The 55,684-nt window shown below is 42.1% G+C and carries 67 protein-coding genes (2 of these 67 running past the window's edge); 50 read left to right on the top strand and 17 right to left on the bottom strand.

Annotated elements, in window-relative coordinates; translation table 11 throughout:
- Positions 1-111, top strand: the end of a protein-coding gene (locus BLP33_RS13965) for a helix-turn-helix domain-containing protein (protein ID WP_254780131.1). Its footprint begins 645 nt before the window's first position; the window shows 111 of its 756 coding nt (coding positions 646-756); the start codon falls outside the window, past its left edge; its stop codon occupies positions 109-111.
- 85 nt (positions 112-196) lie between these two features.
- On the opposite strand, the gene BLP33_RS13960 is transcribed toward BLP33_RS13965, so the two are convergent.
- A complete protein-coding gene (locus tag BLP33_RS13960) occupies positions 197-775 on the bottom strand; it encodes a helix-turn-helix domain-containing protein (protein WP_090529371.1) in 579 nt (192 codons plus the stop codon).
- 298 nt (positions 776-1,073) lie between these two features.
- On the opposite strand from BLP33_RS13960, the gene BLP33_RS13955 reads away from it, so the two are divergent.
- From BLP33_RS13955 to BLP33_RS13925, 7 genes are all read left to right on the top strand, one after another.
- Positions 1,074-1,658, top strand: a complete 585-nt coding sequence (locus BLP33_RS13955; protein ID WP_090529368.1) for a phosphonate degradation HD-domain oxygenase — start codon at positions 1,074-1,076, stop codon at positions 1,656-1,658.
- Positions 1,659-1,835: 177 nt separating this feature from the next.
- The gene (locus BLP33_RS13950) at positions 1,836-5,132 is read left to right on the top strand and encodes a SusC/RagA family TonB-linked outer membrane protein (RefSeq protein WP_090529365.1); all 3,297 of its coding nucleotides are present in this window, start codon (positions 1,836-1,838) and stop codon (positions 5,130-5,132) included.
- A gap of 17 nt (positions 5,133-5,149) precedes the next feature.
- Positions 5,150-6,760 carry a SusD/RagB family nutrient-binding outer membrane lipoprotein gene (locus tag BLP33_RS13945; protein ID WP_090529709.1) on the top strand — a complete coding sequence of 537 codons (1,611 nt, stop codon included), beginning with the start codon at positions 5,150-5,152 and terminating at the stop codon, positions 6,758-6,760.
- 65 nt (positions 6,761-6,825) lie between these two features.
- The gene (locus BLP33_RS13940) at positions 6,826-7,923 is read left to right on the top strand and encodes an alkaline phosphatase family protein (RefSeq protein WP_090529362.1); all 1,098 of its coding nucleotides are present in this window, start codon (positions 6,826-6,828) and stop codon (positions 7,921-7,923) included.
- A gap of 6 nt (positions 7,924-7,929) precedes the next feature.
- Complete coding sequence (locus BLP33_RS13935; RefSeq protein WP_090529360.1) at positions 7,930-8,751, top strand: glycerophosphodiester phosphodiesterase family protein; 822 nt, start codon at positions 7,930-7,932, stop codon at positions 8,749-8,751.
- Between the two features lie 370 nt (positions 8,752-9,121).
- Positions 9,122-9,688, top strand: coding sequence for a cupin domain-containing protein (locus BLP33_RS13930; RefSeq protein ID WP_090529357.1), 567 nt, complete (start codon positions 9,122-9,124; stop codon positions 9,686-9,688).
- 95 nt (positions 9,689-9,783) lie between these two features.
- A complete protein-coding gene (locus tag BLP33_RS13925) occupies positions 9,784-10,629 on the top strand; it encodes a metallophosphoesterase family protein (RefSeq protein ID WP_090529354.1) in 846 nt (281 codons plus the stop codon).
- Between the two features lie 173 nt (positions 10,630-10,802).
- Here BLP33_RS13925 and BLP33_RS13920 read toward each other — a convergent pair whose 3' ends face one another.
- The 5 genes from BLP33_RS13920 to BLP33_RS13900 all read right to left on the bottom strand — a co-directional run bounded on the left by BLP33_RS13920 (position 10,803) and on the right by BLP33_RS13900 (position 15,665).
- A complete protein-coding gene (locus tag BLP33_RS13920; protein ID WP_090529350.1) occupies positions 10,803-11,768 on the bottom strand; it encodes a Gfo/Idh/MocA family protein in 966 nt (321 codons plus the stop codon).
- Positions 11,769-11,917: 149 nt separating this feature from the next.
- A complete protein-coding gene (locus BLP33_RS13915) occupies positions 11,918-12,991 on the bottom strand; it encodes a DUF4148 domain-containing protein (protein WP_090529347.1) in 1,074 nt (357 codons plus the stop codon).
- 120 nt (positions 12,992-13,111) lie between these two features.
- Positions 13,112-14,002 carry a class I SAM-dependent methyltransferase gene (locus BLP33_RS13910; RefSeq protein ID WP_090529344.1) on the bottom strand — a complete coding sequence of 297 codons (891 nt, stop codon included), beginning with the start codon at positions 14,000-14,002 and terminating at the stop codon, positions 13,112-13,114.
- 182 nt (positions 14,003-14,184) lie between these two features.
- Complete coding sequence (locus tag BLP33_RS13905; RefSeq protein ID WP_090529341.1) at positions 14,185-14,937, bottom strand: ABC transporter ATP-binding protein; 753 nt, start codon at positions 14,935-14,937, stop codon at positions 14,185-14,187.
- Positions 14,934-15,665 (bottom strand): MlaE family ABC transporter permease, encoded by a 732-nt coding sequence (locus BLP33_RS13900; protein WP_090529338.1) that lies wholly within the window; start codon positions 15,663-15,665, stop codon positions 14,934-14,936. Before BLP33_RS13900 ends, BLP33_RS13905 begins: the two co-directional genes overlap by 4 nt.
- A gap of 167 nt (positions 15,666-15,832) precedes the next feature.
- Here BLP33_RS13900 and BLP33_RS13895 point away from each other — a divergent pair, with 167 nt between their 5' ends.
- The 4 genes from BLP33_RS13895 (at position 15,833) to BLP33_RS13880 (ending at position 19,052) form a co-directional block, all read left to right on the top strand.
- Positions 15,833-16,537 (top strand): SDR family oxidoreductase, encoded by a 705-nt coding sequence (locus BLP33_RS13895; protein WP_090529336.1) that lies wholly within the window; start codon positions 15,833-15,835, stop codon positions 16,535-16,537.
- Positions 16,538-16,570: 33 nt separating this feature from the next.
- On the top strand, positions 16,571-17,170 hold the full coding sequence (locus tag BLP33_RS13890) for a PspC domain-containing protein (RefSeq protein ID WP_090529333.1): 600 nt from the start codon (positions 16,571-16,573) through the stop codon (positions 17,168-17,170).
- A 4-nt stretch (positions 17,171-17,174) separates the two neighbouring features.
- Positions 17,175-18,158, top strand: coding sequence for a LiaI-LiaF-like domain-containing protein (locus tag BLP33_RS13885; protein WP_090529330.1), 984 nt, complete (start codon positions 17,175-17,177; stop codon positions 18,156-18,158).
- A gap of 210 nt (positions 18,159-18,368) precedes the next feature.
- Positions 18,369-19,052 (top strand): carboxypeptidase-like regulatory domain-containing protein, encoded by a 684-nt coding sequence (locus BLP33_RS13880; protein ID WP_090529327.1) that lies wholly within the window; start codon positions 18,369-18,371, stop codon positions 19,050-19,052.
- 69 nt (positions 19,053-19,121) lie between these two features.
- Here the strand turns inward: BLP33_RS13880 and BLP33_RS13875 are convergent, their stop codons facing one another.
- A complete protein-coding gene (locus BLP33_RS13875; protein ID WP_090529324.1) occupies positions 19,122-19,745 on the bottom strand; it encodes an NUDIX hydrolase in 624 nt (207 codons plus the stop codon).
- 139 nt (positions 19,746-19,884) lie between these two features.
- Positions 19,885-20,631, bottom strand: a complete 747-nt coding sequence (locus BLP33_RS13870; RefSeq protein ID WP_139159989.1) for a hypothetical protein — start codon at positions 20,629-20,631, stop codon at positions 19,885-19,887.
- 130 nt (positions 20,632-20,761) lie between these two features.
- On the opposite strand from BLP33_RS13870, the gene BLP33_RS13865 reads away from it, so the two are divergent.
- Complete coding sequence (locus BLP33_RS13865) at positions 20,762-22,021, top strand: prephenate dehydrogenase (protein WP_090529318.1); 1,260 nt, start codon at positions 20,762-20,764, stop codon at positions 22,019-22,021.
- A 259-nt stretch (positions 22,022-22,280) separates the two neighbouring features.
- On the opposite strand, the gene BLP33_RS13860 is transcribed toward BLP33_RS13865, so the two are convergent.
- Together BLP33_RS13860 and BLP33_RS13855 are read right to left on the bottom strand one after the other, a co-directional pair.
- Positions 22,281-22,691, bottom strand: a complete 411-nt coding sequence (locus BLP33_RS13860) for a hypothetical protein (RefSeq protein ID WP_090529315.1) — start codon at positions 22,689-22,691, stop codon at positions 22,281-22,283.
- Positions 22,692-22,718: 27 nt separating this feature from the next.
- On the bottom strand, positions 22,719-23,276 hold the full coding sequence (locus tag BLP33_RS13855; RefSeq protein ID WP_090529313.1) for a hypothetical protein: 558 nt from the start codon (positions 23,274-23,276) through the stop codon (positions 22,719-22,721).
- Positions 23,277-23,608: 332 nt separating this feature from the next.
- Here BLP33_RS13855 and BLP33_RS13850 point away from each other — a divergent pair, with 332 nt between their 5' ends.
- Both BLP33_RS13850 and BLP33_RS13845 read left to right on the top strand, forming a co-directional pair.
- Positions 23,609-24,883 (top strand): IPT/TIG domain-containing protein, encoded by a 1,275-nt coding sequence (locus BLP33_RS13850; protein WP_090529310.1) that lies wholly within the window; start codon positions 23,609-23,611, stop codon positions 24,881-24,883.
- Positions 24,884-24,975: 92 nt separating this feature from the next.
- Positions 24,976-25,770 (top strand): ATP-grasp domain-containing protein, encoded by a 795-nt coding sequence (locus BLP33_RS13845; RefSeq protein WP_090529307.1) that lies wholly within the window; start codon positions 24,976-24,978, stop codon positions 25,768-25,770.
- A 98-nt stretch (positions 25,771-25,868) separates the two neighbouring features.
- Here BLP33_RS13845 and BLP33_RS13840 read toward each other — a convergent pair whose 3' ends face one another.
- Positions 25,869-26,336 carry an SRPBCC family protein gene (locus BLP33_RS13840; RefSeq protein WP_090529304.1) on the bottom strand — a complete coding sequence of 156 codons (468 nt, stop codon included), beginning with the start codon at positions 26,334-26,336 and terminating at the stop codon, positions 25,869-25,871.
- Between the two features lie 448 nt (positions 26,337-26,784).
- Positions 26,785-27,507 (bottom strand): hypothetical protein, encoded by a 723-nt coding sequence (locus BLP33_RS13830; RefSeq protein ID WP_090529297.1) that lies wholly within the window; start codon positions 27,505-27,507, stop codon positions 26,785-26,787.
- A gap of 195 nt (positions 27,508-27,702) precedes the next feature.
- Between BLP33_RS13830 and BLP33_RS13825 the strand changes: the two genes are divergently transcribed.
- Complete coding sequence (locus BLP33_RS13825) at positions 27,703-28,158, top strand: winged helix-turn-helix transcriptional regulator (RefSeq protein WP_217633161.1); 456 nt, start codon at positions 27,703-27,705, stop codon at positions 28,156-28,158.
- A gap of 508 nt (positions 28,159-28,666) precedes the next feature.
- Here BLP33_RS13825 and BLP33_RS13820 read toward each other — a convergent pair.
- The gene (locus BLP33_RS13820; RefSeq protein WP_229701648.1) at positions 28,667-29,551 is read right to left on the bottom strand and encodes a hypothetical protein; all 885 of its coding nucleotides are present in this window, start codon (positions 29,549-29,551) and stop codon (positions 28,667-28,669) included.
- Positions 29,552-30,154: 603 nt separating this feature from the next.
- On the opposite strand from BLP33_RS13820, the gene BLP33_RS13815 reads away from it, so the two are divergent.
- The 3 genes from BLP33_RS13815 (at position 30,155) to BLP33_RS13805 (ending at position 34,305) form a co-directional block, all read left to right on the top strand.
- On the top strand, positions 30,155-30,295 hold the full coding sequence (locus tag BLP33_RS13815) for a hypothetical protein (protein WP_175490012.1): 141 nt from the start codon (positions 30,155-30,157) through the stop codon (positions 30,293-30,295).
- A gap of 715 nt (positions 30,296-31,010) precedes the next feature.
- A complete protein-coding gene (locus BLP33_RS13810) occupies positions 31,011-32,723 on the top strand; it encodes a hypothetical protein (RefSeq protein WP_217633160.1) in 1,713 nt (570 codons plus the stop codon).
- Between the two features lie 115 nt (positions 32,724-32,838).
- Positions 32,839-34,305 (top strand): hypothetical protein, encoded by a 1,467-nt coding sequence (locus tag BLP33_RS13805; RefSeq protein WP_090529294.1) that lies wholly within the window; start codon positions 32,839-32,841, stop codon positions 34,303-34,305.
- Between the two features lie 185 nt (positions 34,306-34,490).
- Here BLP33_RS13805 and BLP33_RS13800 read toward each other — a convergent pair whose 3' ends face one another.
- Positions 34,491-34,871: a type II toxin-antitoxin system VapC family toxin gene (locus tag BLP33_RS13800; protein WP_090529291.1), complete on the bottom strand. Its 381-nt coding sequence runs from the start codon at positions 34,869-34,871 to the stop codon at positions 34,491-34,493.
- Positions 34,859-35,065 carry a hypothetical protein gene (locus BLP33_RS13795; RefSeq protein WP_090529288.1) on the bottom strand — a complete coding sequence of 69 codons (207 nt, stop codon included), beginning with the start codon at positions 35,063-35,065 and terminating at the stop codon, positions 34,859-34,861. Before BLP33_RS13795 ends, BLP33_RS13800 begins: the two co-directional genes overlap by 13 nt.
- 416 nt (positions 35,066-35,481) lie before the next feature.
- On the opposite strand from BLP33_RS13795, the gene rplC reads away from it, so the two are divergent.
- The 29 genes from rplC to rplQ all read left to right on the top strand — a co-directional run bounded on the left by rplC (position 35,482) and on the right by rplQ (position 50,805).
- On the top strand, positions 35,482-36,099 hold the full coding sequence (gene rplC, locus BLP33_RS13790) for a 50S ribosomal protein L3 (protein ID WP_090529696.1): 618 nt from the start codon (positions 35,482-35,484) through the stop codon (positions 36,097-36,099).
- A gap of 1 nt (position 36,100) precedes the next feature.
- On the top strand, positions 36,101-36,733 hold the full coding sequence (gene rplD / locus BLP33_RS13785) for a 50S ribosomal protein L4 (RefSeq protein WP_090529285.1): 633 nt from the start codon (positions 36,101-36,103) through the stop codon (positions 36,731-36,733).
- 2 nt (positions 36,734-36,735) lie between these two features.
- Complete coding sequence (gene rplW, locus BLP33_RS13780) at positions 36,736-37,026, top strand: 50S ribosomal protein L23 (RefSeq protein WP_090529282.1); 291 nt, start codon at positions 36,736-36,738, stop codon at positions 37,024-37,026.
- 8 nt (positions 37,027-37,034) lie between these two features.
- Positions 37,035-37,862 (top strand): 50S ribosomal protein L2, encoded by an 828-nt coding sequence (rplB, locus tag BLP33_RS13775; protein ID WP_090529279.1) that lies wholly within the window; start codon positions 37,035-37,037, stop codon positions 37,860-37,862.
- Complete coding sequence (rpsS, locus tag BLP33_RS13770) at positions 37,862-38,128, top strand: 30S ribosomal protein S19 (protein WP_022832979.1); 267 nt, start codon at positions 37,862-37,864, stop codon at positions 38,126-38,128. The genes rplB and rpsS overlap by 1 nt, the downstream gene beginning before the upstream one ends.
- Before the next feature lie 6 nt (positions 38,129-38,134).
- Entirely contained in the window at positions 38,135-38,563 is a 429-nt protein-coding gene (rplV, locus tag BLP33_RS13765; RefSeq protein ID WP_090529276.1) for a 50S ribosomal protein L22, read from the top strand.
- A gap of 6 nt (positions 38,564-38,569) precedes the next feature.
- Positions 38,570-39,442: a 30S ribosomal protein S3 gene (gene rpsC / locus BLP33_RS13760; RefSeq protein WP_090529273.1), complete on the top strand. Its 873-nt coding sequence runs from the start codon at positions 38,570-38,572 to the stop codon at positions 39,440-39,442.
- Between the two features lie 50 nt (positions 39,443-39,492).
- Entirely contained in the window at positions 39,493-39,915 is a 423-nt protein-coding gene (gene rplP / locus BLP33_RS13755; protein ID WP_090529269.1) for a 50S ribosomal protein L16, read from the top strand.
- 124 nt (positions 39,916-40,039) lie between these two features.
- On the top strand, positions 40,040-40,249 hold the full coding sequence (gene rpmC / locus BLP33_RS13750; protein WP_090529266.1) for a 50S ribosomal protein L29: 210 nt from the start codon (positions 40,040-40,042) through the stop codon (positions 40,247-40,249).
- Positions 40,250-40,269: 20 nt separating this feature from the next.
- Positions 40,270-40,524, top strand: coding sequence for a 30S ribosomal protein S17 (gene rpsQ / locus BLP33_RS13745; protein ID WP_090529263.1), 255 nt, complete (start codon positions 40,270-40,272; stop codon positions 40,522-40,524).
- A gap of 1 nt (position 40,525) precedes the next feature.
- Positions 40,526-40,894 carry a 50S ribosomal protein L14 gene (rplN, locus tag BLP33_RS13740; RefSeq protein ID WP_090529260.1) on the top strand — a complete coding sequence of 123 codons (369 nt, stop codon included), beginning with the start codon at positions 40,526-40,528 and terminating at the stop codon, positions 40,892-40,894.
- A gap of 1 nt (position 40,895) precedes the next feature.
- A complete protein-coding gene (rplX, locus tag BLP33_RS13735; protein WP_090529257.1) occupies positions 40,896-41,225 on the top strand; it encodes a 50S ribosomal protein L24 in 330 nt (109 codons plus the stop codon).
- On the top strand, positions 41,225-41,788 hold the full coding sequence (gene rplE, locus BLP33_RS13730; protein WP_090529254.1) for a 50S ribosomal protein L5: 564 nt from the start codon (positions 41,225-41,227) through the stop codon (positions 41,786-41,788). The genes rplX and rplE overlap by 1 nt, the downstream gene beginning before the upstream one ends.
- A complete protein-coding gene (rpsN, locus tag BLP33_RS13725; protein ID WP_090529250.1) occupies positions 41,781-42,050 on the top strand; it encodes a 30S ribosomal protein S14 in 270 nt (89 codons plus the stop codon). Before rplE ends, rpsN begins: the two co-directional genes overlap by 8 nt.
- Before the next feature lie 148 nt (positions 42,051-42,198).
- Positions 42,199-42,597, top strand: coding sequence for a 30S ribosomal protein S8 (rpsH, locus tag BLP33_RS13720; protein WP_090529247.1), 399 nt, complete (start codon positions 42,199-42,201; stop codon positions 42,595-42,597).
- Positions 42,598-42,614: 17 nt separating this feature from the next.
- Positions 42,615-43,172, top strand: coding sequence for a 50S ribosomal protein L6 (gene rplF / locus BLP33_RS13715; RefSeq protein WP_090529244.1), 558 nt, complete (start codon positions 42,615-42,617; stop codon positions 43,170-43,172).
- Positions 43,173-43,177: 5 nt separating this feature from the next.
- On the top strand, positions 43,178-43,528 hold the full coding sequence (rplR, locus tag BLP33_RS13710) for a 50S ribosomal protein L18 (protein WP_090529241.1): 351 nt from the start codon (positions 43,178-43,180) through the stop codon (positions 43,526-43,528).
- Between the two features lie 12 nt (positions 43,529-43,540).
- Positions 43,541-44,059, top strand: coding sequence for a 30S ribosomal protein S5 (gene rpsE / locus BLP33_RS13705; RefSeq protein ID WP_090529238.1), 519 nt, complete (start codon positions 43,541-43,543; stop codon positions 44,057-44,059).
- Positions 44,060-44,065: 6 nt separating this feature from the next.
- On the top strand, positions 44,066-44,245 hold the full coding sequence (gene rpmD, locus BLP33_RS13700) for a 50S ribosomal protein L30 (RefSeq protein WP_022833274.1): 180 nt from the start codon (positions 44,066-44,068) through the stop codon (positions 44,243-44,245).
- A 4-nt stretch (positions 44,246-44,249) separates the two neighbouring features.
- Complete coding sequence (gene rplO / locus BLP33_RS13695; RefSeq protein WP_090529235.1) at positions 44,250-44,696, top strand: 50S ribosomal protein L15; 447 nt, start codon at positions 44,250-44,252, stop codon at positions 44,694-44,696.
- 5 nt (positions 44,697-44,701) lie between these two features.
- The gene (gene secY / locus BLP33_RS13690) at positions 44,702-46,045 is read left to right on the top strand and encodes a preprotein translocase subunit SecY (RefSeq protein WP_090529231.1); all 1,344 of its coding nucleotides are present in this window, start codon (positions 44,702-44,704) and stop codon (positions 46,043-46,045) included.
- Between the two features lie 6 nt (positions 46,046-46,051).
- Complete coding sequence (gene map / locus BLP33_RS13685; RefSeq protein WP_090529229.1) at positions 46,052-46,843, top strand: type I methionyl aminopeptidase; 792 nt, start codon at positions 46,052-46,054, stop codon at positions 46,841-46,843.
- A gap of 64 nt (positions 46,844-46,907) precedes the next feature.
- Positions 46,908-47,126, top strand: coding sequence for a translation initiation factor IF-1 (gene infA / locus BLP33_RS13680; protein ID WP_022833270.1), 219 nt, complete (start codon positions 46,908-46,910; stop codon positions 47,124-47,126).
- Positions 47,127-47,130: 4 nt separating this feature from the next.
- On the top strand, positions 47,131-47,247 hold the full coding sequence (ykgO, locus tag BLP33_RS13675; RefSeq protein WP_022833269.1) for a type B 50S ribosomal protein L36: 117 nt from the start codon (positions 47,131-47,133) through the stop codon (positions 47,245-47,247).
- Positions 47,248-47,337: 90 nt separating this feature from the next.
- Complete coding sequence (gene rpsM, locus BLP33_RS13670; protein ID WP_090529226.1) at positions 47,338-47,715, top strand: 30S ribosomal protein S13; 378 nt, start codon at positions 47,338-47,340, stop codon at positions 47,713-47,715.
- Between the two features lie 142 nt (positions 47,716-47,857).
- Positions 47,858-48,247, top strand: a complete 390-nt coding sequence (rpsK, locus tag BLP33_RS13665; protein ID WP_090529224.1) for a 30S ribosomal protein S11 — start codon at positions 47,858-47,860, stop codon at positions 48,245-48,247.
- Positions 48,248-48,314: 67 nt separating this feature from the next.
- Entirely contained in the window at positions 48,315-48,923 is a 609-nt protein-coding gene (gene rpsD / locus BLP33_RS13660) for a 30S ribosomal protein S4 (protein ID WP_090529221.1), read from the top strand.
- A 178-nt stretch (positions 48,924-49,101) separates the two neighbouring features.
- On the top strand, positions 49,102-50,094 hold the full coding sequence (locus tag BLP33_RS13655) for a DNA-directed RNA polymerase subunit alpha (RefSeq protein WP_090529218.1): 993 nt from the start codon (positions 49,102-49,104) through the stop codon (positions 50,092-50,094).
- Positions 50,095-50,253: 159 nt separating this feature from the next.
- Positions 50,254-50,805: a 50S ribosomal protein L17 gene (rplQ, locus tag BLP33_RS13650; protein ID WP_090529215.1), complete on the top strand. Its 552-nt coding sequence runs from the start codon at positions 50,254-50,256 to the stop codon at positions 50,803-50,805.
- A 110-nt stretch (positions 50,806-50,915) separates the two neighbouring features.
- On the opposite strand, the gene BLP33_RS13645 is transcribed toward rplQ, so the two are convergent.
- Positions 50,916-51,410, bottom strand: coding sequence for a GNAT family N-acetyltransferase (locus BLP33_RS13645; protein ID WP_175490011.1), 495 nt, complete (start codon positions 51,408-51,410; stop codon positions 50,916-50,918).
- Positions 51,411-51,724: 314 nt separating this feature from the next.
- On the bottom strand, positions 51,725-52,015 hold the full coding sequence (locus BLP33_RS13640) for a hypothetical protein (RefSeq protein WP_090529209.1): 291 nt from the start codon (positions 52,013-52,015) through the stop codon (positions 51,725-51,727).
- Positions 52,016-52,276: 261 nt separating this feature from the next.
- On the opposite strand from BLP33_RS13640, the gene dnaK reads away from it, so the two are divergent.
- Positions 52,277-54,178 carry a molecular chaperone DnaK gene (gene dnaK / locus BLP33_RS13635; RefSeq protein ID WP_090529206.1) on the top strand — a complete coding sequence of 634 codons (1,902 nt, stop codon included), beginning with the start codon at positions 52,277-52,279 and terminating at the stop codon, positions 54,176-54,178.
- 428 nt (positions 54,179-54,606) lie between these two features.
- Positions 54,607-55,684, top strand: the 5' portion of a protein-coding gene (gene leuS, locus BLP33_RS13630; RefSeq protein ID WP_090529202.1) for a leucine--tRNA ligase. It continues 1,727 nt past the right edge of the window; only the first 1,078 of its 2,805 coding nucleotides appear in the window; the start codon lies at positions 54,607-54,609; its stop codon lies beyond the right edge, outside the window.

Raw genomic sequence — 55,684 nt, 5'->3', positions numbered from 1 at the left:
AACCGTAAACCATCTGAAATTTACCTCGATTTAGGATTTGAAAGCCTGGCCCATTTTTCCCATTCGTTTAAAAAAGAATTTGGCAAAGCACCTACCGAGTGGACGCACTAACCGGAGTTTTTTCTGTTGATAAAAGTGTATTATTCTATATCCAATTCACCACTCACTTAATCAACCCAATCAACCATTCACTAAACTACTTCTTCTCTTCAAAAAAGTATACCACCAGCATGCTCGCCGTGGTATCGCCCATGTTTTTTGGAGTGTGGGGGATGCGCCCGTCAAAGAGCATGCTGTCGCCCTGGTTAAGGGTTACGGTATCGTCATTAAACCGGTAAGCAACCTGGCCGGATAGGATATACTTATATTCAAATGCTTCGGTTTCAACAAGCGGACGGGAGGCATCGGGTTCAAGCTCCAATATTACGATATCAACAGTACTTTGACTTATTGATTGTGTAAAGATGCGCTGGTAATGAAAACCATCGGCATGTTCTTTTTCAAAATGATCGTATTCGTGTTTGCGCTTTACCAAAACTGGGAGATGATCGCTTTTTGAACGCATATCTTTAAAAAACTCGTTCAAATCTATCTCCAGTGCTTTAATAATATCTATCAGTACGATAAGCGATGGAATGGTACGGCTGTTTTCAATTTGGGATATCAGGCCTTTACTTACGTTAGCCCTTATAGCAAGTTCCTGTACGGTTATATTTTTTTCCCGGCGGCGTTCTTTTATCCGGTTACTGATCTGTATCAGTATGTCTTCTTCCATCTATAGCAGGTTATTTGGTGCGCAAAGTAATTAATCAGGCTATTTATCCAAAATGATTTTTTTGTTACGCTTTGAACAGTATAGTGTAAATGTTAACGGATATTTATATAATATTGTTGTATTAGTTAAGTTTCAATAACAATACGTGCGTTTTGAAATTGCCTATCTTTAGCAAGATAAGCGGCCCTGTTGTATTAAAATTTAATGTTAAATATGGGTTCTGATTGATATATTTCATGAATATTTAATAATTACCTAACCTGCATGCTGTTTATTTGCACCTAAAAATTTTAATTGCATGGCACCATCTCAATATAATCCGAACGCTGTGGTTGATGAAGTGTTTTCTTTATACGAAAAATTTGGCGATGCCGATTATATAGGGGAGCCTGTTTCTCAACTGGAGCATATGTCGCAGGCAGCTTCGCTTGCGGAGGCTGAGGGCTATGACGATGAGGTTGTACTTGCCGCGTTTTTTCATGATATAGGGCATCTTTGTGCTGATGCTGAAGAAGCAGGAAGTATGGATGGCATGGGCAATGTTGACCATGAGCGCCTGGGTGCCGATTACCTGTTGGAGCGTGGGTTTTCTGAACGGGTTGCCAACCTGGTGCAGGGCCATGTAATTGCCAAAAGATATCTTACTTATAAATATCCCGAATACTATAATCGCCTGTCGGATGCCAGTAAAGCCACCCTCGAATTTCAGGGAGGCGTGATGACTGCGGCCGAAGCTGCAGAATTTGAATTAAACCAGGATGCTGAACTTATCATCAGACTGCGGTACTGGGACGACATGGCCAAGGAAATGCATGTACCCGTAAATAACCTTGATCATTTAAAAGCAATTGCCCTGGCGCATCTGCAAGTGGTAAATGAATAATATCATATTAAGTTTTTGTGATTAATTTATAATCTGCCTGTTATAAAAATCACCTGCTTAACACAGGGTGAACATCAAGTTAAGTATAGCTTAATACTAAGTTGGTTTACTAATAATAAACAAAGTTTAGTATTGCTGTATGAAAAATTTAACTATTTCACCCTTAAACTTTAGCAGATGAACAAGATTTACCAGAGATTAAAAACCGTAATAACGGTTTTGTTATTTTGCGTAGCTCCATCTATTTTATTCGGACAAACCAAAATAAGCGGTACTGTTACCGATGACAAACACTTGCCCCTGCCGGGCGTAAGCGTAAGAATTAAAGAACAAAATAAAGGCACTGTTACCGATATTGATGGCCGTTACAGTATTACGGCAACTGCCGGTCAAACACTCATTTACTCATTTGTAGGTTACGCGCCGGTTTACGTTGTAGTTGATAACAAAACAACCATAAACGTAACTATGATTGGCGATAGCAAGGCTTTAAATGAGGTTGTTGTGACAGCCCTTGGTGTAAAGAAAGAAACCAGGCGTATCGGTTACTCAACCCAATCAGTAAACGGTGCCGATGTTACCATGGCCCGCGACCCTAACCCTATTACAGGTTTAACAGGTAAAGTGGCCGGTTTATCAGTAGGCCCTTCGGCCGAACTTTTGGGTAACCCATCTGTATTGATCAGGGGTAACTCGGTTACATTATATGTTGTTGACGGTTTTCCTATTAATACTGATACCTATAACATCAGCCCTGATGATATCGAGACCTATACAGTGTTAAAAGGCCCGTCTGCAGCCGCACTATATGGTAGCCGTGCACAAAACGGTGCGATTTTAATTACCACTAAGAAAGGCGAGAAAAACAAAAAAGGCTTGACAGTTGATATTAACAGCAGTACGGTAATGAATACGGGCTTCCTTGCTTTCCCTCGTACCCAAAGCTTGTTTGGTCCGGGTGAAAACACTTTTTATACCTTTGTTGATGGTAAAGGTGGTGCACCAGGTGGTGTGGACAGCGATTACGACGTTTGGGGCCCTTACTTTGCAGGTCAGTTAATCCCGCAATATGACAGCCCGGTTGTTAACGGCGTGCGCCAGGGTACTCCATGGGTTGCACGTGGTAAAGACAACCTGAAAAACTTTTTGAAAACCGGTTACCAAACCAACAATAACATATCATTAGGTTCGGTTGGTGATACTTATGTAACCCGTTTTTCAGTTTCACAACAGCACCAGACAAGCTATATCCCTTCTCAATACCTTGATATAGCCAATGCTAACTTTTACGCTCAATTCACTCCTACAAAGCGTTGGAAATTTGAAGCGAACGTTGATTTTAACAGGCAATCAACTGATAACTTTCCAGATGTGCAATACGGCCCTAACAGTATTATCTATAACATTGCTGTATGGACAGGTGCCGACTGGAATATCAACGCACCGGATATCAAAGCTATTTGGCAGCCAGGTAAAGAAGGCGTACAATCGGTATTTGCCGAGTACACCCGTTACCATAACCCTTACCTGTTAACTCAAAAATGGACCCGCGGCCATTACAAAAACGACGTTTACGGTTACTTGTCAGGTAACTTCAAAATCAACGATAACTTAAATGTTACTTTGCGCTCACAAATTGATACGTATAACATCCTTCGTACTGAAGACCTTCCATTTTCGGCCCACCCTTATGGCCGTGAAGGTAATCAGGGCGATTACCGCGAAGACCGTCGTAACCTGTTTGATAACAACACCGAGTTATTTGTTAACTACAACTACACGATCAAAAACTTCGTGAACTTATCAGGTTTAGTTGGTTCAAACCTGCGTAGCTTCAACTACAACTCCAGCTGGACATCAACAGATTATTTGAACGTGCCGGAAGTTTACGCTTTCAGTAACTCAAAAAACGCTGTACAGTCAACCAACTTCTCATCAGCCGAACGTGTGTTAAGCGGTTACTACTCAATTGACGCTACATTTGGTAAATATGCTACCTTATCAAGCACCGGCCGTATTGATAAATCGTCGGCTTTTCAAAACGTAACTACTTATTACTATCCAAGTGTATCGGCAGCTACAGTGATCTCTGATTACGTTAAACTGCCCGAGGTTATCTCATTCTTAAAAGCAAGGGCATCTTACTCAACAGTAAAAGCCGATGCTTCAAGTTCAACAATTGGCCCTGCCCCATTTAACGCTATTTCGGTTTATGGCGGTTCAACAACTACCAGCAATCCAAATTCAAACCCGTTATTCTTAAATCCGCTTGGTTACGGCAGTACTTATAACTCGCCTTATAACGGCCCAAGTTATCAGCTTAACCCGTTCTACTTAACCAGTAAACCCTATAACAGCCAACCGGCAGCTTCTGCATCTGACTTTTTGTATCAGCCAAATATCAAAACTTCAACTCGCGTTAACTACGAAGAAGGTTTCGATATCAAATTCTTACAAAATCGTTTAGGTTTATCGGCTACTACTTTCCAATATATTGACGGTCCGCAAATTTTAGCTAACTCAATTTCAACGGCTACTGGTTACACCACTTTATATCTTAACGCTTTAAAAACCAGGAAAACCGGTTATGAGTTTTCATTAGAAGGCACCCCTATCAAAAATCTTGGCGGTTTTAGCTGGAATGTTTTAGTTAACGTAGCTACCTTTAAAGACGTTTATGAAGAGTTGCCTCCGGGTCAGGACGCTTATAAAACATTCTTCAAAAAAGGCGACCGTACCGATAAACTATATGGTACCGCTTTTGCAAGAACTCCTCAGGGCCAAATCATCAATGATGCTGCCGGTAAACCGTTAGCATTGCCGGTTCCGCAATATTTAGGCAACGAAAATGCCAAATACTCATGGAGCTTCAGTAACAAACTGCGTTACAAAAACTTCAATATGGGTTTCCAGTTTGACGGTTCGGTTGGTGGTGTGATCATCGATTACATGCACAATAAAACCATGCGTGGTGGTGCAAACATTGAAACCGCTACAGGTGCTTTGGGTGACGCCCGTTATAAAGACTGGCAAAACTTTGGTAAAAAGGGTTATAACGGCAGTTATGTAGGCGAAGGCGTAACCGTGTCAAATGGTGCCGCTATTAACTATGACCCGGCCACAGGTAAAATTATTAACTACGGTGCTTTGCAATACGCTCCTAACGGCAAAACAGTATTTGTGCAGGATTATGTAAGTAAATATTACAATGTCGACGAGTCAAACCTGATGAGCAAAACCTTCTCAAAACTTCGTGAAGTAACCCTTGGTTATGATTTCCCTAAAGCATGGCTTGATAAATCATTCATCAAAAAAGCATCGGTATCGGTTTATGGCCGTAACCTGCTATACTTCTACGGAGACAAACGCTTCAAGGATGTGGATTTAGATCAGTATAACTATGCTACTTCTTCAACTGTATTGCAGTCGCCTACAGTACGTAGCTATGGTTTTAACTTAAATGTATCATTCTAATAAAACATACGATGATTATGAAAAAGATATTTAGAATTTTAATACTGCCGGCGTTTGCTTTGCTAACAGTAACCGGATGTAAGAAAAGTTTTGAGGACCTTACCAAAAATAATAATGTGCCAAGCGTTGTGCCGGCATCATTATTATTCAACGGGATCCTTAATAAGATGGCTGATTTGCCACAATCAAGCAATGAGATCTATTCGCAATATTACCTTTATAACTACGATTATTATGGCAATAACCGTTATGATGCCTTTGCCGACGGTGGCGATAACTATTACAACACGTTAAAAAACGTAGTAGTAATGGAGCAGCGTGCTGCAGCAACCGGTGGCGCTGCCGTTAACCCGTATGAAGCTATGGGTAAATTTTTCAGGGCTTACTTCTTCAGCAAAATGAGCCTCGAAGAAGGTGATATTCCAATGACCGATGCGTTGAAAGGCCTGGATAACCTTACTCCCAAATATGATGCGCAGAAAGATGTAATGGTACAATGTTTAGCATGGCTTGAAGCCGCTAATGCCGACTTAACCAAACTGATTGCCGATCCAAATTCGGGCGGTACAGGGGTTGGTGCCGCTTTGTCAAACGATATCTACTTTGGTAATGATCTTACAAAGTGGCAAAAAACTGTAAACAGTTTCCACATCAGGTTATTACTTGCATTAAGTAAAAAAACAGCTGATATTGATGTAAAAGCACAATTTGCCGCTATTGTTGGTAATCCAACTAAATACCCGCTGATGACCAGCAATGACGATAACCTGCAATATAAATTTGTAGCGCCGAGTAACTACTATCCTCAAAACCCGGATAACTTTGGTCAAAACGGATCAAGGCAAAACTCATCGGCAACTTATATCGGTTTGCTTACTAAATTTAAAGATCCAAGGGTTTTTGTAACTGCAGAGCCTTCACGTTATTTGGTTGATACGCTGAAACAAAGCCCAACAAGTTTTGATTCATTTGTAGGTGCCGATCCGGGTCTTGACCTTGGTGTGATGTATAACAATGCAACCTTACAGCGCTACTCGTTCATTAACCGTAAACACTTTTATTCAACTTATATAGGCGAGCCAAGTATCCAGATAGGCTACCCTGAATTGATGTTCAATATTGCCGAAGGTATTAACCGCGGCTGGGCAACAGGCAATGCCGAAACCTATTATATTAATGGTATCCAGGCATCGTACCAGTATTATGGTATCCCAACAGTTGCCGGTTCAAGTATATTTTCGGCATACTTTTACAGACCGGGCGCAACCAAAGGTCCAGCCGATCAGTCGAGCTATGATGTGTTCCCGGTTACTGTTAATTGGACAACCTACTATGCGCAACCTGCTGTAAAATATGCCGACGGTGCAACAGGTCTTACACAAATATTACAGCAAAAATATCTCGCGTTGTTCCGTCACTCAGGCCTTGAGTCATATTTCACTTATCGTCGTACAGGTGTACCTGCATTCACTACCGGGCCGGGGACGGGTAATAGCAGCCGTATCCCTACACGTTTTGAATATCCGCAGTCAGAGCGTACTGTTAACGCTACACATTACAAAGCGGCATTAACAAGCCAGTTTGGCGGCAGTGATGATATCAATGGCATCATGTGGTTGCTTAAATAACAAACCGTAAATAACACTATATAAAGGCCCCTTAGTTTGGGGCCTTTATTGATTAAACACGACCTATGAAAAAGCTGATCTTAGTGATGCTGTTTTCAGCATCTTTTACCCTCCTCTTTGCACAAACGCGCAAAACTCAAAATGTAGTTATTGTCACCATCGATGGTTTACGCTGGCAGGAGGTTTTCCGTGGTGCCGATTCGGCCATCATCAATTCAAATGATACGTATGATAAAAATGAGGTGCGTAAAAATTTCTGGGCCGACGCAATCTCAGATCGTCGAAAACTGCTGATGCCTTTTTTTTGGAACACGGTAGTTGAAAAAGGACAACTGTATGGAAACCGTGATTTGGGCTGCAAGGATGAAGTAGCCAACCCGTATCATTTTTCATACCCGGGATACAATGAAATATTTACCGGTTTCCCCGATAAGCGGATGAACACCAACGATGGGATCTATAACCCCAACATGAACCTGCTTGAATTTCTGAATAAGCAAAAAGGTTTTGAAAACAAGGTAGCCGCATTTGCATCGTGGGAACGTTTTTCGCAGATCTTAAGCCCGAAACGTGCCGGTATTTTAGTTAACGCCGGTTTTATGCCTCTGGATGTTCCTGGTATGAACGACCGCCTGAAATACTTGAATGAACTGCAATTGGAAGCACCGCGTTATATCAGCGATTCAACCCGCATCGACTTCCTGACATTTGAGTTTGCCAAAAACTATATGATGCAATACAAGCCGCGGGCATTATATATATCGTTTGATGAACCGGATGATATGGCCCATGCAGGCAATTATAAGTTTTACCTTGACCGTATTAAACAGGAAGATGGCTTTATAAAACAACTTTGGGATTATATCCAGTCAGAGCCTGCTTATAAAAACAAAACTACCCTGATCATTACCTGCGACCACGGCAGGGGAGATGAGCCGATGAAGAAATGGCATGACCATGGGTCGGACGTGTTGCATTCAGAGCAAACCTGGTTTGCAGTTATCGGTCCGGATACGCCTGCCTCGGGCGAAATGAAACAAGGTGAAACAACTTATCATAAGCAGCTGGCTCAAACCATAGCCAATTTATTGGGCTTTAATTTTAAAGCCGCGGCAGGTCATGAGGTGGGGGATGCGATAAGTAGTGTTACAGGTAAAAAATAAATAACGATGCGTTTTCAACTATTAACAATTTTGGGTTTACTATGGCTGCTACCCGGTGATGGGTGGCAGGCCAACCCGGCTCCTGTTTCAAGGCATAAGTTTATAGTCGCTGCCCACCGCGGCGATCACGTCATTTATCCGGAGAACACGCTTGAAGCGTATAAGGGGGCAATAAAAAATGAGGCGGATTATGTAGAGATAGACCTGCGTACCACCAAAGATGGCGAGCTGGTAAGCATGCATGATGGCAGCATTAACCGCATGACTGATGGCAAAGGCCAACTGAAGGATTTTACACTTGCGGAGCTATTGCAGTTAAAGGTAAAAAGCAAGGACACTGCAAGCAAAGAGGTATTTCGGATCCCAACCTTTAAGCAGATCCTGCAATTGTGTAAAAACCGGATAGGGATCTACCTTGATTTTAAGGCTGCAGACCCCGAACAGGCTTACCAAACGATCAAAGAATATGGCATGGAAAAACAGATATTGGTTTATATCAACAGCGCGGCTCAGTTTACAGGCTGGCGAAAAGCTGCCCCCAAAATGCCGCTGATGCTGAGCCTGCCCGATAGTGTTAAAAATACTGCCGGCATGAAAAGCTTCATTGATCAGTATCACCCCGATATTCTTGACGGATCTTATAACCAATACACTGCTGATATGGTGGCCTTGGCCGGAGAATACCACATCCCGGTTTGGCCTGATATCCAAAGTGTAGGTGAAGGCCCTGCGGATTGGAACAAAGCCCTTGTAGCAGGTTTAAAAGGTTTACAAACAGACCATCCTGCCGCTTTGGTGAAGTTTTTAAAAGAAAAGGGGTTGAGGTAAATTGTCTGAATCAGAATTTTCAGAATTTAAGAATGTCCGGAATGTGATGTGTTTAATTCTGAAAATTCAAGCATTTTGAAAATTCTGATTCAGATAGTTTCTTAACTGTCATTTACCATAACAGAGCAACGTTTGCAAATGAAATAATATCCTATGACCTCGCGCCGCGACCTTTCGGTATGCCCATCTAACCGGTAAAGGTTGCAGGCAATATTAAAGCCCTCGGAATATATATATCAACTAAAACGGTACCCCGATTACGTAAGAATACGTAGGATTAGCGTAACTGAATAATTATAACTACTTTTATATCAATTAGGTAAGATATTAACGGGTTTCTTTTTATAAACCAATGTAAAACCGCTTTGCCATGAAAAGAAATAATTTCATTACTGCCATGTTAGCTTTTGCTGCAATGCCTTTAACGTCCTTTTCTATAGATGTAAAGAGATTTATGCGGGTAAACAAAGGATTTAAAATAGGTGCGGGAGAGGGCCGCATACATGGGCATATTAAATTAAAAGGGGTCAATTCAAATATAATGGATGTGAAAGTATCTGGCAGTGATACCGACGGAGACCTGGCTATTTTTGAACAAACAAGTTTATCGCAAGGCCGGGGTACTCCATTGCATGTGCATCCCTTGCAAGACGAGATATTTTATGTTTTAGATGGCGCCTACTACTTCCAGGTTGGTGAAGATAAGTTCCATTTGAGTACAGGCGATAGTGTTTTTTTACCCCGAAATGTACCACATGCATGGACACAAGTATCTGAAAAAGGAAAAATGACGGTTACGTTTCAACCTGCTGGTAAGCTTGAAGATTTTTTTGTAACAATGCAAGCATTGGATCATGAACCAACAAAACAGGAACTCGCCAAAATTTTTAACGACCATGATATGCAAATAGTGGGTCCGCCGTTAAAACTGGAGTAAGCTTCATACGGTTTATATCAGGACAAGTCAAATTAGGTGTTTTTTTAACTTTCATTTAACACCCCAAGCCTACCTTTGTCATAAAATAATTACCTATGACCTCGCGCCGCGAATTTTTTGGCACTGCCTTAACTGGTGTAGCCGCTTTAAGTCTTTTACCTGCTGTCAATAGTTTTGCCACTGAAAATAACCGGTATAGCCGTGCCACCAAAGCCAAACTAAAATTAAGGTTTGCTTTAGCCTCTGACATTCATTACGGACAGCCGAAAACGGATTTTACGTTGCACACCGGCAACATGGTTAAATGGCTTAACGAAGATCATAGCAAAAACCACCTTGATTTTGTGATTGTTAACGGCGACCTGGTACACAACCGCCCCGACTTGCTCCCTGAGATCAAAACTAAATACCTTGATAAATTAAATGTTCCTTATCATACCATCCCCGGCAATCATGATTTTGCGGATGCCACGGTTTGGAAGAACGCTTTTGGTTATGAGGATAAATACACGGTAGAGTTTGGCGATATAGGTTTTGTACTGGCTCACACCGCTGATACAAAAGGCGTTTATACATGCCCCAATAATGCTTTTCTGAAAGCTTCATTAGACAAACTTGCAGATAAAAAGATAGTTTTTGTGATACTGCACATCCCGCCTACCAAATGGGTTAAGAATGATGTATTTGTCGATTGCCCTGAAACTATCCAATTGCTGCATGCTTATCCCAACGTTAAAGCTGTTTTTCATGGGCATGATCATTTGTTAGATGGCGTACGTTATACCGATAAACTCCCACATTTTTTTGATTCGCATATAGGCGGTGACTGGGGTACTGACTACAAAGGCTATCGCATAGTTGAAGTTGATGAGCAAAATGCTATCTACACCTACCAGGTAAACGCAAGCCAAAACCCGGTGCTAAACTCAGCTAAACTGTAAATAGAATTTCGGATTTATTATGGAGTATTTTTAGCGAAAGTCTTGAGCCCTGGGTATGTGGGTGGCTGACTTGTGCTTTTCCTGCTTTGTCCCTTTGCATGACGTAGAAGGCACAAGTTAGCCGTGCTCCGGCTATCGCACAAAACTTGCGCCAGCAAAGTTTATTATAGATTCTACTTTTCCACCGGATACTTTAACCCTATTTGCTCCCTTGCCTGATCTATCATGGCAATCATCTGCCTGGATAGATCATGAGGCAGTACCAAGCTTTCGGTTTTGCCTTGTTTTATAAGTTCACAAAAATGGATGATCTCATAGTTAAGCCCTCCGCCAACAAATGGTTCATCAAGTTCTATCGTGCGGCCATCAAGATAACTAATAGTTGCCTTTGCCGGGTTCCACCAGTTTTTGTGGATGGTAATATGCCCCAGCGTACCTACTATCAATGCGTCGCCTTTACCATGCATATCAAAGCCGCAATACAATTGGGCGTAGCCATTTTGATGCAGGGTTTGAAAAATGGCAAACATGTCGATCCCGGTTTCACCAAACCTGCCCATGGCTTGGATGTCCTGCATGGGGCCGAGCCAGTCGAGTGCTAAAAATGCTTCGTAAATGGCTATGCCCATCAGGCTACCGCCAACAAGTTCAAGATTGTAATTTGGATGACCGGGCGGGCAATCTGCCACGGCCGATCCTGCACGCACATAACCAACCGGGCCTATAGGGTCATCAGCAATATATTCTTTTAATTTACTGTATAAAGGGTAGAAGGGCGGTTTCATTCCTTCCATAAAAAGCAAGCCGGTATGTTTGGCAACGGCAAGTACATTATCCAACTCGGCAAGGTTTACGGTAACCGGTTTTTCGCAAAGCACATGTTTACCTGCTTTAAGCGCGGCAATGCTATAGGCGGCATGGCTGTCAGGCAGCGTAGCCATATAAACTGCATCGATATCACTGGCGAGTAATTCATCGATACTTCTACAAGCTATACCACCATATTGTGCAACAAAGGCATCAACAGTTTCAGCTCTACGCGAATAGGATGCTGCAAGTTCAACGCCATCAACAACTGCGAAACCCTGCATAAATCTGTGTGCAATACGCCCGCATCCAATAATGCCCCATTTAAACATAGTTCTAAGTCTTAAGTTCGGAGTTCTAAGTCAAAAATTGATTTTTCAAGTATATGGCTTTAAATGCAAAAGCCCTGAGTAAATAATATATTATTACCTACTCAGGACTTTTAACTTCCTACTTAGACTCTCGACTTAAGACTTCCAACTTATTGATACTGGATATAAATCGGGTATGGTTTGTATCTTGATAAAACCTCGTCAGGGGTTAACATGTGGTGAGGTGGTTTTTTGATATCGTTTTTGTAAAACAATTTAAAGCCTGTAAACTGTACCGGCTCCTGGTTAATGAAGTAGCGGTAAGTGCCGGTTTTTAGGTCAGGTTCGCCCCAGCCATCCATGTTCATTACCAGTTGAATTTCCGGGTGCAATTTGATACTCTTATAATTGGTCACCATCTTTTTAGTAAAGCGGTGAACTATCAGGATTTTTGGCGGCAGTCCATTTTTCTTAACAATTTTGGCAAGATAGTCTGATACGTAGTTGATGTCATCGGCATCATAAGTGCCAATCTTTTTACCTGGGTGAGTTCCGTCTTTCATTGAAAACTCAGGGTCCATACCAAAATGTACTTGTGGCAATTCCAGGTATTTTTCAAGTAGTGGTAATTCCGCGCGGATGTTGCTTAAAGCTACCTGTACATCTAAAAATACAATAGCATGGGCTTTTTTAGCCAGTACCAATACACTGTCGATCTGTTTAAATGGCATACGATAACGGAATTTGCCGTCTTTACCGCCATCGCCCTGGGCTACAACGGCAATGTAATGCAACGCAGGTTGAACAGGAGTTTTAGGATCTGCCTTTTCCCAGTGTTTTACTTCGCCTTTTAATTTGGCAAGCATTTCTTTTGGCGGCAATTCGCCCAAAATGCCCATTCTTTTTGAGTATAGGTTACCGTAATAAGCAACTACACGTTTGAATGGTAAAATAGCTCCACCAATTGGATAAGGCGTATTTTTTACTGGCCACCTGCCTGTAGTATCACCATGCGCGTTGAATTTCATCAACGAATCGTACAGCTTTTTATCAATAGGAGGGTAGGTGGATTTTTTAACGCTTAAGGTATCTGCTGTTTCAGCTTGGGCCGAATCACCTTTAACTGCAGCTGCGGTTTTTTTACCGTCGGTTTTGGCATTGCTGCCGTTTTGTGAGCAGCTGTTTAAAAGCAAAGCTGCCGATGCCACAAATGTAGCGGATAGTACAAGCGTTTTTAATTTCATTGTTTTAACTTTCAATATAATGCAGGTGTATGTAAGGCGTGTTTAATTAATTTAATTTCCAGCTACTTATAAAGCAGCAATTGTGTTGGTTTGGTCGCCGCCAAAGATAGATATTGGAAATTAATTACTTTTAATTTTATGAAACTTTCCAAAAACCCCTAAAGGTAGTTTTGACCCGGCTGTGGCCTGCAGGTAAAGCTCGCCAATTTCGAGGTTTTGCACCTGCGGGAACGAGCTTTTAATGAGGTTTTCAACTATTACAGATGAAAATCCAAGGGAGTAAGTATTCAGGATCAGGAAGTGCTCTTCAGGGTCGAGCAGTTGGGTTACATCACGCATCATTTCGGTGATATTATCTTCCAGTTTCCATTTTTCGCCGTTTGGCCCATTGCCGTAAGCTGGCGGATCGAGAATGATGCCATTGTATTTTTTACCGCGTTTCAATTCGCGTTTAACAAACTTCAGGGCATCCTCAACAACCCAGCGTATATCTTTAAGTCCTGAAATTTCCTGGTTTTCATTAGCCCAGGTAACTACTTGTTTAATAGAGTCAACGTGAGTGGTATCGGCACCTGCGGCACGGGCAATTAATGAAGCACCACCGGTATAGGCAAACAGGTTAAGTACTTTAGGATCTGGCGTTTTAAAGCGTTTAACGTTTTGGCTAATGTAATCCCAGTTTACGGCCTGCTCCGGGAAGATGCCCACATGTTTAAACGAGGTAAGGCCCAGCCTGAATTTAATGGCGGCTTCCTTGTTCTTATATTCGATATGCCAGCGGTCTGGAGTTTTAGGATCTTTTTTCAACCACTCGCCTGATGTTGCCGAGCGGCCTTTAAATTTAATATGGTGTAGACGCTGCCACTCTGAAGCGGGCAGGGTTTTGTTCCAAACCGCCTGCGGTTCGGGGCGGATGAGTATGATATTCCCAAAACGTTCCAGCTTTTCAAAGTCGCCGCAATCAATCAGTTCGTAATCTTTCCAGTGCGTTGGGGTAAGTAATTGGATCATTTTTTTGAAGTCCGAAAGTCCGTAAGTCGGATGTCCGAAAGATAGAGAAGTCTATTGCCGGAAATCTTGCGTTAATTAATTTAATTGCGCAAATCTAAGGTTTTTCCTACGGACTTTCGATCTCTCAATTTTCACACAAAAATGCTTTCTTTCGGACTTTCGGACCTCCCACTTCTGACTCGCTATAGCGTAGCCTTCGCTGCCCGCATAAACGGACTGGCAAATACAAATTCGTTGAGCTCTTTGTTGTCGGTTTTGGCTATCTCCTTATTCGATCCTTCCCACCATTTTTTACCCTGGTGAAGAAAAATGATGTGATCGCCAATCCCCATTACCGAGTTCATATCGTGGGTTACCACTACAGTAGTAATGCTGTACTCTGCTGTAAGTTCGGCAATCAGTTCATCTATCAGGATAGATGTTACCGGATCAAGACCCGAGTTAGGTTCGTCAACAAACAAATATTTAGGTTGCATGGAAATGGCGCGGGCGATACCCACACGTTTTTTCATACCTCCTGATAGTTCGGATGGATATAATTTGTTTTTGCCGGCAAGGTTAACCCTTTCGAGACAAAAGTTGGCGCGGTCAAGTTTTTCGCTTTTTGATTGATCGGTGAACAGGTTAAGCGGAAACATAATGTTTTGCTCAACCGTCATGGAGTCAAAAAGGGCCGAGTTCTGAAAAAGCATCCCTATTTGAGTACGGATAGGCACGCGTTGCTCAAAATTCATATTGGTAAAATTCTCGCCATCAAAAATCACATCGCCCTTAGTAGGTTCATGCAGCCCAACAATGCATTTAAGCAAAGTGGTTTTACCAGAACCAGACCCACCGATGATCAGGTTGTTTTTTCCGGGATGGAAAATTGCAGTGATGCCCTTCAGTACTTCGTTTTCGCCGAAGCTTTTATATACGTCTTGTATTTCGATCATAGTAACAGGCGTGAAATGATAAGGTCACAAAACAGGATCATGATACAGCTCCACACCACTCCGCGTGTTGCAGATTGGCCAACCTCAAGTGATCCGCCGTTAACATAAAAGCCCTGGTATGAACATATGGAGGTAATTACGAAGCCGAATGATATCGCTTTAACGGCGCAAACAGTGACAATAACCGGGTTAAATCCGTCGGTCAGGCCTCTCAAATAATCATTGGTTGATACATCATTTGATGCCCAGCAGGCAATATAGCCGCCGGTTAATCCTAAACCTACAGAAACAATAACCAGTAAGGGGATCATGGTAACACCGGAAATGATTTTAGGCGATATCAAATAACCAGGGGCGTTTACACCCATAATTTCCAGGGCATCTATCTGTTCGGTAACGCGCATTGTGCCAATTTGCGATGCCATGGCCGAGCCTACACGGCCGGCCAAAACCAGTGCCGATATGGTAGGGCTAAACTCCAGGATAGTTGAATCGCGGGTAATACCGCCTACCACTGTTTTGGGGATAAAATCGCTGATAAGCTGGAAAGCCGTTTGGATGGTAGCTACCGCGCCAATAAAAAGCGAAATAATAGCAACAATGCCTAAAGAGCCAATACCCACCGAAACCATCTCACGCATGATCTCGGCCCAGTATACACTGAATTTTTCGGGTTTCCTGAAACTTAAACGCAGTAAGAGTATATATTTTCCTAAGCTATGAAACATGTAGATGCATAAAAAATCGGTTAAAAATACGCTTTTTACCTTTAAGCCTAAATGGTCAGGTGTTAAAACCAGTCATTTAAATTCAATTTTATAAGCGTTTCAATTACTCTGCTTACGTAAATTGCGGGCATAAAGCTTCACTAACTATAAAAATTAATTTAAACAATATGAAAAACGTACTCATCACCGGTTCAACTAAAGGCATGGGCCGCTCAATTGCAATTGCTTTTGCTAATGAAGGATTAAACGTGGCAATTTGTTCGCGGAACGAGCAGGAATTATTGAATTTTAAAGATGAGCTTGAACAATTTGATGCCGGGGTAAAGGTTTTTGCTATGAAGGCCGATGGCAGTAATAAAGCCGAACTGCTGAAATTTGCAGCTGCAGCAGAAGCAGAATTTGGTTTTATTGATGTTGTAGTAAATAACCTGGGCACGTTCATCCCCGCAAGTATATTGGATGATAGCGAGGATACCCTTCAGGTACAGATGAATACCAACCTGATGCCGGCCTATGAGTTGTACCGTTATTTTGGTAAAACCATGGCAAAGGCGCATAAAGGCCACTTTTTTAATATATGTTCGGTAGCCGCTATAAACCCGGTGCCACAAGCGGGTAGTTACAGTGTAACAAAGTATGCGTTGTTAGGTCTAACAAGAGTAATGAGGCTCGAGATGCAGGAGCATGGTGTAAAAGTTACGGCCGTAATTCCGGGATCAACGTTAACGGATTCATGGAAAGGCGCGGTGGTTGACCCAAATACCATGGTGCTGCCCGAAGACATAGCATCGGCAATCATCAATATTTACAGGATGAGCCCCGGCGCCAATGTCGACGAAATCATCATCAAACCTGCGCCGGGCCAGTTATGATAAATCAACTTAAAACATAAACGAACATAAATTATGGAAAAGAAACTTCATCGCGATGAACACCGAAAGGTAATAGGCGGTGTTTGCGCGGGCCTTGCCGAGCACTTTGGCACGGACGTGGCAGTTATCAGGGCGATATTTTTGGTAACCCTTATTTTAAAAGGCTTTAGCTTACCTATATATATAGTACTATGGATAGTATTGCCCAAGAAAGGCTTTGACTTTACCCCCGGCGTTGATTACAGGGTACCTCCGCAGGATAACCCGTTTACAGGTGCTCCACAATCAGGACCATTTTACGACCCGAAATTTGCCGGCCGGTCTTTTAATCCTCCGCCATTTGTAAATCCTCCTAAAAAGCAGGCTTCAACAGTTGGGTTAATATTTGGCGTGGCGATGATCTTTTTGGGGTCGATATTTCTGCTTAACGAGCTTGACCTGATGCCCGACTGGGATTTTGAAAGCCTTTGGCCCGTAATGCTGGTAGGCGCCGGTATTGCCCTGATAATTTCAGGAGTAAAAAAACAGCCATGGGAAAAACAAAACTGGCATGCTAACGAGGTAACAGACGCTCCGGAAGCCGAACCTGCAAAAGAAGAAACTGAAACAAAAGATACACCTCCAACTATATAATATTATGAGAAGCGATAAACTTGTTCCGGGCGCGATCCTGGTATTGTTGGGAGTGGTATTCCTGCTGGATAACTTCCACGTAATAAATTTCGACTGGATGAACCTCCTGTATCTATGGCCTATATTTTTAATAATGGGGGGTATCAGCCTGGTATTTGCAGGCAACCGGTCGCCATTGGCTACTATTCTCAAGCTGGCGGTTGTAGTAGGCTGCTTTGCATTGCTGGTATTTGGCAACTTTGGCAAACGCTACCATTTTTGGCCAAATGCATGGACCTTCCACAGCGATGATTATAACAATGACGATGACGACGACACCGATACTACCAACACCGATCAGGGCGTGGTTAAAATAGGCGGCGATAAAACTTTTAAACAGGAGTATACTGCGGATATTAAACATGCCCGCCTTAACATCAGCGGCGGCGGTACCATATATAATTTAAGCGACAGCACTGCCGATTTGTTCAATGCCCAAACGCAGGAACTTTACGGTAAGTATACCTTTAACCATAGTAAGGATGATTCGGTATATGTGCTTAACCTTAATTTGAAAAATAATAAGGGTTTTCATTTTGACTCCGACGACCGCAAAAACAATAAGGCCGACATCAAATTAAACACCAATCCGGTTTGGGATATTGACGTAACTACAGGTGCAACAGATTTAAATTTTGATCTTTCAAAATTTAAAATAAAAAGCTTATCTTTAAAGGGCGGTGCAGCATCGTTTGATGTGAAGCTTGGAGCCCCTCTTACCAATACTAATATAGAGGTTTCAACCGGCGCGTCTGAGGTTACTATAAGGGTTCCAAAAGGTGCTGCATGCCGTATCACCTCCAATACCGGCCTCTCATCAAACGAGTTTGAGGGCTTTAGTAAAAAGAGTGATAACGACTACGAAACCGATGGCTTTGATGCCGCAAAAAACAGGATCCTGATCCATATGAGTGGTGGGATCTCTGATTTTAAAGTTAACCGATATTAACCTAAATCCTGAGTAAAACGATACCGGGACATAATACAACAATAATGACTTGCCATCCGCTCCATCAATTTGATGGAGCGTTTTTTTTGCACCATATGGTAATGCTGGTTCAGGGTTTTGTCATTTAAGACAAGGGTGGGGTTAAAAAGTGTTAAATTGAAAACCTTTGGTACAAAAAATAAGTTTAATTTACAGCACAAATAATCTACTATGAAATACCGATACCTTGTATTATTCGCATTACTGTTTTTAGCCTGCACCGTAAATGCCCAAACCGTTGTAAAAGGCACTGTTTTTGAGTTTGGTAAAAACAATAAAATGGGGGATGTTTTTGTGCGCGATAACCAGAACCGGCAGATGACCATTACCGATAGCAAAGGTAATTTCAGTATCCGTACCGAAACAGGGCATACACTTATTTTCAGTTCTCCGGGTTATGTATCGGATACCTTATATGTTACCGATTTTACCAATAAAAAAATAGAATTGGTTGCTCAAACCATAGCTTTAAAGCAGGTTAACATCAACGCCAAACGCGAAACTTTTGATGCTCATAAAGAATATCCCGAGGTATACACCCGGAGTAAAATTTATCCCCTATCCCCAACCTCTTGGTTTAGCAAGGAAGCAAAAGACGCCCGTCGTTTAAAAAAATATTTTAAGCACGAAGAAGAAGAGCGCCATGTAGACGAAGTGTTTACCATGAACTACGTGCAAAGCATTATTCCGTTGCGTGGCCGGGAGCTTGAAAATTTCATGACGCTTTACAGGCCGTCATACGCGTTCATCAAAAGTAACAGTGGTCCGTCGCTGGCGGTTTATATCAATGATTCGTACAAGAAGTATCTGGCACTACCGGCTGATAAACGTACGCTGCCTGATTTGAAAGAGTAGTTTTTTTAGTAGCAGCGACAGTTGCAGTAGCAGTTTGGGTTAGATATGAGTTGGCGCAGTTAGCATTAATCAATCTGCCCAAACGCTGATATCGTTAGTAATGATCTTTTGATAGAGCAGTTCGATTTGGCTTTTCAGGATCCGGTCTTCCGATAGTGGGGGCAGATTGTTGATGTCAAAATACTGAACATCCAGCACATCAAAGCCTTTATTAATTTCTGTGGTTATGGCTTTACAGTAGAAAACCATTTTATACACATAAAAAGGCTGTGGCGGGTGCGGGTGCATTTTTTTATCAAATACGGCCAGCAGCCTGTCGGCGGTAACCTGGAAACCGGTTTCCTCCCAAAACTCTTTTACTATGGTTTCCTTAGGTGTATAGCCTATATCGCCCCATCCACCGGGTAACGACCATTTTCCATCCCCGCTCTCTTTAGCCAGCAGGATCTTATTATCCGGCGAAAGCAGGATGCCACGCAAGTCAACTTTGGCAGTAGGGTAATCCGTTGCCTGGGGAAATAGCATATTGATGGTCTCTGCACCATAGCCGCTTACCTCATCAAACATTTTAGTGCTCAGGTGTTGCAGTTCCTGGTAACGTTCAATATCGTATTCGTTTTTGGCGTATAGCAGACCTGTATCGGCAACGGAACGTAATTGAGTTATGAGAGAAAGCAGGTTGGTATTGGGCATGATGTTTATAAAATTATGTCATTGCGAGGAGCGGGGCTGCCTGTGTGTATGGCGCGACGCGGCAATCTCGCAGCAAGGCGTATGCGATTGCCACGCTTCGCAATGACATGAAGTATGTGTAATTCTGAAATCAAAAAAATTATCCTCTGCCTAACAGCTCATCAAGCTTATTGCGTTCGGTTTGAAGTTCGCGGGCAAGCTTCTTTTCTTTTTCGTTGGCTTTAGCTTTATAGGCTTTGTATTCTTCGTCAAGCTCTTCGTAAAGCTTGATGCGGTATTTAGCTTCGCGGCTGTGTGCACCCGAGCGGGCTATCACGATAACGGCAACTACCCCAAATACAATAACCAGTCCCCACATTACCAGGTTGTATGTTGCTTTGGTAAACGGAATGCCTAATAGGCTTATCTCATCGCGTTTGGCGTTTGATTCGTTGAGGGCTTGTTCCTTATTGCTTGCGTCAGATTTAAGGCTTTCAACATTTTTACCCTGTTCGGCAAGTTTGGCCCGGGCCTCTTTAAGCTGGCGGCGCTCGGTGTTCAGGGTATCCTTCATGTTTTTCCACAGGGCGGCAACCAGCGGCTGCTGATAGTGGTATAGTTTGCTGAGCAGGTATTTGTACTGGCCATTAAGGCTTTTATCTTTTTGCAGGGCCGAATCGGCAGCAGCACTGATTTTGGGCAGGGTATAAGCAGATTTAGTAGGTTGTTGCGATGTTACAGCCGGATTTTTAAGCGCTGCCGGGCTCGATCTTACAATGGGCGGAATAGCATTAGGCTTTAAGGCAGCGGTTTTCTTCCTGGTGCTGTCCTGTGCAAAAGTTGCCGCAACACTGCCCGTTATCATCGCTATTAAAACCGTTATCGTAAGTAGTAAATGCTTGTTCATCAAATGTAAAATTAGGTATATGCTATTAACAAAACAGGATGTTTACGGTTTTTATTATATACACCCTGCGTTTTTGAGGCTAAAATAAGCTTTCGTACGTAATTAACCTACTCATAGTTATATTAGCGGCATGAATATAGGTATTATTGGGTTAGGCGACATGGGCCGCCTGTACGCAAAGGCTTTCGCAAAGGCCGGTTACACCGTTTCGGGCTGCGACCTGCCTGCCAACCGTGAAAAGCTTGAAGAAGAGCTTAAGCCCCACGGCATCACCGTTATGGATCACGGCAGCGACGTTGCCCGCATCAACGACCTGATCATCTATTCGGTTGAGGCCGATAGCATGGAGCGTGTGGTTGCCGAGTATGGCCCTTCAACCAAGTACGGCGCTATAGTGGCCGGGCAAACTTCGGTTAAGTCCCCGGAGATTGCCACCTTTGAAAAGCACCTGCCTGCCGATGCCCAGATAGTTACTTTTCATGGCATGCACGGCCCGGGGTTTGAACCCGCCGGGCAAACCCTCATCCTGATCCCGCACCGCTCAACGCCCGATGCCTACCAGCGCATGTACGACCTGTTTACGGCCATTGGCAGCAATATAGTTGAAATTGCCGACTACCACGAGCACGACCGCATCGTAGCCGATACCCAGGCCGTTACCCACGTTGGTTTTGAGAGCATGGGCACAGCCTGGAAATCGGCCGGGTTTTTCCCCTGGGAAAACGCTTCATATATTGGGGGGATAGATAATGTGAAGATCCTGACCACCCTCCGCATCTTCAGCTATAAGGCCCACGTTTATGCCGGGCTTGCTATCCTCAACCCGTATGCCCGCCAGCAGGTGAAGCGCTATGCCGAATCGGAGTCGGAGTTGTTTAAGCTGATGATCAAGGAAGAAGCCGATGCGTTTAAGCAGCGCCTTTACCGCGCGCGTGACTTTGTTTTTCACGAAAGCCGCAAGCCTATTATGCTCAATGATACGGTGATGAAGGAGTTCTCGCTGTCACAGCATGCCGATCATCAAAAGCCAAACTCGCACCTCAGTATCCTGAGCATGGTTGATGCCTGGTACCACCTCGGCGTTAATCCCTATGATAACCTCATTTGCCAAACCCCGCCCTTCCGTCTGCGCTTGGGTATTGCCGAATACCTGTTTAAGAACGAAGAGCTGCTGGAAGAATCACTGGAAACAGCCCTGTACGATAAAACCATCCGCGGCGATGACCTGGAGTTTCACTCGGCGGTGAGGGAATGGTCGGCTATTATTGGATATGGGGATATGGAGGGATATAAGAAACACTTTAACGATACGCAGGCATTCTTTAGCCACCGGCTTGAAGAGGGCAAAGCGCAAAGTGCGGAGCTGATCCGCAGGTTGATGATGGAGTAGTTTGGTATTAGTGATTAGAGATTAGGGATTGATTGGCAGGTGTTCAATTTTTTAAGGTGTGAACACTTGTTGTTTTTTGTAATCTGATTGTTGTTGATAATCAGTTGTTTATAAATTCTGTAAAATCATCTATTCGCTGTTTTGAACAGGTTGGTGTTGATAGTCAGTTAGTTGTAATTTTGGCTCGTAAAATGTTGAACACCCTGTTTTTGAAAAATTGAACACTGACATTGGTTGTAAGCTTTCAGAAAAGCTAAGGTCATTTCAAATATTCTGATATTATATCAAATTGTTGTTCAGAGACTGCGAAAACATCTCTTCTATCTTGGTTTTTGTCATGAAATGCATAGAATATCTCGATGCTTTCCTGATTCAAAATTTTTTTAAGATAGAGCATTTCAAATCTTCGTTTTGATTGATAGATCTTATTATCATTAACCGAAAAGTAATTCAAAGTAAAGAAGTTATCTGTTTTCCATTTTGAGGTACGGTGATATTTAACGAAATAAACTCTTTCAAAGGAAGGATGTTCTAAAATATTGTCGATAACACAATGGTCTGAAATTAAATGGTTTTCGAGGTATATAGAGCAAATCCATGGGCCGCCCATGTTAATGATCTGCTCTATATTCTCTATATTAAATTCTAAGCCACAAAGTTTTTTCTTCATTGTATCAGGGAATATATCAGCAAATGGCTAACTATAGGATTCAAGGAACTCAGCTATAGTATCTTCACTATCCATGTTCAGAATAGCATTTGCTAATTTTACTTGCCCTTTAGCTAACGCAATTGCTGTTAATGCTGTTGTTGCTAAATCTAAATCCCAATATTGGCTCATAGCAAGTTTTGCAAGCTCTGCCAAATCTTCAATAGCTTTCTTATAATTTGGCTTTAATTTAGTAGGTAAAAGTGGATTGTCCTTGTGCCTTTGTATTTCAATGACGGAAACAAGGCCAAGGATATTATAATCCACAATCTGTTTTTGTAATGATATTCGAACTAAATGAGGAACTGAATAATATGAGGCTAAACCAACGTCTCCCTGATGGTGTAGCTCGTTCCATAGTTCTTGATAGATTTGGTTAACAGTTTGTTTATTGTCTGCAAGTTCAAGTTTCTTCAAGGCTATTGAAGCATCATATAATGTTCCTCTGTAACCGCCTTCTAAGGTTGACCATCTTGGGTCGTCAAGTTCCAATGCAGGCTCATCTACTGATTTCTTAGGGAAGAAGTCGCCTAACTTTATTGTCATAAGGTTATTTGTTTCTCAAATATATAATAAACTAATGTAGCTTCTCCCATCGGGATCAGTTATTGGTACTCACAATGTTGTCGTATACATAGATCAACAACGCCGGTTAAGTTGAAGGCTTAACTTATTTTAGGACGATTTGTACTATCGCTAAACTTCAACCAGTGATGTGTTTTGATAATCAACGCGTTACTGGTTGGTGCTTTTAAAGTGGAACACTGACAGGATGGTGTCAGTCTTAATAATTTCAATTATGCGCGACACTTATCTGACTGTCCTTATTTCCGGCGATAAATAGCTACATTTGTTTCCTAAACCAATCTAAACTATATATGCGCAATTTTTATCCTGTAAAGGCAATTTCAAACCTCGTTGTTATATCCGCTTTTTCAATTTTGCTCATCTCCTGTTCAAAATCGCAACCCAAGCCACCCATTAATCCCGAATTGCCGATTACCATAACAGCATTTGCTCCTGCCAAGGGCTTACCCAATACCGTGGTAACTATAACAGGAACAAACTTTAACACTACTATAGCTAACAACACGGTTACGTTTAACGGTGTTACTGCCAAAATTAATTCGGTAACAGCAACTCAAATTGTGGCAACGGTACCCGCAACGGCAGCCACCGGTAAAATAGAATTACTTAGTAACGGAAAAAAGGCGGCGTCGGCTACAGGTTTTACCGTTACAACAGGAGCAATGACTGATTTTACATCTCTTGGAGCTATAAATATTGATCAAATTAAGTTTGATGGCACAGGACGTATGTTTGGTGCCGACGGTACTAATGTGTATGAAATAAAACCGGATGCGCAAGAGGTATATTACACTAATACTTCTGTGAGTAATTTCACGGGTTTCGCTGCCGACGAACAGGGCAATTTATACATACCAGTTGCAGGCACGATATTGAAAGTATCGCCCGGAAAAAATGTATCTGTTTTAGCTGGTAGTGCTACCAGTACCGGATTAGCAGATGGTGCTGGAGCCGTTGCAAAATTAGGTTCTCAGTCAATTGATTTACCTATTAATGCGGCAGGGAATTTGTATTATCTAAGCAGTGGCGGTTGTGTGTTTAAGGTCACTCCCGCAGGAGTTGCTACAATTATTGCAGGTGGTAAAACCGGAGAGCAGGGATATGTTGACGGGAAAGGAAGTGCTGCGAGGTTTGGTGTTATGACCAGAGGAACTGCCGATCCAACAGGTAATGTTTATATAGTTGATGCCGATCATTTCCGAATTCGTAAAATTACTCCCGAGGGCGAAGTTAGTACTGTTATAGGTAATGGAGCATTTGGCCTTACCGATGGCGAGGGAACAAATGCACAAATATTCGGTCCTCAATCATTGGTATCAGACGCAGAAGGTAATATATTTTTTAGCGATGCTGATTTTGAAAACCATCTCTACAGGATAAGGATGCTCAATAAATTAGGCCAGGTGATAACCCTTATTTCTGGTAACACAACAAATGGCATTGTTAACGGCGCTCTTGGAACAGCCACTACCAATCGTCCTTTGGGGCTTGCCTTTGATTCTACCGGAAATCTTTATATAGTGAACTCCGGGGTACACAAAATAAGCAAGGTCACCTTTAATTAGGGTGGGGTGAAACGATTGGTTTTATATAGCCGTAATTGACTCTGCCAGAATGATGGCCGATCAGTAAATATTCAATAAACAAAAGTAATGCTATGGACAAGATACGCATCCTGGTAATTGGCCTGGAAGAAGCCGAAGTAAATGCACTTAAACAAAGTTTAAATTTTAACTACCTGATGGTGCATTATGACCTGGTACCCCAGGTGAAACTTATTGAGGGGCAGCTATATGTTGAAAGTTCATCTATACCAGGAAAGTATTTGCTCGTTAACAAAGTGATATTTCATGGTATTTACAAGGATGATCTCGATTTCATTACGCTATTGGCCATGTGGAACGGGCCATGTCTGCCTAATGCGCTTGGCATGATGGATCTGCGCCAACGCATCCCCGGCTTGGTAAGGGCCTTGTCGGTATCGAAATTTTCGGGCATCAAACGCGGAATGGTTATCGGCGAGCAGGAATACAATTCAGAAACAGAAGTTGTTGCCAAATGGGGCATATGGCATTGTGGTGAAGATAAAAATAAATTTAACGGCGACTGGACAAGTACAGAAACATCCGTTATTGAAGAATTTATTGATGGCGAAGCTGTACGCATCATGATAGTGGGTGATAAAAACTGGCAGATCAGGCTTACAGGCGACACCTGGCTAAAATCAATCCATAACGAAGGTTCATGGGAAATGGAGATAGATCAGGAACTATTGCTTGATAGCACGGCTATAGCCAAACACTTTAATCTCCAAACCGTGGGCGTTGATTACATTATTGGTAAAAACGGCGAAAGGTACCTGCTGGAAGTTAACCATATTCCAAACGTTACAGTTTTTCCTTTTGTAAATAAAGCGTTTATTGAGTATGCTGGTGAGTGGATGGTTTCATAATACAGAAGTAGAAATTTACTCACTGTATAAAAAAATATATCATTGGCTTGCCACATGTGCGAGCCAATGATATGAAAACAGATATACCAAATCACGCATTACTGCGCCGCTGACATTGTTTTGCTTGCCGTAGCTGTATTTATCCAGTTCAGCAACCGCTCCTGGATGTATTGTGTCCATGCCGGTGCGCAGGCGTGATAACATTCAAATTCTGGTACCAGTCCAACGTGGGTAAATACAATTTTTGTCGCATCGCCCTCTGCAAAAATTTCAAAGCAAAGTTTGGTGCCGGTCCACTCGGTTTGGTTTTGTGTAAAAGTTAGCTTGCTATCGGTAATCAGCCAGGCTATTTTCTTGTTGGGGACCAATTCAACAAGTTTTTGTTTGGTGTAGTGCGCCCCGTCGCCGGCAAAGAATGAAAACTCGTCGCCAAGTTTTTCCGACTCGCCTTCAAATATTTCCGAATGCAGGCCTGACCACCATCCCCGGACATTTTTTAACGCATCAAAAACTTCTTCAGGGCTGTGGTTTACCAATAAGGTTGTTGTGAAATCTGTAGTTGTCATTTTTTTGATCTTTAAGTTGAATAATTCGTTATTTAACAGGCCTTGTTAAAATGGGTAACTTCAAAGTTACGTAAATGTATAGGTAACTTTTGAGTTACGCAATTTTTTCTGGAAATTTTTTATTGCTTCATTTTGAGGGCGATGTGTGTCGCGTGTTTTTATTGAGGGTATTGGCACAGACACCCTTGCGGGGCAGCGACAGGCGTGAATGGGGCGTAATAAGCACAAGGTTAAGCTGAAAGCTCAAACCATTTGCCGGAATAAAAGATCGTGAGTTTTGTGATGATGTAGAATAGCATGCGGGCCACACGCGCCAGCGAGGGGGATCGGGAGCTGGCCATCTTAATTGCGCCTCGTATATGGTAAACATAGCGCGATCAGAAAAAAATCGTTTTAAAAAGGTAAAGCCAGCAAATGCCGGCTTTATGTTATAAAGCATGGTCAATGCTTAACTCAATTTTATATCACTTAATTCAATGGAAATGAATAGCGGGGCAGGAACCAAAGCGGTATTATCTTCATTCCGCTTGTAAACATGCCTGCTTGTTGGAAACTTTATACCTTGAACTTCTGTATAATCGGCCACATAATGCACGGAAGCCGCATTGTTAAGGATCTCGACATTGTAATCATGTCTCTTGAGAAGGCCTGTTTCATCAATATAGAATACCTGTTCCCTGCCATGAGTAGCAATGTCTTCGGGGAAGGTAACATGCAATCGTCTTAAAACCTCACCATTTTCAGTCCATGGTTCCAGTTCCTTTACCTCATACCCAGGCTCTGCAAGGCAAAATGGCGCATTTAAATAGGTCCACATTGCGTAACCGCTAAAATAAGTTACCTGGAGTTTTGACCAGGGGGTTTCTGTTACATATCCCTTAAAACTGTTTCGCGGAAAATAAAGCTGATCAACCAATAGGTCATTGTCGTCGATGATGGCAACTTTATGTGCTTCAAACGTATTGTGCCAATCTTCTTTTAAGAAAGGATAAAAAGAAACATGTTGCTTTGTTGTGCTTGACAAGACATTGATATCATCCATTATACCCGGTACCTGCTTAAATGCCCAGGTGACACCGCCAATCTTAAGGTGCGCGGATATGTTTTTAAATTTTTTCCAGTTATCTAAGCCGCCATGGGCGTCGATCGTAAATTTCAAGAGGTCGTTCATATAAGAGTTATTTGCTTTGTTTGTCTAAAGAAACTAAACGTGCATTTGTAGTTGCTTTTTGCAAGTGCAAATATAGATATATTTACTTGTTATTTGCAAGTGCAAATTTCTTCGTTGATTTTTTTATCGCCCGTTTTATATTTAAATTTGCGCTTGTGATCAGCAAGCGCAATGGTTGTTGACGATTACGACGATATGATAAAAAAAATAAAGAAACGTTCGGCTTGTCCGATCAGCTTCAGCCTTGACTTTCTCGGTGATAAATGGACGCTGCTCATCATCCGTGACATTCTGCTTAACAATAAAAATACCTTTGGCGAGTTCATTCAGTCGGCTGAGGGTATCGCGACCAATGTGTTAACAGATCGGTTAAAAATGCTGGAAAACGAAGGGTTCATTATGAAATACCCGGTTCCCGGTAAACCGAGGGTGGCCTATTGTCTTACGGAGAGGGGTGTCGGGCTTATCCCGATCATTATGGAAATGGCCCTTTGGGGAGTCTCAGAAAATAACACCGAGATCAAAAAGGAATTGACGGCGGCACTCAAAAACGACAAGGCAGGTGTTATATCGGCATTGGCGACTAAACATTTGGAGATATACGGGCAAAGGAAGGAATCAAGGATAGAACCGGACCTTCCCAGCGCCTAATGATCAAACATCCTGTGCTGAAATTTCAAATTTTCCTTGCTCTGACATTGGCAGTTTAGTTTTCATTAAATTAGATGAACCAGGTGCAGGCAAGCTATTTTTAAGGGGAGGCCAAAGCCCGAACTCAACGGGGATGACCTGTCGGCCTAAATAATGATCCTGCTTAGGCACTGTACCACATCGTCCAGCTTCGCAGAAGCAAAGTAGTCGATCCTTAGGCTGGCGGAAGCGTGTCCTTATCCGACGTATTGTCTTTTTTATAGCTGAACTATTATCGGAAATGAAAGATTGTGAGTTGGTGATGACGTAAATTTAACGTGCGAGGCGCAAGCGACACGTGTGCGCCGGCGAGGGTTTGGCTTATGATAATAATTTCTTATCAATCAATAAGGCACTCGTATGTTGCGGCATACATGACGTGCCTTTATTATGTAAGGAAAAAGGAATTTTTTGATTAAATGCAGAAAACGCCAGGCGGAGGTAAGCCTGGCGTTTGAAAACTGTATTACTACTTAACTTTTATTTCGATGTTATATGCGGTTCCTTTGTGTTTGTAAGCAACGCTAAACGTGCTATCTGTAAAGCTTGCTAATTGAAATACATTGTTATTACTTTCACCCTTCAATTGAGCAGTTACTAATACAATTCCGCTATCGAATGTAACATTAGATAGTGTGAAAGGCTTTTCGATATCATCTAATGATACATCTGTATCACTGGCGCCTAATTCATATTTTTTTACAGCAATGAAATCTGTTTTAGATCCGATCAGCTGTTTAAACTTTTCATAATCCGGTAAAACATTAGAGTAGCCTACGCCGGTTAGATTTGTTTCGGCTGTAGAACCGCTTTGAAAATAACCTCCGTATTTATTGCCTTCCGTACGTTGATTTGTAAGATAAACGATGTTCGCTCCAAACATGGCCGCTTGAATCTTCATTTTATGATATGCTCTGTCTTTTACTCTTTCCTGGCTGGAGAATACGGTTGTTCCTTTAGCTTTTGAACTTACATCGGTTAGTTTATAAAGGCCCCGAACTTCGCTTTCAACAGCAGTAATAGCAACTTTATCATAATCCATAACGCCGTTAATGGTTTTATACGACGTAGCTTCTGCAAAAGTCTGGACACGGCCGCTTTTGAAAACTATCTTTTGTATGGTGTTTTTATAAACGGAATTTAGTAAGTCTTCGCCGGGATAGGAATACTTAACTGCATCTGGTGTGATCTCTTTTACGTTGCAGGCTATTTTGGCGTTATTGGAAATAATTGTGTCAACTTGAGCTTTGCTTACCAGTGAAAAAGTACTGAAGAAAATTATTAAAGCTAATGTTTTAAATGAGAGCAGAAGGGACGGATTTCGGCCAGCTCCGAAACTTAAGATTTGGTTCATGATATGTTTAAGTTAATTAAGTCGTCAAATATAACAAAGCCTGCTTAAATAAGCTATCATGCACGCAATTAATTGATTGAAGGGCTTTGGTGGTTTCAACAGATCTGCTAAAGGTAGTTTAAATACCTGCAACTATTCCGTTTCGGGTTTTAAATAGGATTGAGAACCCGTGTAATAATATCCATTTGCTGACGCACGCGTGTGTGTGTTCTTATTGAGTCTCGCCAATCTATTGCAATCAACTTAGTTATCTATACATGGTATTGATATACGCGACACTCATGTATCAACGGGAAGGTGAGTGAGTCCGTGATCAGCAGCCTGGTAAGCTATGAAGCTGTTAAAATTGAATCGAATTATTTATGTATCCTAATAAAATCATTGCCGTTGGTTTTAGTGGCTGTTGCACAACATTAAAGCCAACGGTAATGAATGTTTCGCGTGTTGTAAAACGAATAAATAAATGTTTTTTGTAGAGACGCGTGTGATGCGTCCCCCGCTCCCGCAAGCGTCCTCGCTTGTGGGCACCATGCTAAGTTGTAAGAGGGCTTTTCACATTGTATACCTGAACGCGGGCCACAAGCGAGGACGCTTGCGGGAGCGATGATTTTAAACTTGAAAGCCACTGCTATTGACGGCCTTAGTGAGCAACAGTTTAAAGAAATTGCTGAAGGTGCAAAAGCAAATTGTATCATCTCCAAAGCCTTGAATGTGCCTATTTCACTGGATGTAATTTACGCTTAAGTAAATTTTGCTTTGGTATGCTATTCAGAGGACCGGTGAAGCCGGTCCTTTGTTTTTATGTTGAATGCTGTCATTTTTAATAACCGCCACGGGTTACGATTTAAGAATAATATAAATTTCACCGCTACCGCAAGGCAATGTCATTAAGTTATGGAACATTCCCAGAGGGGGAACCGGTTGTAGCAATATATTATACCGAACACAACCGTGCCAGAGGTACGGAACACCGGAGTTGTGTACCTCTGGCACACTAAAAACACTGTTTATTTGATTTCTACAAACCTTTTGCACCTCTGGTGCAACCTGTCAATCCCTGTCTTTACATTGAACCTAAACGCGGGCTACAAACGAGGACGCTTGCAGCAGCGATGGGACCAAACTTCCTACCACGTTAGGGATTGCAGCGGAAAACCCACAGCTTGGGCAGGCATTAGTGATCGGGGCAAAGCGAGGATTTGCAGCGGAAAGCCCGGGCCGCAGGCAACGCCATTAGCTGCTTCAGGAGGGGGTTGAATATCTCATTAAAACCCTGAGTTCCTAAATAAACGATTCCACCCTTTCTTCTTATTTACATTTATCTGTCTTCAGCTCAACAAAATATACTATCCAGCCCAAATCAATTCCCTCATCCATTCCTGCCTATAATACCTTATATTAGTATAGGTTTTCGTAACCAGCCAATTGTATTCCGGTTTCTCATTTTAAAAAGTCGAACATGAAAAAGGTATCGCTGTTATTTGTGTTCCCTGTGGTGTTGTTCGCTACCTATTTGTTTGCGTTCCAGGGAAAAAAATTAAAAGTATCGGGCAAAACAAAACCGGCAATCCCGGTAATGTGCGGATCGGGTATAGTGCAGGATGCAGATACGGCGGGGAACGGCAAATTTATACAGCGCTTGCCCGGCTGGGGGCATCATAATTATGCCATAACTGCCCATAATGACAGCGCCCGGTTTTATTTTAACCAGGGCTTAACTATGTATTACAGCTATCACATGAAGGAGGCATTCGCGTCGTTCAAAGAAGCGTCGCGCTTTGACCCCTCGGCTGCCATGGCTTACTGGGGGCAGGCTTTAAGCCAGGGCCCTTACTATAACGCAGGCGGGCCGTATGTTGCGCCCGCCGGTTTGCCTGCTGTTTTGAAACAAATGAACGCTGTTGCCGGCAGTGCCCCCGAAAAGGAAAAAGCCTTGATAGCGGCGATGAACCTTCGTTACCCGCAGGGGGGCACCAACGCAAGCGACAATGAAGCTTATGCACAGGATCTGAAGAAACTGATGCAGGCTTACCCAACCGATGCCGACCTTAAGATGCTGTATATCGACGCGGTAATGCTCATTCACCCCTGGGATTTTTGGGCGCCCGACGGTACCGATAAACCCTGGACAGCCGAACTGGTTACCTTGTGTAAAGGCGTTTTAAATACCAATCCGGAGCACCCGGCGGCGCTGCATTATTATATCCATTTAACCGAGGCTTCGCGTAACCCCGGCGCCGCGCTGGCCAATGCAGGGGCTTTAAAAAGGTTGTTCCCCGGTATCGGGCATATGGTGCATATGGCCAGTCATGTTTATCAGCGCAATGGTTTGTATTTTCAGGGTGTTGACGTTAATGAAAAAGCAGCAAAATGTATTGTTACTTATGCCGCCCTGGCGCCCAATTTAAAGCTCACAAAAATAAACTCTCATTTTTACGCTGTCGAAACACTTTGTGCCTTTAACGGGGCTATGTACGAGCGAGGGATGGAAGCGGCCCAACGCTGCCGCAATGCGGTAAAACCTTCGGCAGGCGATACTTATTCGCAATATCTGTACATGATGCCCGTATTTACGATGATGCGCCTTGGCAAATGGCACGAACTGCTGAAAGACAGCGTTGGCCCCAATGGCGACTGGGCTTATGCGCAGGTGTTATACCATTTTGCCCGCGGAATGGCATTTCTGTATACGGGCGGGCAGGATTCGGCCGTGGCCCAGCTTGCTTTATTGCGTGGCAGGCTTGATGATGCCTCTTTAAAACAGCGGCATATTCCTTTTAATATCGCGCTGGATGGCGCCACTGTTGCCGAAAATATATTGGATGGTGCTATTTTACTTGGCCGCAATAAGTTTGATGATGGCATGGCAGCTTTAAAAAAAGCAGTGCAAACAGAAGATAACATGATTTACTCGGAGCCTGCCGAGTGGCCTATCCCGGCAAGGCAGTTTCTCGGGGCCTACCTGCTCAAAACCGATTATAACCCGCAGGCCGAAAAAGTTTTCCGCGAAGACCTGGAACGTAACCCGGGTAACGGCTGGTCGATGCTGGGAATGTACCAAAGTTTAAAGGCGCAAAACCGTACTGAAAAGTTGCCTTATTACAAGGCGGGCTTCACGCGCTCGTTTTCGCATGCCGATGAGGTGCCCGTAAGTTCGGTGGTTATGAATTAAGGTAATGTTCCGGGCGACAGGTGCGGTGCCGGTTTTTGTTGGTTAGCTTTCGGGGAAAAATCTAAATACTTTTGTAGTTTAGACTCAAATCTAAAAAGCCTTAAACGAAATTTAAGTGAACAGATACCTAACCCAAAGATTTGTTTTAAGTGCCCTTTTTATAATCGCAATAATATTAGCGGGGATTCAATTTTTAAGCGACCGGGGCGTATGGCTTGATGAAGCTGTATTAACCCTTAATTTAATACACCGTAATGCTGTTGGTCTGTTCCGGCCTCTTGATTATAATGGGGTTGCGCCTGTGTTGTTCCTGCTTATTCAAAAAGCATTTATATCGCTGGTGCCCAGATCTGATTATGCGCTTAAGGTATTTCCACTTATCTGCTATTTGGCGTTCCTGCCTCTGTTTGCCCGGATACTAAGCAGGCTTTTCAAAAGCATTTACAGCATTATTTTAGGATTGAGCCTGGTTGTTTTTAATCAAACCATAATTTATTACTCGAGCGAGGCCAAGCAGTATATTGTCGATCTTCTGGTAATTACCATATTCTATTATCTGTTGATTGAAGAGAAAGCATTAAAGGGGTTTTACTATAAGCTTTTGGTACTGGGCTTAATCTGCATATATCTCTCCAACATCACACCGATTATCCTGCTTACGGTTGATGTATACCTGTTTTATAAATCGAGATCGGAAAATAGGCCCCTGGGCAGGCATTTTATAATCACCAATTTGTGTTGGGGTGTTTTCTTTGCTTTATATTATTTTGTGTTTATCTACAGCCACCCAACACAACATAAAATGGTTGGTTACTGGTCAAACGCGGGTGCTTTTATGCCCCTTGATTCGTCGTTTTGGGGGTGGATAGCAGGTCGTTTTCACGGCATTTTTTATTTTCTTTTTTACTTCGGGCAACTTATCGGGAGCTGTATTATGGCATTATTCGGCTTGGGGGTCATACTGTTGGTTAGGTACAGAAGATACGATCTCATGATATTAACATTACTGCCGGTTTGCGTCCATCTTGTTTTATCCGGGCTTAAATTATATCCATTTGAAACCCGCTTATATTTGTACTTAACCCCTGGCCTGGTCATTACGTGTGTATTTAGCTGTGAGTTTTTAGTCACCGGGCTATCTCATCTGAGATTTGGAAAAGTTATCGGTTTTATCTTTTTACTGCTTCCGGCATTAATGGCCAGGGTTGTATTTATACATCAGCCACCGTACACGCAGCATGATGATATTAAAAGGGGGATTGAAACCATCAATAAAAAATTTGAAAAAGGCGATGCCCTTTATACCGGCAACTTAACAGGCTTACCGGTAAAATACTATAAAGATTTAGGTATTATAAATGAGGGGCTCGATGTAATCTATAGGGATGGCCTTTTAAATACGCATCCTCCTTATGCCGTTAAGCGTTTGTGGGTACTTACATATTCCGTTGAAGATCAACCCCGGAAACTTTCTGAACTATTGAAAAGCAGGCAATTAATAAAAAAAGACAGTTTTGAAACCCGCGGCGGTGTACGCTTTAGCTTGTTTGCGCAAGACAATGCACTTGTTCAAAAAAAATAGTTGCCATAGTAAAGAACTGAATATTTAGAAAGGCCTTAATAGAAACAGCAGGAGGATTTCATTTTTCGGAATGCTGGCTTATGGTGTCCGACTGTTAATTGTTTGCATTAGGGTACAAAAAACATTGTTTAGTTAATGTTGGAGGAACTAAAAGTGACAAAAAAACTGATTTTCTGAAATAGGAGTTAAACCGTCCATGGATTAGATACTATTAACCCTTTTATTTTTTTAAAGTCACCGGTATTGCGTGAAATCAGCGTAAATCCAAGCGATTTGGCGGTAGCTGCTATGATGGCGTCGGGAGTTTTTATCTTGTGTGCCTTTTTAAGTTGAATAGTCTGATCTATAATTTCATCCGATAATGGAATCATTATACAAGCACCAATAAATTCATTTAATAATTGGTCAGTTTCAGGAGAATTTTTATAGCCTAATACTTCAATTTTTACAATTACAGAAACAACAGGAGTTTCATTGATTACATCATTCATCCAAAGCATACCTTTTTCAGGCAGATTGCCGCTCAGATAATCAATTATAGCGTTGCTATCAATCAAATATCCCATTCTTTACGGCTTTGTTTAATGTGTTCCTGGAGTTTCTCAGCATCAGCGATTGGTAATTTGCCAGCAAATTTATCTGATAACTTTATTTTAGGAGAGGAAGTGTTTTTGAGAACTTTGATCAAATGCAACTTTTCAAGCTCCCTGAGCAGGTTATATGCGTTTTGATTAGTTACTTCTATAAGTAAAGTATCCATTATTTGAAGTTTAAATTCAAATTTATGAAATTCCAATCATTAAATTTAAGCCCTGATCATTGGGATGGCAATTATTGTAGTTGGCATAGCGGATATGGGCTATAGTAACCTTCCCCTTAATCCCCCCAATCTTTAAAAATTTCCCCGGCCCATCTTCAGTTTTACGCCGTCAACCGGGTGATGCGGTAACATACCATCCAAAATGGCTGCGAAAAGTCAAAAAATCAAACCGGCTAATGCTTAGCCAAATACCTTTCAAACATATGTTAAAACGCGGATGCAAAAATTATAAAAAAATAACTTACTAACTATTTGATAATTAATACAAAGTTTCTATCTTTGCCGTCCCTTTCGGGGGAGAAATATGCCTTGAACGAAGCCCTACTGCTTCGATGGGCACAAAAACAATTAAAAAAATGTCAGGAATTATTGGTAAAAAAGTAGGAATGACCAGCATTTTCGACGAAACAGGGAAAAACATTCCCTGCACAGTAATCGAAGCTGGCCCTTGCGTGGTAACACAAGTTAAGTCTGTGGATACAGACGGATACGCTGCTGTTCAGTTAGCGTATGGCGACAAAAAGGAAAAAAACACTTCTGCCCCTCTAAAAGGACACTTCCAGAAAGCCGGTAGCGCTCCAAAGCGTAAACTGGTTGAATTCAAAACTTTCGAAGATCAAAAAGCATTAGGCGACACCGTTACTGTCGACATTTTTGCTGCGGGAGATTTTGTTGATGTGGTAGGTACCTCAAAAGGTAAGGGTTTTCAGGGTGTGGTAAAACGTCATGGTTTTGGCGGCGTGGGTATGCAAACTCACGGTCAGCACAACCGTTTACGTGCGCCAGGTTCTTTGGGTGCGTCATCATGGCCATCACGTGTATTTAAAGGTATGCGCATGGCAGGTCAAACCGGAAACGCCCGTGTTAAAATACAAAACCTTGAAGTAGTTAAGGTTTTCGCGGAGCAGAATCTGTTAGTAGTTAAAGGTTCCATCCCCGGAGCTAAGGGTTCATTCGTAATAGTGGATAAATAAGATGGAAGTTAACGTATTAAACGTATCAGGTAAAGAAACAGGTGCCAAGGTGCAGCTTCCTGAGTCGGTTTTCGGTATTGAGCCAAATGATCACGCTATCTATCTTGATGTTAAGCAATTTCTTGCTAACCAGCGTCAGGGTACACACAAATCAAAACAGCGTAATGAAATTGCAGGTTCAACCCGCAAATTATACAAACAAAAAGGTACAGGCGGTGCCCGTGCCGGTGGTATTAAATCACCATTATTTAACGGTGGTGGCCGTGTATTCGGTCCGCAGCCACGCGATTATAGCTTCAAATTAAACAAAAAGCTTAAATCACTGGCCCGTAAATCAGCTTTATCATACAAAGCAAAAGATAACAATATTTTAGTGTTAGAGGATTTTAGCTTTGATAGTATCAAAACTAAAAACTACATTAAATTGGAGGCCGATCTGAATGTTACTAATGAAAAAACATTATTAGTAGTAGCATCTGCCGAAAATAACAATGTGTATTTATCAAGCAGGAACCTGAAGAAAAGCAAAGTAATTTCAGTTGAGCAGCTTAACACTTATGATGTGTTAAACGCAGGCAAGCTGTTGTTAACTACAGGTGCTGTTAAAACTTTGGAGGAAGCATTAGCTAAGTAATTATGGAAATTTTAAAACAACCCCTACTTACTGAAAAAGTTACTCAGTTAACTGACAAGCTTAACCGTTATGCTTTCAAAGTTGATCACAGGGCTAACAAAATTCAGATCAAGAGTGCCATTGAGGCAATGTACGGTGTAAACGTTACGGCGGTAAACACCATGAAATACGTCGGCAAACTTAAAACTCGCAATACTAAGGCAGGCGCCGTTCAGGGCCGTTCAGCTACTTACAAAAAAGCGATCATTACGTTAAAGGACGGAGAAGTAATTGATTTTTACAGCAATATATAATTATAGAAATGGCAGTAAAGAGATTTAAACCGGTTACCCCGGGTACCCGCTTCAGAGTTGATGTATCTAATTCAGATATCACAACAAACGTTCCTGAAAAATCGTTGGTTGTAGCATCAAACAAAAGATCGGGCGGTCGTAACAACAGCGGTAAAATGACTATGCGCTACTTAGGTGGTGGTCATAAACAAGCATACAGGTTAATTGATTTTAAACGTAATAAGTTTGATATCCCGGCAAAAGTTGCAACTATCGAGTACGATCCTAACCGTTCGGCACGTATAGCCCTGCTACACTTTGCTGATGGCGAGAAAAGGTACATGATTGCTCCGGAAGGCTTAACAGTTGGTACAATAGTAACAGCAGGCGAAACAGCAGCTCCCGAAGTAGGTAATACCTTACCATTAAAGAATATCCCTCTTGGTTCGATCATTCACAACATTGAGTTAAACCCTGGCCAGGGTGGTGTAATTGCCCGCAGCGCCGGTACTTACGCTCAATTATCAGCACGTGATGGCAAATATGCTATCATCAAATTGCCTTCAGGCGAAACCCGCATGATCCTGTCAACTTGTTTGGCAACTATCGGTACCGTTTCAAATGGCGAAAGAGCAAACGCTGTGTTAGGTAAAGCCGGCCGCAAACGCTGGTTAGGCCGCAGGCCAAGGGTACGTGGTGTAGCTATGAACCCGGTAGATCACCCTATGGGTGGTGGTGAAGGCCGTGCCTCAGGTGGTCACCCACGTTCACGTAAAGGTTTATTAGCTAAAGGCTACAAAACCCGTGACAAGAAGAAAACATCGGATCGTTACATCATTGAAAGAAGGAAGAAATAATGGCTCGTTCAATAAAAAAAGGACCTTACATCGATCATAACTTAGATAAGAAAGTTATGGTACTGAATGATGCAAATAAAAAATCAGTTGTAAAAACATGGTCACGTCGTTCCATGATCTCTCCTGATTTCGTTGGTCATACATTCGCAGTACACAACGGTAACAAGTTTATCCCTGTGTACGTAACAGAAAACATGGTTGGACACAAGCTGGGAGAGTTTGCCCCAACCCGTACATTCCGCGGACACGCAGAAAAGAAAAAATAACAGGCAATGGAAGCAACAACAAAAATTAAAAAGTCTGTACTGATCAGGCAACAAAAAGAAGCTGCGAAAGCTCTTGTAGGCGGCGCTTCTGTTGCTAAGTTACAGGACTGCCCAACTTCACCACGCAAAATGCGTTTGGTGGTTGACTTGATCCGCGGTGAAAACGTTGAGAAAGCGTTATACATATTGAAATTTACTAACAAAGAAGCTGCTATTCGTGTAGAGAAACTTTTGTTATCAGCTATCAAAAACTGGGAAGCAAAAAACGAAGGCAAACGTGTTGAAGACAGCAACCTTTTTGTTAAGGAAGTATCTGTAGGCGGTGGCCGTCAGTTAAAAAGGTTACGCCCTGCTCCGCAAGGAAGGGGATACCGTATCCGCAAACGCTCAAACCACGTAACACTTGTTGTGGATAGTAAAAACGATAACAATTAATTTGAAATGGGACAGAAAGCACATCCAATAGGTAACAGGTTAGGAATCATCAGAGGTTGGGATTCTAACTGGTTCGGTGGCAACAACTACTCCGATAAATTAGTTGAAGACGAAAAAATCCGCAAATACCTTTCAGCTCGTATTGCTAAAGGTGGTGTATCTAAAGTAGTTATCGAGCGTACTTTAAAACGCATTACCGTAACTATCCACACTGCCCGTCCGGGTATTGTGATCGGTAAAGGCGGTCAGGAAGTTGACAAGATCAAAGAAGAGTTGAAAAAACTTACCAAGAAAGAAGTTCAGATCAACATTTTCGAGATCAAACGTCCTGAGCTTGATGCACAATTAGTTGCAGAAGGCATTGCAAAACAATTAGAAGCACGTATCTCTTTCCGTCGTGCCATGAAAACCACAATCGCTGCAACCATGCGTATGGGTGCCGAAGGTATCAAGGTAATGACTTCAGGCCGTTTAGGCGGCGCTGAGATGGCACGTAGCGAGCAATATAAAGAAGGCAGGATTCCTTTGCACACTTTCCGTGCTGACATCGACTACGCATTAGCAGAAGCATTAACTACCTATGGTAAAATAGGTGTTAAAGTTTGGATCTGCAAAGGCGAGGTTTATGGCAAACGCGATCTTTCTCCAAACATTGGCGGTACCAGCAGCGCAAGCGGCAAAGGTGGCAGGCCAGAGGGCGGTGCACCAGGCTTTGGTGGCCGTGGTAACGAAAGAGGCGGCGAGCGCGGCGGTGAGCGTCGTGGCGACAGGAAACCAGGTGGCGATCGTCGTGGCGGTGGTAACCGTCCAGGCGGACAAGGTGGAAACCGTCCGGGTGGACAAGGTGGAAACCGTCCGGGTGGCCCAGGTAAGAGATAATAATTAAAGTACAAGACAAATATCGAATAACGATATAAAAGCTTAAGAAAATGCTACAGCCAAAAAGAACGAAGTTCAGAAAGATGCAAAAAGGCAGGATGAAAGGTTTAGCCACCCGTGGTGCTGAACTTTCATTCGGATCTTTTGGTGTTAAATCACTCGAAGCGGCATGGATCACCAGCCGTCAGATCGAGGCTGCACGTATCGCTGTAACACGTTTTATGAAACGTGAAGGACAGGTTTGGATCAGGATATTCCCTGACAAACCTGTAACCAAGAAACCTGCAGAGGTACGTATGGGTAAAGGTAAAGGTGCTCCTGAATACTGGGTTGCGGTAGTACGCCCCGGAAGGATCATTTTTGAAGCCGAAGGCGTGCCTTTGGAAGTTGCTAAAGAGGCTTTACGCCTTGCAGCACAGAAATTACCGGTGCAAACTAAATTTATTGTACGTAGGGATTACGTAGAAGCATAAATTGAGGAGTTAGTTGAAGAGTTGTAAAGTTTTAATGTTGTGAAGTTAGATGCCGAATTTCACCATTCAAATAAAAACAATACAACGTTTAAACTTACCAACAGACAACAAATAACAAAGAAAAATGAAGAACTCAGAAATTTTGGGCCTATCAACTGAAGAGATTGTTGCTAAGATCAGCGAGGAAAGGGCTACCCTTACCAAATTGAAATTTGCTCATGCAGTTTCAGCTATTGAGAACCCGTCCCGTATAACCAAAGTACGCAAAGGAATTGCTCAGTTAAATACTGAATTAACAAAACGTAAAGCGGCGGCCGCTTCTGAAAAGAATTAATTTTTTAAACATTAGTAAAAATGGAAAGAAATTTAAGAAAAACACGTACCGGCCTCGTAGTAAGCAACAAGATGGAAAAATCTATTGTTGTGGCCGTTGAGCGTAAGGTGAAACACCCTATCTATGGTAAATTCGTAAAGAAAACTACCAAATTCAAGGCTCATGATGAAAACAATACCTGTGGCGTAGGCGATACAGTATTGATCATGGAAACCCGCCCGCTGAGCAAAACCAAAAACTGGCGATTAGTTGAAATTTTAGAAAGGGCTAAATAAGATGGTACAACAGGAATCAAGATTAACAGTAGCCGACAATAGCGGCGCTAAAGAAGTTTTAGTGATCCGTGTATTGGGTGGTACCGGTAAAAGGTATGCATCAATCGGCGATAAAATTGTGGTTACCGTAAAAAGCGCTTTACCATCAGGTAACGTGAAAAAAGGTACCGTATCAAAAGCCGTAGTTGTGCGCACTAAAAAAGAGATCCGCAGAAAAGACGGTTCATATATCCGTTTCGACGATAACGCAGCTGTGTTGTTAAACAACCAGGACGAGCCAAGAGGTACACGTATCTTTGGCCCTGTTGCAAGGGAACTGCGCGAGAAACAATTTATGAAAATTGTATCATTAGCACCGGAGGTATTGTAACATGGAAAAGAAAGTAAAATTAAAGATCCGTAAAGGCGACCTGGTTAAAGTTATCGCCGGCGATTCAAAAGGATCACAAGGCAAAATCGTTGAGGTTTTGGTAGATAAGAACAGGGCTATTGTTGAAGGTGCCAATATGGTATCAAAACATACTAAACCTAATGCTGCTAACCCTAACGGCGGAATTGTTAAACAAGAAGCTGCTATACATATTTCAAACCTAATGCTGGTTGATCCTAAAACAGGTAATACAACCCGTGTTGGCCGTCAAAAAAATGACGCCGGCAAATTAGTAAGGGTAGCAAAAAAATCAGGGGAGGAAATTAAGTAATGACTTACGTACCAAGATTAAAATCAAAATACAAGGACGAAATCCGCACCGCACTGAAAGATAAATTTCAGTACAAAAGCGTAATGCAGGTTCCTAAATTGGAGAAAATTGCCATTAACCAGGGTGTAGGTGGTGCAACTACCGACAAGAAATTGATCGAAAACACCATCACCGAGTTAACTACCATCACTGGTCAGCAAGCAGTATCTTCAAAATCTAAAAAAGATATCTCAAACTTTAAATTGCGTAAAAATATGCCGGTTGGCGTACGTGTTACCCTGCGTGACAACACAATGTACGAGTTTTTGGATCGTTTAATCGCTGTAGCCCTGCCACGTATCCGTGACTTCAAAGGCATCAACGATAAAGGTTTTGATGGCCGCGGCAACTATACATTAGGTATTACTGAGCAAATTATCTTCCCTGAGATAAATATTGACAAAATCAATAAAATCCAAGGTATGGATATTACCTTTGTAACCTCCGCAACAAACGATGTTGAAGCATTGGAGTTGTTGAAACAATTTGGTTTACCATTTAAAAATCAAAATAGCAATGGCTAAAGAAGGTGTAAAAGCACGTGAAGTAAAGCGCGCAAAATTAGTAGCTAAATACGCTGAAAAAAGAGCTGCTTTAAAAGAAGCTGGCGATTACGCTGCTTTAGATAAATTACCAAAAGCATCATCACCGGTAAAACTGCACAACCGTTGCAAATTAACCGGCCGCCCTCGTGGTTATATGCGTCAGTTTGGCATTTCACGTGTTACATTCCGTGAAATGGCTCTTGAAGGCAAGATCCCGGGAGTAAAAAAAGCAAGCTGGTAAGCAAAAGCTGAAAGCAAAAGGCGAAAAGCGTAAGGCATAAAAGCTTTAGGCTTTTTGCTTTATGCATTGAGCTTAAAATGAATGAATTAACCGATGGAAGGTCGCCCGGGATGTTACCGGAAGGAAACCACCGTCATAACACAATAAAATGAATACAGATCCAATCGCAGATTATCTTACAAGAGTAAGGAATGCTATTAAAGCCAACCACCGGGTTGTTGAAATTCCTGCATCAAATCTGAAGAAGGAAATCACTAAGGTGCTTTTCGACAAAGGTTACATTGCAAATTATAAGTTTGAGGATAATGGTCCTCAGGGCACTATCAAAGTTGCTTTGAAATACCACCCGATAACTAAAATTTCTGCTATCCGCAGCATTTCGCGCATCAGCAAACCAGGTTTGAGGAAATACGCAGGTATGGAAAACATGCCACGTGTATTAAATGGTTTAGGTATCGCCATCCTGTCAACTTCTAAAGGCGTTATGTCTGATAAAGAAGCTCGTCAGCAAAATGTTGGTGGTGAGGTTTTATGCTACGTTTATTAACAGAAGAAATTTAAGCAATGTCAAGAGTAGGAAAAGCACCGATAGCACTGCCACAGGGAGTAACCATTACAGTTTCAGCAGATAATGTTGTTACCGTAAAAGGTCCTAAAGGCCAGTTGCAACAGGCAATTGATAGCGATATCACTATTGCACAGGAAGACGGTCAGTTACTGGTTCAACGCCCGTCTGATCAAAAACGTCACAAAGCGTTACATGGTTTATACCGCGCGCTTTTAAATAACATGGTAATTGGTGTAACCGAAGGTTACAAAGTAACCCAGGAATTAGTGGGTGTAGGTTACCGTGCCACCAATACCGGTAATACATTAGATTTAGTGTTGGGTTTCTCTCACCACTATGTATTTGAATTACCGCAAGAAATTAAAGTTACAACCACTGCTGATAAGGGTAAAAACCCAACCATCATCCTTGAATCAATTGACAAACAGTTAATTGGCCAGGTAGCAGCTAAAATCCGTTCATTACGCGCACCAGAGCCTTACAAAGGTAAAGGTATCAAGTTCCAGGGCGAGATTTTGAGAAGAAAAGCAGGTAAATCAGCATCTAAAAAATAATCGTCATGGGAGCTAAACTATCAAGAAGAGACAGGATTAAAAAAGGCATCAGGAAACGCCTTTCAGGGTCAACAGAACGTCCCCGCCTGTCAGTATTTAGAAGTAATAAAGGTATTTATGCGCAGATCATTGACGATGTAACCGGTAAAACTTTAGTTTCAGCATCATCTTTATCAAAAGATTTTGCCGCTGAAGGTACAAAATCAGATCAATCAGTAGCTGTAGGCAAACTGGTAGCTTCAAAAGCTATCGCTGCAGGTATTAAAGATGTGGTTTTCGACAGGAACGGTTACCTGTACCATGGCCGTGTTAAGTCATTGGCCGAAGGTGCACGTGAAGGTGGTTTAAACTTTTAATCGAAAAGAGAAATGTCAACAATCAACATAAAAAGAGTAAAAACAAGCGAGATCGAATTAAAAGACCGCTTGGTAAGCATACAGCGTGTTGCCAAAGTAACCAAAGGCGGCCGTACTTTCAGCTTCTCTGCTATCGTGGTAGTAGGTGATGAAAACGGTGTTGTAGGTTACGGTTTAGGTAAAGCTAAAGAGGTAACTGAAGCTATTGCTAAAGGCATTGATGATGCTAAAAAGAACCTGGTAAAAGTTCCAATCATTAACGGAACTGTACCTCATGAGCAAATTGGTAAATTTAGCGGTGGTTTTGTTTTCATTAAACCAGCTGCTAACGGTACCGGTGTAATTGCTGGTGGTGCTATGCGTGCCGTATTAGAATCGGCAGGTGTACACAACGTATTGGCAAAATCAAAAGGTTCATCAAACCCGCACAACGTGGTAAAAGCAACCGTATCGGCATTAGCCCAGTTACGTGATGCAAATACAGTAGCACAACAGCGCGGAATTAGTTTAGGTAAAGTATTTAACGGATAATCAGTCATGGCTAAGATCAAAATAACACAGATTAAGAGCGTGATCGACAGAACGGAACGCCAGAAAAAAACAATCGAGGCTTTAGGCTTGCGTAAAATTAACCACAGTGTGGAAGTTGAGGCTACACCTGCTATAGTTGGGATGGTTAGGAAAGTGAACCACCTGGTAGCGGTTGAAAATATTTAATATCATGAATTTAAGTAATTTAAAACCTGCAGAAGGTTCAACCAAAAATAGAAAAAGAATTGGCCGTGGTACAGGTTCTGGCCGTGGCGGTACGTCAACCCGTGGCCACAAAGGCGCCGGTTCACGTTCAGGTACCAGCACCAAGGTAGGCTTTGAAGGCGGTCAGATGCCTTTACAGCGCCGTGTGCCTAAAGTGGGCTTTAAAAACCCTAACCGTGTTGAGTACACAGGTGTAAACCTTGACGTACTTCAGGAATTAGTAACAAAGTTTTCGCTTACTGCTGTTGATTTTGATACTTTGAAAGAGCACGGTTTGGTATCACGTAACGACCTGGTTAAGATCCTGGGTCGTGGTGAGCTTACTGCCAAATTAGAAGTTAAAGCACATGCATTTACTGCTACAGCTCAAAAAGCTATTGAAGCTGCAGGTGGTACCATAGTTAAGTTATAATTTCGATGAAGAAATTTTTCACCACATTATCCAATATCTGGAAAATCGAAGATCTGAGAGTGCGTATTACTAACACACTCTTATTTCTTTTAATATATCGTGTAGGCTCATTCGTGGTTTTACCGGGCGTTAACGCCGCGGTAGCATCAACTCAAAAGGCAGAAGGATTAGTAGGATTGCTGAATATGTTTGCAGGAGGATCGTTTTCACGTTCCTCTATTTTCGCGTTAGGTGTTATGCCTTACATTTCGGCTTCAATTGTGGTGCAACTGCTGGGTATTGCCGTTCCGTATTTTACCAAATTGCAAAAAGAAGGTGAAAGCGGTCGCAACAAGCTTAACCAATGGACCCGCTACCTGACAATAGGTATTACCTTTTTACAGGCTATAGGTTACCTTAAGTCGCAGGTTGCTGCTGATGCAAGGACTATTGCCGATCCTTTTACCTTTATCTTCATTAACACGTTTGTGTTAACGGCAGGTACATTATTTGTAATGTGGTTAGGCGAAAAGATCACCGATAAAGGTATCGGTAATGGTATCTCACTTATTATTATGGTGGGTATCATTGCTCAGTTACCAATGGCGTTTACTACCGAGTTCGTTTCGCGTAATGGCGGTGCCGGTGGTTTAATTGCTTTCATTGTGGAGATCGTAGGTCTTATTGGTGTAGTAATGTTTACTATACTGATAGTACAGGGAACACGTAAAATTTCGGTACAATACGCTAAACGTATTGTGGGTAACAAACAATATGGCGGTGTACGCCAGTATATACCTTTAAAGGTTAATGCTGCAGGTGTAATGCCAATCATATTTGCTCAGGCATTGATGTTTATCCCGCAAACTGTATCGCAGTTTTTCCCTAACGTATCATCAAACGGTATATTGATAGCTTTAGCTAACTATAACTCATGGGAGCATAACCTGTTGTTTGGGATATTGATCATCCTGTTCACTTACTTCTATACCGCCATTACGGTTAATCCTAACCAAATGGCCGATGATATGAAGAAGAATGGTGGCTTTATCCCGGGCATTAAACCAGGCCGTACTACTGCAGAGTTTATTGATGGCGTAATTTCAAAGATCACTTTACCAGGATCAGTATTCCTGGCTATTATAGCAATCATCCCGGCATTGGCCAGTTTGGTTGGTGTATCTCCGGTATTCGCAAGGTTCTTCGGCGGTACATCGCTGATCATCCTGGTGGGTGTTGTTTTGGATACATTACAGCAAATAGAAAGTCACCTGTTGATGCGCCATTATGATGGTTTAATGAAAACCGGACGGATTAAGGGACGTACAGCTATGCCTGCCGCTGCCGGTACCAGTCCGACAGCGATTTAATTAGCAATGTCAAAAATCAATTATAAGTCTGTCGAAGAGATAGAACTCATAAGAGAAAGTTCTTTACTTGTTTCAAAAACACTCGGAGAGATAGCTAAGGTTATTGCTCCGGGTGTTAAAACAATTGAACTGGATAAGCTTGCCGAAACCTTTATACGGGACAACGGCGGGATTCCTGCCTTTTTAAACTATCACGGATTTCCTTATTCACTGTGTATCTCCCTGAATGACCAGGTTGTACACGGCTTCCCCGGATCGCATGTTTTAACTGAGGGCGACCTGGTATCAGTTGATTGCGGCGTTGTTTTAAATAAATACTACGGCGACTCGGCTTATACCTTTGCCATTGGTGAAGTTAACGACCAGGTTAAAAAGCTGATGCGTGTAACGCAGGAATGCTTAAAGCTGGGTGTTGAAAAGGCGGTTGTAGGGATGCGTATTGGTGATATAGGATACGCGGTACAGGAGCATGCCGAAAAGAACGGCTTTGGTGTAGTAAAGGAACTTGTTGGCCATGGTGTAGGATTAAAGCTGCACGAAAAGCCCGAAGTACCTAACTATGGCAAACGCGGTGCCGGTATCAAACTGGAGGAAGGCATGGTGATAGCCATTGAGCCCATGATCAATGCCGGCCGTGCCGGTGTTAAGTTTTGGGATGATGGCTGGACAGTTTCAACATCTGACAAGAAACCTTCGGCACATTATGAGCATACAGTAGCGGTACGAAAAGGTACTCCAGACATTTTATCGACGTTTGATTACGTAGAAAATGTTTTAAAAGAAAAAAATAATAATTAAATAATTTTTTATTAATTTTGCATCCCGGTTTTAGGGCGGATAATTAAGTAATAATCAACAAAATATGGCTAAACAATCTTCGATTGAGCAAGACGGTACAATTAGAGAGGCATTGTCAAATGCAATGTTCAGAGTTGAACTTGAAAATGGTCATGAGATTATAGCGCACATATCGGGCAAAATGCGTATGCACTACATCAAAATTCTTCCTGGCGACAGGGTGAAGCTGGAAATGAGTCCATACGATTTAACAAAGGGTAGAATAACCTATAGATATAAATAAAAAGATGAAAGTTAGAGCATCCATCAAAAAGCGCAGCGCTGATTGCAAGATCATCCGCCGTAACGGGAAACTTTACGTTATTAACAAGAAGAACCCGAAGTTTAAACAACGCCAGGGCTAAGAACAATTACTGAATTGGAGAATGATTGAATTACTGATGATAGCGATTCGATAATTCAATAATTCGATAACTCAATAAATTACAAGAAATATGGCAAGGATATCAGGTATTGATTTACCAAAGAATAAAAGAGGAGAAATCGGACTTACTTACATTTTCGGTATTGGCCGCTCAACAGCTCAAAGAATTTTGACTGAGGCTGGTATTGATTTTAATATCAAAGTACAAGACTGGACCGATGAGCAATTATCTTCTATACGCGGAATTATTAACGACCAAATTAAGGTTGAAGGTGCGTTACGTTCAGAAGTGCAGCTTAACATTAAGCGTTTGATGGATATTGGTTGTTACCGCGGTACACGTCACCGTAAAGGTTTACCATTACGTGGTCAGCGTACTAAAAACAACTCACGTACCCGTAAAGGTAAACGTAAAACAGTTGCTAACAAGAAAAAAGCTACTAAATAGTGATTGGTGCTTAGAGGTTAGAGATTGGTTAATTACCGCTTGATAACCTTTAAATCATCAGGAATACCTCATTTTGACAGTATAATTAATGGGTCCGGATTATTCGCTAATTCAGTAATTCATTAATTCAAAAATTAAAAAAATGGCTAAAGCTAAAAAAGTAACCAAGAAACGCATTGTGATTGTTGAGCCTGTTGGCGAAGCACACATCAATGCTACTTTCAACAACATCATCATCACCCTTACCAACAAAACAGGCCAGGCAGTTTCTTGGTCATCAGCTGGTAAAATGGGTTTCAAAGGTTCAAAAAAGAATACTCCTTACGCTGCCTCACAAGCTGCTGCCGATTGCGGTAAAGTTGCTTATGACTTAGGCTTACGTAAAGTTGAAGTATTTGTAAAAGGCCCAGGTGCCGGTCGTGAGTCAGCTATCCGTACTTTGCAAACTGCAGGTATCGAAGTAACTACGATTAAAGATATTACACCGCTTCCACACAACGGTTGCCGTCCTTCAAAAAGAAGAAGAGTTTAATTAACATATTTTTTAAAGCTAAGATTCGGCAGCTGCAGGCTGCATGATACTTTAAGAACACACAAAAATGGCCAGATATACAGGACCAAAATCCAAAATTGCCCGTCGTTTCCGTGAGCCGATCTTCGGTCCGGACAAAGCGTTAGAACGTAAAAACTATCCTCCGGGCATGCACGGTGCTTCAAAACGCCGTGGAAAGCAATCAGAGTACTCTACTCAGTTGCAAGAGAAACAAAAAGTTAAATACACTTATGGTGTATTAGAGCGTCAGTTCGAAAACTTATTTCACCGCGCTTCTGCTAAAGAAGGTATCACAGGCGAAAACCTGTTGAAATTCCTGGAAGCACGTTTAGATAACGCTGTTTTCCGTTTAGGTATTGCTCCTACACGTTCGGCAGCTCGCCAATTGGTTAACCACAAACACATCACTGTTAACGGTGCTGTTGTAAACATCGCTTCATATGCATTGAAAGCTGGTGATGTGGTTGCAGTACGTGAAAAATCTAAATCATTAGAGGCTATCACTACTTCAGTAGCCGGTAGAAGAATCAACAAATACAGCTGGTTAGAGTGGGATGCGAACAACCTTACAGGTAAATTCCTTAACTATCCTAACCGCGATGAGATCCCTGAAAACATCAAGGAAAACCTGATCGTCGAGTTGTACTCTAAATAAGATATGAGATATCAGATGTGAGATTTGAGAGTTTTTTCAAATCTCATTTCTGGTTTTCGTATATATGCAAATCACAAACAAAAGATTTGAATAAGCGTTTGAACAGCAGAGTAAATCTCACATCTCAAATCCCATATCTCAAATCAATTATCAAGTAAACAATAAATAAAGGATATAAATGGCAATTTTAGCATTTCAAAAACCAGACAAGGTTATCATGCAAAAAGCAAATGATTTTGATGGTACGTTTGAATTTCGTCCGTTAGAACCAGGTTTTGGTGTAACCATTGGTAATGCTCTGCGTCGTATCTTACTTTCATCACTTGAAGGTTATGCAATTACTTCTGTTCGTTTTTCGGGAGTAACGCATGAATTTTCAACCATCAAAGGTGTTGTTGAAGACGTAACCGAGATCATCCTGAACCTTAAACAAGTTCGTTTTAAGAAAACAGGTGAATCTGGCGACAGCGAGAAAATATTTGTTATTGTAAATGGCCAGGATGCATTTAAAGCAGGAGATATCACCAAATTCTCTAACAACTTTACTGTATTAAATCCTGATTTGGTACTTTGCAATATGGACCCGGCTGTAACGCTTGAAGTTGAGCTTACTGTAGGCAAGGGCCGTGGTTACGTACCAAGCGAGGAAAATAAAAATCCTGATGCTAACGTAGGTGTGATCGCTATCGACTCGATCTATACGCCGATCAAAAACGTAAAATATACCATCGAAAACTATCGTGTTGAGCAAAAAACCGACTATGAGAAATTAGTATTGGATATTGCTACCGATGGTTCGATCCACCCTGAAGATGCTTTGAAAGAAGCAGCTAAAATCCTGATCCAGCACTTTATGCTGTTCAGTGATGAAAACATGATGCTTGAAGCACAAGCTAAAGAAGAAACCAAAGAAGTGGATGAAGAGATCCTGCACATGCGCAAGATCCTTAAAACCGAATTGGTTGATCTTGACCTTTCTGTACGTGCCCTTAACTGCCTTAAAGCTGCTGATATCCGCAGCCTGGCCGACCTGGTGTCGTACGATGTTGCTGACATGTTGAAATTCAGGAACTTTGGTAAAAAATCGTTAACTGAAATCCAGGACCTGGTTAAATCAAAAGGCTTATCTTTTGGCATGAACCTGTCTAAATTTAAGTTAGACGAAGAATAATAGAGGAGCAAGACTGCGAGAAGCAAGAGGCAAGATAGATTTTAGATCTTGCCTCTTGATTTCTTGACTCTTGATTCTTGTTGCAAACATTAAGCGAAAGCATAATTCCGAGGGCTTGAGCCTATCGCCCAACGGTATGCACGTGAAATATATAAAACAATGAGACACGGAAACAAAAACAATCACTTAGGCCGTACTACCAGCCACCGCAAAGCGATGCTGGCTAACATGGCATCTTCGCTTATTTTACACAAGCGTATCACTACAACATTAGCAAAAGCAAAAGTTTTACGCGGTTATGTTGAGCCACTTTTAACAAAATCAAAAAACGATACTACGCACTCACGTCGTACAGTATTCAGCTACCTGCAGGATAAAGACGCTACATCAATCGTTTTCCGCGAAATCGCTGAAAAGATTGCTAACCGTCCGGGTGGTTATACCCGTATCATCAAGTTAGAAAACCGTTTAGGCGATAACGCCGAAATGGCAATCATCGAACTTGTTGATTACAACACTGTTTACGGTGCTGACGCTGCTGCTCCTGCTAAGAAATCAGCCCGTCGTCGTGGTGGTTCTGGTGCAAAAGCTAAAGCTGCTGCTCCTGTAGCTGCAGAAGAAGCTGTAGTAGTTGAAGACGTTAAAGAAGAACCGGCTGCTGAAGCACCTGCACCTTCTGAAAACGAAGAAAACGCTGAAAAAGGCGAATAATTAATTATTCGGTTTAACGGATACTAAAAACGGCCCACTCATTTGAGTGGGCCGTTTTTTATGTAATTGACTGCCGGTTTTAGGTAAAATCATGGCGATTCCTGATCTGTTTACTCGCGGTTCAGGCTATAAGTCAATAAGTATTCAACTTCATTCATCAAAGTGAAACTGCACTTTTCCAATATCCTTCGTGATGGCAGGTTATCTGCATAAGTATGCACTATGATAGCTTTCACAAATTCATGTGTAAATGCCCATTGCGAAAGTAATTGTAAAGCTTCTGTAGCATAACCTTTGTTATGCTGGTTGGCGTCGATCATATAGCCAATCTCCGCCTCGCCGGCATCATTAGGATAACCGGCAAAGCCCATGCCGCCGATGACGGTATGGGTGCTTTTAAGAACGATCTCCCAGCCAGTATACCATAGGTATTTATCCGGGAAGGCGAGCGTATTAGGCAGCCAGAAACTATCGAAAGCATCATCAATTTCTTTGAGATATAAAGGGTCGATCAGCATAGCTGAAGGTGTTAAGCCTAATGATAGCTCCAGCAGCTTACGGTTTTGTTTAAGCAATAATAATTGCGCGTGTGTTAACGGTATCATTTGTAACCGTTGTGATTGTATAGAAAACATTTTGTGTTTGGAATTAAATAACAATAAGAAACCAGTTCGCTTTTTTAAAGTGAAGGTACAGCCGGTGTGCTATGGCTGTTTGTTAAGCAATTCCAGGCAATGTAATAAGCCTGTTGGGGGTTTTAAGTAACAGAGGCGGTTGTTTTATTGAAGTAAATGTAATGATTTTAATTAGAAGCGTTTAATGATTGTCCGAATTAAACGAATTGACGAATTTTTTTGAATTTGTTTAGCATTCTGTCAATTCTTTAATTCTATAAATTCCGGCTCAAACAAATTCACCATCACTCATCAATATAAAACTTGATATCATTAAAGCGGCTGCGCCCTTCGCGTACAAAGTTGCCGTCGATATTATATAGTACATCGCCAAAGAGGCTGCGACCTTTCCTGATCAGGTTGTCGTCAATATTGCAAACTACATCGCCAAACATCCCCTGGCCCTTTTTTACTATTTTGCCATCTATGGTATATAAAATATCGCCAAACCTGCCCTGGCCTTTCCGCACATAGCTGCCATCGATAGTGTATAATATTGTTCCAAATTTATTATTGCCCTCCCTGACGTACTTCATGATTGATACCTTTGATTCGAAGTTTCAAGTTAGTCGATATCCTGCCAATTAACAAACCAAATAATAACCTTTTGCCTTTAACCTTTCGCCTTTTACCTCAAACAGTCCTGCCAACCTGTCATCACAAAGTAAGTTATCCTGTCGCCTTGTTCATGAACTGACAATTACAGGCAATTTTTACTGCCATTGGCATATTGGCACAGGCATTGATAAACAGCAATGGTAAGTAAACAATAAATCAAAAAGAAAAAACAATCATATATGTCTAAAATAATTGGAATCGACTTAGGAACAACAAACTCCTGCGTTGCTGTAATGGAAGGTAACGAGCCTGTTGTTATAGCTAACAGCGAGGGTAAACGTACTACGCCGTCTGTAGTAGCTTTTATTGATAATGGCGAACGTAAAGTTGGTGATCCTGCAAAACGTCAGGCTATCACAAACCCTACAAAAACCATTTCGTCAATTAAACGCTTTATGGGTAACCAGTTTAGTGAAGTTACAAGTGAAGCGGCACGTGTACCTTATAAAGTAGTTAAAGGTGACAACAACACTCCTCGTGTTGAAATTGGCGACCGTAAATATACCCCGCAAGAAATTTCTGCAATGATTCTTCAGAAAATGAAGAAAACTGCCGAAGATTTCTTAGGTACCGAAGTAACCGAAGCGGTTATTACCGTTCCTGCTTACTTTAACGACGCTCAGCGCCAGGCAACTAAAGAAGCTGGTGAAATTGCCGGTTTAAAAGTACGCCGTATCATTAACGAACCTACTGCTGCTGCATTAGCTTACGGTTTTGATAAAGCTCATAAAGATATGAAGATAGTTGTGTTTGACTGCGGTGGCGGTACACATGACGTATCTGTACTTGAATTAGGCGACGGTGTATTTGAAGTAAAAGCTACCGATGGTGATACTCATTTAGGTGGTGACGACTTTGACCAGGTAATTATTGACTGGTTAGCCGACGAGTTTAAAAACGACGAAGGCATTGACCTGCGTAAAGACCCAATGGCTTTACAACGTTTAAAAGAATCGGCTGAGAAAGCTAAAATTGAGTTATCAAGCTCTGCTCAAACTGAAGTTAACCTGCCATACATTACTGCAGTTGACGGTATGCCTAAGCACTTAGTTAAAACATTAACTCGTGCTAAATTTGAGCAATTAGCTGATAGCCTGATCAAACGTACTATTGAGCCTTGTAAATCGGCTTTGAAAAACGCCGGTTTAAGCACTTCTGATATCGACGAAGTGATTTTGGTAGGTGGTTCAACCCGTATCCCTGCTATCCAGGAAGCTGTACAAAAATTCTTTGGTAAAGCTCCTTCAAAAGGTGTTAACCCTGATGAAGTTGTGGCTATCGGTGCTGCTATCCAGGGTGGTGTATTAACCGGTGAGGTTAAGGATGTGTTATTGCTTGACGTTACCCCACTTTCATTAGGTATCGAAACCATGGGTGGTGTAATGACTAAACTGATCGAGTCAAACACTACTATCCCTACTAAAAAATCTGAAACGTTCTCAACCGCCAGCGACAGCCAGCCTTCAGTTGAGATCCACATATTACAGGGTGAGCGCCCAATGGCTGCGGGTAACCGTACTATAGGCCGTTTTCACCTGGATGGTATTCCACCTGCGCCTCGCGGTGTACCACAAATCGAAGTTACTTTCGATATTGATGCTAATGGTATCCTGCACGTATCTGCAAAAGATAAAGCTACAGGTAAGGAGCAAAAAATCCGTATCGAAGCTTCTTCAGGTTTAACTGATGCCGAGATCAAAAAGATGAAGGACGAAGCTGAGGCTAATGCCGATGCTGACAAAAAGGCAAAAGAAGAAGTTGAAAAACTGAACGCTGCTGATGCCCTGATCTTCTCGACTGAAAAACAATTGAAAGAGTACGGCGATAAGATCCCTGCTGATAAAAAAGCACCTATCGAAGCTGGTTTAGCTAAATTGAAAGAGGCTTATTCAGCTAAAAACTTTGACGCTATCGAAGCTGCACAAACCGAGCTTAACACTGCCTGGACTGCTGCATCTGAAGATATGTACAAAGCTTCTGCCGAAGGTGCTCAAGGCGCACCAGGTGCCGGTGATAACGGTGCAGGCGCGCAAGACAACTCTGACACTGTAACAGATGTTGATTTTGAAGAAGTGAAATAATAAGTTTTTATATAATGAAAAGCCCGGTTTGGTTAATTCCATCCCGGGCTTTTTTTGTGGGGAGATATTGCCTGGTTGCAGAGTGGGGGGACCTGCGCAGCTATAACTGATCATAATATAAAGCAACGTAAGCCCCAGCTGCGCTACGTATTTATAGCCCAGTAAATACCTAAGAGCACTACACTAAAATCTGTAAACTTTTTTAGGACGAGACATAAAGAACGGTTTTAACTGCGGAGATTCATCCTGTTGAAATTTTAGATTGATTAATTTTGTGCGTTAACCTAAATATGCAAAAGCTCCTGATAGGTTAAACTCCATAGCAAATTGTTTAAAAAGACACCATTAACCGTCAACTAATCCATTAATAACTACTAAACTAATAGGGAAATGCTTAATTTCGCAACCTCATACGCGTAAAACATAAAATGGACTACCAATTTAAAGAGATAGAGCAAAAGTGGCAGCAGTTTTGGGCACAAAACCAAACCTTCAAAGCCGAAGACAAAAGCAGTAAGCCCAAATATTATGTGCTGGATATGTTCCCTTACCCCTCAGGGGCTGGCCTGCACGTTGGGCACCCGCTGGGCTATATCGCTTCTGATATTTTTGCACGCTACAAACGCTTAAAAGGCTTTAACGTATTGCACCCTATGGGCTATGATAGCTTTGGCTTGCCGGCCGAGCAATACGCCATACAAACCGGTCAGCACCCTGCTATAACTACCGAAGATAATATTGCAACCTATCGCCGCCAGTTGGACCAGATCGGCTTTTCGTTCGACTGGAGCCGCGAGGTGCGTACCAGCTCTCCCGATTATTATAAATGGACCCAGTGGATCTTCATGCAACTGTTTAACAGCTGGTATAATAAAGATGCCGACAAGGCCCAGTCAATTGATCAACTGGTAGCACATTTTGAAACCAAAGGTTCTGCCGGTATCAATGCCATTTGTGATGATGAAATTTTAAGTTTTACTGCCGATGAGTGGAAAGCGTTCAGCAATGAAGAACAGCAGTCCGAATTGTTAAAATACCGCCTTACCTACCTGCGCGAAAGTACCGTAAACTGGTGCCCCGCTCTTGGTACCGTATTGGCAAACGACGAAGTAAAAGACGGCTTTAGCGAGCGTGGCGGCTACCCCGTTGAACAAAAGAAAATGACCCAATGGAGCATGCGCATTACCGCATACGCCGAAAGGTTATTACAAGGCCTTGATACTATCGACTGGCCAGAGCCTTTGAAAGAAATGCAAAGGAACTGGATTGGTAAAAGTACTGGTGCTTCAGTTAAATTCCCGATAGATAAATCAGGTCATAACGCTGCTTTGGGCACCAATTTTATCGAAGTGTTTACCACAAGGGTTGATACTATTTTCGGTGTCACCTTCTTGGTAATTGCTCCTGAGCATGAATTAGTTTCTGCATTAACTACACCTGAGCAAAAGGCAGAAATTGAAGCTTACGTTACTCAAACCAAAAAGAAATCGGAGCTTGACAGGATGG

It is taken from the genome of Mucilaginibacter sp. NFR10 (genome assembly GCF_900100445.1).
Taxonomy (GTDB): domain Bacteria; phylum Bacteroidota; class Bacteroidia; order Sphingobacteriales; family Sphingobacteriaceae; genus Mucilaginibacter; species Mucilaginibacter rubeus.
The sequence above is the reverse complement of the archived record's forward strand: the minus strand, read 5'-3'. Positions and strand labels throughout refer to the sequence as shown.

Excerpts from the sequence above, each read along its gene's own strand:
- rpmC (WP_090529266.1), top strand. The coding sequence starts at position 40,040 with ATGAAGAACTCAGAAATTTTGGGCCTATCAACTGAAGAGATTGTTGCT.
- rplR (WP_090529241.1), top strand. The coding sequence starts at position 43,178 with ATGGGAGCTAAACTATCAAGAAGAGACAGGATTAAAAAAGGCATCAGG.
- rplO (WP_090529235.1), top strand. The coding sequence starts at position 44,250 with ATGAATTTAAGTAATTTAAAACCTGCAGAAGGTTCAACCAAAAATAGA.
- BLP33_RS13825 (WP_217633161.1), top strand. The coding sequence starts at position 27,703 with ATGATAAAAAAAATAAAGAAACGTTCGGCTTGTCCGATCAGCTTCAGC.
- rplF (WP_090529244.1), top strand. The coding sequence starts at position 42,615 with ATGTCAAGAGTAGGAAAAGCACCGATAGCACTGCCACAGGGAGTAACC.
- BLP33_RS13905 (WP_090529341.1), bottom strand. The coding sequence starts at position 14,937 with ATGATCGAAATACAAGACGTATATAAAAGCTTCGGCGAAAACGAAGTA.
- rpsD (WP_090529221.1), top strand. The coding sequence starts at position 48,315 with ATGGCCAGATATACAGGACCAAAATCCAAAATTGCCCGTCGTTTCCGT.
- BLP33_RS13840 (WP_090529304.1), bottom strand. The coding sequence starts at position 26,336 with ATGACAACTACAGATTTCACAACAACCTTATTGGTAAACCACAGCCCT.
- rpsK (WP_090529224.1), top strand. The coding sequence starts at position 47,858 with ATGGCTAAAGCTAAAAAAGTAACCAAGAAACGCATTGTGATTGTTGAG.
- rpsN (WP_090529250.1), top strand. The coding sequence starts at position 41,781 with ATGGCTAAAGAAGGTGTAAAAGCACGTGAAGTAAAGCGCGCAAAATTA.
- rplX (WP_090529257.1), top strand. The coding sequence starts at position 40,896 with ATGGAAAAGAAAGTAAAATTAAAGATCCGTAAAGGCGACCTGGTTAAA.
- rpsC (WP_090529273.1), top strand. The coding sequence starts at position 38,570 with ATGGGACAGAAAGCACATCCAATAGGTAACAGGTTAGGAATCATCAGA.
- BLP33_RS13810 (WP_217633160.1), top strand. The coding sequence starts at position 31,011 with ATGAAAAAGGTATCGCTGTTATTTGTGTTCCCTGTGGTGTTGTTCGCT.
- rpsM (WP_090529226.1), top strand. The coding sequence starts at position 47,338 with ATGGCAAGGATATCAGGTATTGATTTACCAAAGAATAAAAGAGGAGAA.
- rpmD (WP_022833274.1), top strand. The coding sequence starts at position 44,066 with ATGGCTAAGATCAAAATAACACAGATTAAGAGCGTGATCGACAGAACG.
- BLP33_RS13845 (WP_090529307.1), top strand. The coding sequence starts at position 24,976 with ATGGACAAGATACGCATCCTGGTAATTGGCCTGGAAGAAGCCGAAGTA.
- BLP33_RS13880 (WP_090529327.1), top strand. The coding sequence starts at position 18,369 with ATGAAATACCGATACCTTGTATTATTCGCATTACTGTTTTTAGCCTGC.
- BLP33_RS13815 (WP_175490012.1), top strand. The coding sequence starts at position 30,155 with ATGATTTTAAACTTGAAAGCCACTGCTATTGACGGCCTTAGTGAGCAA.
- rplQ (WP_090529215.1), top strand. The coding sequence starts at position 50,254 with ATGAGACACGGAAACAAAAACAATCACTTAGGCCGTACTACCAGCCAC.
- BLP33_RS13920 (WP_090529350.1), bottom strand. The coding sequence starts at position 11,768 with ATGTTTAAATGGGGCATTATTGGATGCGGGCGTATTGCACACAGATTT.
- infA (WP_022833270.1), top strand. The coding sequence starts at position 46,908 with ATGGCTAAACAATCTTCGATTGAGCAAGACGGTACAATTAGAGAGGCA.
- BLP33_RS13655 (WP_090529218.1), top strand. The coding sequence starts at position 49,102 with ATGGCAATTTTAGCATTTCAAAAACCAGACAAGGTTATCATGCAAAAA.
- BLP33_RS13875 (WP_090529324.1), bottom strand. The coding sequence starts at position 19,745 with ATGCCCAATACCAACCTGCTTTCTCTCATAACTCAATTACGTTCCGTT.
- rplV (WP_090529276.1), top strand. The coding sequence starts at position 38,135 with ATGGAAGCAACAACAAAAATTAAAAAGTCTGTACTGATCAGGCAACAA.
- rpsQ (WP_090529263.1), top strand. The coding sequence starts at position 40,270 with ATGGAAAGAAATTTAAGAAAAACACGTACCGGCCTCGTAGTAAGCAAC.
- secY (WP_090529231.1), top strand. The coding sequence starts at position 44,702 with ATGAAGAAATTTTTCACCACATTATCCAATATCTGGAAAATCGAAGAT.
- BLP33_RS13895 (WP_090529336.1), top strand. The coding sequence starts at position 15,833 with ATGAAAAACGTACTCATCACCGGTTCAACTAAAGGCATGGGCCGCTCA.
- BLP33_RS13910 (WP_090529344.1), bottom strand. The coding sequence starts at position 14,002 with ATGATCCAATTACTTACCCCAACGCACTGGAAAGATTACGAACTGATT.
- rpsH (WP_090529247.1), top strand. The coding sequence starts at position 42,199 with ATGAATACAGATCCAATCGCAGATTATCTTACAAGAGTAAGGAATGCT.
- BLP33_RS13645 (WP_175490011.1), bottom strand. The coding sequence starts at position 51,410 with ATGATACCGTTAACACACGCGCAATTATTATTGCTTAAACAAAACCGT.
- ykgO (WP_022833269.1), top strand. The coding sequence starts at position 47,131 with ATGAAAGTTAGAGCATCCATCAAAAAGCGCAGCGCTGATTGCAAGATC.
- BLP33_RS13950 (WP_090529365.1), top strand. The coding sequence starts at position 1,836 with ATGAACAAGATTTACCAGAGATTAAAAACCGTAATAACGGTTTTGTTA.
- BLP33_RS13915 (WP_090529347.1), bottom strand. The coding sequence starts at position 12,991 with ATGAAATTAAAAACGCTTGTACTATCCGCTACATTTGTGGCATCGGCA.
- rplD (WP_090529285.1), top strand. The coding sequence starts at position 36,101 with ATGGAAGTTAACGTATTAAACGTATCAGGTAAAGAAACAGGTGCCAAG.
- BLP33_RS13850 (WP_090529310.1), top strand. The coding sequence starts at position 23,609 with ATGCGCAATTTTTATCCTGTAAAGGCAATTTCAAACCTCGTTGTTATA.
- rpsE (WP_090529238.1), top strand. The coding sequence starts at position 43,541 with ATGTCAACAATCAACATAAAAAGAGTAAAAACAAGCGAGATCGAATTA.
- BLP33_RS13870 (WP_139159989.1), bottom strand. The coding sequence starts at position 20,631 with ATGAACAAGCATTTACTACTTACGATAACGGTTTTAATAGCGATGATA.
- BLP33_RS13640 (WP_090529209.1), bottom strand. The coding sequence starts at position 52,015 with ATGAAGTACGTCAGGGAGGGCAATAATAAATTTGGAACAATATTATAC.
- map (WP_090529229.1), top strand. The coding sequence starts at position 46,052 with ATGTCAAAAATCAATTATAAGTCTGTCGAAGAGATAGAACTCATAAGA.
- BLP33_RS13865 (WP_090529318.1), top strand. The coding sequence starts at position 20,762 with ATGAATATAGGTATTATTGGGTTAGGCGACATGGGCCGCCTGTACGCA.
- BLP33_RS13940 (WP_090529362.1), top strand. The coding sequence starts at position 6,826 with ATGAAAAAGCTGATCTTAGTGATGCTGTTTTCAGCATCTTTTACCCTC.
- BLP33_RS13800 (WP_090529291.1), bottom strand. The coding sequence starts at position 34,871 with ATGGGATATTTGATTGATAGCAACGCTATAATTGATTATCTGAGCGGC.
- rplN (WP_090529260.1), top strand. The coding sequence starts at position 40,526 with ATGGTACAACAGGAATCAAGATTAACAGTAGCCGACAATAGCGGCGCT.
- BLP33_RS13855 (WP_090529313.1), bottom strand. The coding sequence starts at position 23,276 with ATGACAATAAAGTTAGGCGACTTCTTCCCTAAGAAATCAGTAGATGAG.
- BLP33_RS13930 (WP_090529357.1), top strand. The coding sequence starts at position 9,122 with ATGAAAAGAAATAATTTCATTACTGCCATGTTAGCTTTTGCTGCAATG.
- rplE (WP_090529254.1), top strand. The coding sequence starts at position 41,225 with ATGACTTACGTACCAAGATTAAAATCAAAATACAAGGACGAAATCCGC.
- BLP33_RS13795 (WP_090529288.1), bottom strand. The coding sequence starts at position 35,065 with ATGGATACTTTACTTATAGAAGTAACTAATCAAAACGCATATAACCTG.
- BLP33_RS13960 (WP_090529371.1), bottom strand. The coding sequence starts at position 775 with ATGGAAGAAGACATACTGATACAGATCAGTAACCGGATAAAAGAACGC.
- BLP33_RS13820 (WP_229701648.1), bottom strand. The coding sequence starts at position 29,551 with ATGAACCAAATCTTAAGTTTCGGAGCTGGCCGAAATCCGTCCCTTCTG.
- rplB (WP_090529279.1), top strand. The coding sequence starts at position 37,035 with ATGGCAGTAAAGAGATTTAAACCGGTTACCCCGGGTACCCGCTTCAGA.
- BLP33_RS13830 (WP_090529297.1), bottom strand. The coding sequence starts at position 27,507 with ATGAACGACCTCTTGAAATTTACGATCGACGCCCATGGCGGCTTAGAT.
- rplC (WP_090529696.1), top strand. The coding sequence starts at position 35,482 with ATGTCAGGAATTATTGGTAAAAAAGTAGGAATGACCAGCATTTTCGAC.
- BLP33_RS13955 (WP_090529368.1), top strand. The coding sequence starts at position 1,074 with ATGGCACCATCTCAATATAATCCGAACGCTGTGGTTGATGAAGTGTTT.
- BLP33_RS13935 (WP_090529360.1), top strand. The coding sequence starts at position 7,930 with ATGCGTTTTCAACTATTAACAATTTTGGGTTTACTATGGCTGCTACCC.
- BLP33_RS13890 (WP_090529333.1), top strand. The coding sequence starts at position 16,571 with ATGGAAAAGAAACTTCATCGCGATGAACACCGAAAGGTAATAGGCGGT.
- rplW (WP_090529282.1), top strand. The coding sequence starts at position 36,736 with ATGGAAATTTTAAAACAACCCCTACTTACTGAAAAAGTTACTCAGTTA.
- BLP33_RS13900 (WP_090529338.1), bottom strand. The coding sequence starts at position 15,665 with ATGTTTCATAGCTTAGGAAAATATATACTCTTACTGCGTTTAAGTTTC.
- BLP33_RS13945 (WP_090529709.1), top strand. The coding sequence starts at position 5,150 with ATGAAAAAGATATTTAGAATTTTAATACTGCCGGCGTTTGCTTTGCTA.
- rpsS (WP_022832979.1), top strand. The coding sequence starts at position 37,862 with ATGGCTCGTTCAATAAAAAAAGGACCTTACATCGATCATAACTTAGAT.
- dnaK (WP_090529206.1), top strand. The coding sequence starts at position 52,277 with ATGTCTAAAATAATTGGAATCGACTTAGGAACAACAAACTCCTGCGTT.
- BLP33_RS13885 (WP_090529330.1), top strand. The coding sequence starts at position 17,175 with ATGAGAAGCGATAAACTTGTTCCGGGCGCGATCCTGGTATTGTTGGGA.
- BLP33_RS13860 (WP_090529315.1), bottom strand. The coding sequence starts at position 22,691 with ATGAAGAAAAAACTTTGTGGCTTAGAATTTAATATAGAGAATATAGAG.
- rplP (WP_090529269.1), top strand. The coding sequence starts at position 39,493 with ATGCTACAGCCAAAAAGAACGAAGTTCAGAAAGATGCAAAAAGGCAGG.
- BLP33_RS13925 (WP_090529354.1), top strand. The coding sequence starts at position 9,784 with ATGACCTCGCGCCGCGAATTTTTTGGCACTGCCTTAACTGGTGTAGCC.